The 56,773-nt window shown below is 75.1% G+C and carries 55 protein-coding genes (1 of these 55 running past the window's edge); 26 read left to right on the forward strand and 29 right to left on the reverse strand.

All coding sequences use genetic code 11. The annotated features are described in order from the left end of the window. Window positions 1-132: 132 nt before the first annotated feature. Window positions 133-399: a hypothetical protein gene (locus CLV92_RS14980; RefSeq protein WP_104433983.1), complete on the reverse strand. Its 267-nt coding sequence runs from the start codon at window positions 397-399 to the stop codon at window positions 133-135. 226 nt (window positions 400-625) lie between these two features. Between CLV92_RS14980 and CLV92_RS14985 the strand changes: the two genes are divergently transcribed. Next, complete coding sequence (locus CLV92_RS14985; RefSeq protein ID WP_104433985.1) at window positions 626-1,045, forward strand: VOC family protein; 420 nt, start codon at window positions 626-628, stop codon at window positions 1,043-1,045. A gap of 123 nt (window positions 1,046-1,168) precedes the next feature. On the opposite strand, the gene CLV92_RS14990 is transcribed toward CLV92_RS14985, so the two are convergent. The 6 genes from CLV92_RS14990 to CLV92_RS15015 form a co-directional block, all read right to left on the reverse strand. Further along, window positions 1,169-1,606: a chemotaxis protein CheW gene (locus tag CLV92_RS14990; protein ID WP_104433987.1), complete on the reverse strand. Its 438-nt coding sequence runs from the start codon at window positions 1,604-1,606 to the stop codon at window positions 1,169-1,171. Window position 1,607: 1 nt separating this feature from the next. Beyond that, window positions 1,608-3,971 (reverse strand): chemotaxis protein CheA, encoded by a 2,364-nt coding sequence (locus CLV92_RS14995; RefSeq protein WP_104434137.1) that lies wholly within the window; start codon window positions 3,969-3,971, stop codon window positions 1,608-1,610. Window positions 3,972-4,218: 247 nt separating this feature from the next. Beyond that, window positions 4,219-4,848, reverse strand: coding sequence for a GTP-binding protein (locus tag CLV92_RS15000; protein WP_104433989.1), 630 nt, complete (start codon window positions 4,846-4,848; stop codon window positions 4,219-4,221). Beyond that, window positions 4,829-5,233 (reverse strand): DUF742 domain-containing protein, encoded by a 405-nt coding sequence (locus CLV92_RS15005; protein ID WP_104433991.1) that lies wholly within the window; start codon window positions 5,231-5,233, stop codon window positions 4,829-4,831. Before CLV92_RS15005 ends, CLV92_RS15000 begins: the two co-directional genes overlap by 20 nt. Before the next feature lie 5 nt (window positions 5,234-5,238). Next, window positions 5,239-5,688, reverse strand: coding sequence for a roadblock/LC7 domain-containing protein (locus CLV92_RS15010; protein WP_104433993.1), 450 nt, complete (start codon window positions 5,686-5,688; stop codon window positions 5,239-5,241). A 201-nt stretch (window positions 5,689-5,889) separates the two neighbouring features. Then, the gene (locus tag CLV92_RS15015; protein ID WP_158257267.1) at window positions 5,890-8,862 is read right to left on the reverse strand and encodes a sensor histidine kinase; all 2,973 of its coding nucleotides are present in this window, start codon (window positions 8,860-8,862) and stop codon (window positions 5,890-5,892) included. A gap of 178 nt (window positions 8,863-9,040) precedes the next feature. Between CLV92_RS15015 and mobA the strand changes: the two genes are divergently transcribed. Both mobA and CLV92_RS15025 read left to right on the forward strand, forming a co-directional pair. Next, entirely contained in the window at window positions 9,041-9,682 is a 642-nt protein-coding gene (mobA, locus tag CLV92_RS15020) for a molybdenum cofactor guanylyltransferase (protein ID WP_211291154.1), read from the forward strand. A 55-nt stretch (window positions 9,683-9,737) separates the two neighbouring features. After that, window positions 9,738-10,715, forward strand: a complete 978-nt coding sequence (locus CLV92_RS15025; RefSeq protein WP_104434141.1) for an NAD(P)H-quinone oxidoreductase — start codon at window positions 9,738-9,740, stop codon at window positions 10,713-10,715. 232 nt (window positions 10,716-10,947) lie between these two features. Here CLV92_RS15025 and CLV92_RS15030 read toward each other — a convergent pair whose 3' ends face one another. The 3 genes from CLV92_RS15030 to CLV92_RS15040 form a co-directional block, all read right to left on the reverse strand. Then, complete coding sequence (locus CLV92_RS15030; RefSeq protein WP_146099565.1) at window positions 10,948-12,468, reverse strand: GGDEF domain-containing protein; 1,521 nt, start codon at window positions 12,466-12,468, stop codon at window positions 10,948-10,950. Between the two features lie 231 nt (window positions 12,469-12,699). Then, on the reverse strand, window positions 12,700-13,482 hold the full coding sequence (locus CLV92_RS15035; protein ID WP_104433999.1) for a LamB/YcsF family protein: 783 nt from the start codon (window positions 13,480-13,482) through the stop codon (window positions 12,700-12,702). Between the two features lie 185 nt (window positions 13,483-13,667). After that, on the reverse strand, window positions 13,668-15,149 hold the full coding sequence (locus CLV92_RS15040; RefSeq protein WP_211291155.1) for a family 43 glycosylhydrolase: 1,482 nt from the start codon (window positions 15,147-15,149) through the stop codon (window positions 13,668-13,670). Between the two features lie 427 nt (window positions 15,150-15,576). Between CLV92_RS15040 and CLV92_RS15045 the strand changes: the two genes are divergently transcribed. From CLV92_RS15045 to CLV92_RS15055, 3 genes are all read left to right on the forward strand, one after another. Continuing rightward, window positions 15,577-17,061, forward strand: coding sequence for a family 43 glycosylhydrolase (locus CLV92_RS15045; protein WP_104434003.1), 1,485 nt, complete (start codon window positions 15,577-15,579; stop codon window positions 17,059-17,061). A 265-nt stretch (window positions 17,062-17,326) separates the two neighbouring features. Then, a complete protein-coding gene (locus tag CLV92_RS15050) occupies window positions 17,327-17,950 on the forward strand; it encodes a class I SAM-dependent methyltransferase (RefSeq protein WP_104434005.1) in 624 nt (207 codons plus the stop codon). A 100-nt stretch (window positions 17,951-18,050) separates the two neighbouring features. Continuing rightward, window positions 18,051-18,722: a TetR/AcrR family transcriptional regulator gene (locus tag CLV92_RS15055; RefSeq protein ID WP_158257268.1), complete on the forward strand. Its 672-nt coding sequence runs from the start codon at window positions 18,051-18,053 to the stop codon at window positions 18,720-18,722. 51 nt (window positions 18,723-18,773) lie between these two features. Here the strand turns inward: CLV92_RS15055 and CLV92_RS15060 are convergent, their stop codons facing one another. The 5 genes from CLV92_RS15060 to CLV92_RS15080 form a co-directional block, all read right to left on the reverse strand. Continuing rightward, window positions 18,774-19,196, reverse strand: coding sequence for an ankyrin repeat domain-containing protein (locus CLV92_RS15060; RefSeq protein WP_211291165.1), 423 nt, complete (start codon window positions 19,194-19,196; stop codon window positions 18,774-18,776). Window positions 19,197-19,304: 108 nt separating this feature from the next. Next, window positions 19,305-20,408: an aldose epimerase family protein gene (locus CLV92_RS15065; RefSeq protein WP_104434009.1), complete on the reverse strand. Its 1,104-nt coding sequence runs from the start codon at window positions 20,406-20,408 to the stop codon at window positions 19,305-19,307. Window positions 20,409-20,535: 127 nt separating this feature from the next. Further along, the gene (locus CLV92_RS15070) at window positions 20,536-21,333 is read right to left on the reverse strand and encodes a S1 family peptidase (protein WP_104434011.1); all 798 of its coding nucleotides are present in this window, start codon (window positions 21,331-21,333) and stop codon (window positions 20,536-20,538) included. Further along, on the reverse strand, window positions 21,330-21,638 hold the full coding sequence (locus CLV92_RS15075; RefSeq protein ID WP_104434013.1) for a hypothetical protein: 309 nt from the start codon (window positions 21,636-21,638) through the stop codon (window positions 21,330-21,332). The genes CLV92_RS15070 and CLV92_RS15075 overlap by 4 nt, the downstream gene beginning before the upstream one ends. Then, entirely contained in the window at window positions 21,631-23,151 is a 1,521-nt protein-coding gene (locus tag CLV92_RS15080; protein WP_104434015.1) for a PspC domain-containing protein, read from the reverse strand. Before CLV92_RS15080 ends, CLV92_RS15075 begins: the two co-directional genes overlap by 8 nt. A gap of 115 nt (window positions 23,152-23,266) precedes the next feature. Between CLV92_RS15080 and CLV92_RS15085 the strand changes: the two genes are divergently transcribed. After that, window positions 23,267-24,523: an ATP-binding protein gene (locus CLV92_RS15085; protein WP_211291156.1), complete on the forward strand. Its 1,257-nt coding sequence runs from the start codon at window positions 23,267-23,269 to the stop codon at window positions 24,521-24,523. Beyond that, the gene (locus CLV92_RS15090; RefSeq protein WP_104434017.1) at window positions 24,520-25,215 is read left to right on the forward strand and encodes a LuxR C-terminal-related transcriptional regulator; all 696 of its coding nucleotides are present in this window, start codon (window positions 24,520-24,522) and stop codon (window positions 25,213-25,215) included. The genes CLV92_RS15085 and CLV92_RS15090 overlap by 4 nt, the downstream gene beginning before the upstream one ends. Before the next feature lie 30 nt (window positions 25,216-25,245). Here CLV92_RS15090 and CLV92_RS15095 read toward each other — a convergent pair whose 3' ends face one another. The 7 genes from CLV92_RS15095 to CLV92_RS15115 form a co-directional block, all read right to left on the reverse strand. Then, window positions 25,246-26,190, reverse strand: a complete 945-nt coding sequence (locus CLV92_RS15095) for a LysR family transcriptional regulator (RefSeq protein WP_104434019.1) — start codon at window positions 26,188-26,190, stop codon at window positions 25,246-25,248. Between the two features lie 63 nt (window positions 26,191-26,253). After that, window positions 26,254-27,183 carry a LysR family transcriptional regulator gene (locus CLV92_RS21525; RefSeq protein ID WP_158257269.1) on the reverse strand — a complete coding sequence of 310 codons (930 nt, stop codon included), beginning with the start codon at window positions 27,181-27,183 and terminating at the stop codon, window positions 26,254-26,256. A gap of 38 nt (window positions 27,184-27,221) precedes the next feature. Next, entirely contained in the window at window positions 27,222-27,557 is a 336-nt protein-coding gene (locus CLV92_RS21530; RefSeq protein WP_158257270.1) for a hypothetical protein, read from the reverse strand. Further along, window positions 27,554-28,021 (reverse strand): hypothetical protein, encoded by a 468-nt coding sequence (locus CLV92_RS21535; protein ID WP_158257271.1) that lies wholly within the window; start codon window positions 28,019-28,021, stop codon window positions 27,554-27,556. Before CLV92_RS21535 ends, CLV92_RS21530 begins: the two co-directional genes overlap by 4 nt. 80 nt (window positions 28,022-28,101) lie before the next feature. Further along, the gene (locus CLV92_RS15105; protein ID WP_104434023.1) at window positions 28,102-29,637 is read right to left on the reverse strand and encodes a chromosome partitioning protein; all 1,536 of its coding nucleotides are present in this window, start codon (window positions 29,635-29,637) and stop codon (window positions 28,102-28,104) included. A 31-nt stretch (window positions 29,638-29,668) separates the two neighbouring features. Beyond that, complete coding sequence (locus tag CLV92_RS15110) at window positions 29,669-30,721, reverse strand: M23 family metallopeptidase (RefSeq protein ID WP_104434025.1); 1,053 nt, start codon at window positions 30,719-30,721, stop codon at window positions 29,669-29,671. After that, window positions 30,718-31,296, reverse strand: coding sequence for a hypothetical protein (locus tag CLV92_RS15115; RefSeq protein ID WP_104434027.1), 579 nt, complete (start codon window positions 31,294-31,296; stop codon window positions 30,718-30,720). The genes CLV92_RS15110 and CLV92_RS15115 overlap by 4 nt, the downstream gene beginning before the upstream one ends. Before the next feature lie 472 nt (window positions 31,297-31,768). Here CLV92_RS15115 and CLV92_RS15120 point away from each other — a divergent pair, with 472 nt between their 5' ends. From CLV92_RS15120 to CLV92_RS15155, 8 genes are read left to right on the forward strand one after another with little or no spacing between them, the layout of a single operon-like run. Then, a complete protein-coding gene (locus tag CLV92_RS15120; RefSeq protein ID WP_146099566.1) occupies window positions 31,769-32,269 on the forward strand; it encodes a DUF6668 family protein in 501 nt (166 codons plus the stop codon). An 11-nt stretch (window positions 32,270-32,280) separates the two neighbouring features. After that, window positions 32,281-32,592, forward strand: coding sequence for a pilin (locus tag CLV92_RS15125; RefSeq protein WP_211291157.1), 312 nt, complete (start codon window positions 32,281-32,283; stop codon window positions 32,590-32,592). 19 nt (window positions 32,593-32,611) lie between these two features. Beyond that, window positions 32,612-33,355, forward strand: coding sequence for a DUF8175 domain-containg protein (locus CLV92_RS15130; RefSeq protein WP_104434031.1), 744 nt, complete (start codon window positions 32,612-32,614; stop codon window positions 33,353-33,355). 4 nt (window positions 33,356-33,359) lie between these two features. Continuing rightward, window positions 33,360-34,763: a hypothetical protein gene (locus CLV92_RS21540; protein ID WP_158257272.1), complete on the forward strand. Its 1,404-nt coding sequence runs from the start codon at window positions 33,360-33,362 to the stop codon at window positions 34,761-34,763. Beyond that, window positions 34,750-36,252 (forward strand): SCO6880 family protein, encoded by a 1,503-nt coding sequence (locus tag CLV92_RS15140; protein ID WP_104434033.1) that lies wholly within the window; start codon window positions 34,750-34,752, stop codon window positions 36,250-36,252. Before CLV92_RS21540 ends, CLV92_RS15140 begins: the two co-directional genes overlap by 14 nt. Further along, window positions 36,252-37,766 carry an ATP-binding protein gene (locus tag CLV92_RS15145; protein ID WP_211291158.1) on the forward strand — a complete coding sequence of 505 codons (1,515 nt, stop codon included), beginning with the start codon at window positions 36,252-36,254 and terminating at the stop codon, window positions 37,764-37,766. Before CLV92_RS15140 ends, CLV92_RS15145 begins: the two co-directional genes overlap by 1 nt. Next, window positions 37,763-39,511 (forward strand): type IV secretory system conjugative DNA transfer family protein, encoded by a 1,749-nt coding sequence (locus CLV92_RS15150; RefSeq protein ID WP_104434035.1) that lies wholly within the window; start codon window positions 37,763-37,765, stop codon window positions 39,509-39,511. Before CLV92_RS15145 ends, CLV92_RS15150 begins: the two co-directional genes overlap by 4 nt. Further along, window positions 39,508-39,861, forward strand: coding sequence for a DUF4913 domain-containing protein (locus CLV92_RS15155; protein ID WP_170112766.1), 354 nt, complete (start codon window positions 39,508-39,510; stop codon window positions 39,859-39,861). Before CLV92_RS15150 ends, CLV92_RS15155 begins: the two co-directional genes overlap by 4 nt. Window positions 39,862-40,027: 166 nt before the next feature. Here CLV92_RS15155 and CLV92_RS15160 read toward each other — a convergent pair whose 3' ends face one another. Next, window positions 40,028-41,842 (reverse strand): cell wall-binding repeat-containing protein, encoded by a 1,815-nt coding sequence (locus tag CLV92_RS15160; protein WP_104434038.1) that lies wholly within the window; start codon window positions 41,840-41,842, stop codon window positions 40,028-40,030. 275 nt (window positions 41,843-42,117) lie between these two features. On the opposite strand from CLV92_RS15160, the gene CLV92_RS15165 reads away from it, so the two are divergent. Then, the gene (locus CLV92_RS15165; RefSeq protein WP_104434040.1) at window positions 42,118-42,387 is read left to right on the forward strand and encodes a hypothetical protein; all 270 of its coding nucleotides are present in this window, start codon (window positions 42,118-42,120) and stop codon (window positions 42,385-42,387) included. A gap of 37 nt (window positions 42,388-42,424) precedes the next feature. On the opposite strand, the gene CLV92_RS15170 is transcribed toward CLV92_RS15165, so the two are convergent. Beyond that, entirely contained in the window at window positions 42,425-43,267 is an 843-nt protein-coding gene (locus CLV92_RS15170; RefSeq protein WP_104434042.1) for an SDR family NAD(P)-dependent oxidoreductase, read from the reverse strand. A gap of 102 nt (window positions 43,268-43,369) precedes the next feature. Here CLV92_RS15170 and CLV92_RS15175 point away from each other — a divergent pair, with 102 nt between their 5' ends. Beyond that, window positions 43,370-43,969, forward strand: a complete 600-nt coding sequence (locus CLV92_RS15175) for an ABATE domain-containing protein (protein ID WP_211291159.1) — start codon at window positions 43,370-43,372, stop codon at window positions 43,967-43,969. A 162-nt stretch (window positions 43,970-44,131) separates the two neighbouring features. Beyond that, entirely contained in the window at window positions 44,132-44,383 is a 252-nt protein-coding gene (locus tag CLV92_RS15180) for a PspC domain-containing protein (protein ID WP_104434044.1), read from the forward strand. A 125-nt stretch (window positions 44,384-44,508) separates the two neighbouring features. On the opposite strand, the gene CLV92_RS15185 is transcribed toward CLV92_RS15180, so the two are convergent. Continuing rightward, window positions 44,509-45,858 (reverse strand): AI-2E family transporter, encoded by a 1,350-nt coding sequence (locus tag CLV92_RS15185; RefSeq protein WP_158257273.1) that lies wholly within the window; start codon window positions 45,856-45,858, stop codon window positions 44,509-44,511. Between the two features lie 222 nt (window positions 45,859-46,080). On the opposite strand from CLV92_RS15185, the gene CLV92_RS15190 reads away from it, so the two are divergent. The 5 genes from CLV92_RS15190 to CLV92_RS21040 all read left to right on the forward strand — a co-directional run bounded on the left by CLV92_RS15190 (window position 46,081) and on the right by CLV92_RS21040 (window position 49,551). Continuing rightward, window positions 46,081-46,953 carry a phosphatase PAP2 family protein gene (locus CLV92_RS15190; protein ID WP_104434048.1) on the forward strand — a complete coding sequence of 291 codons (873 nt, stop codon included), beginning with the start codon at window positions 46,081-46,083 and terminating at the stop codon, window positions 46,951-46,953. After that, window positions 46,950-47,552, forward strand: coding sequence for a proteasome activator (locus CLV92_RS15195; RefSeq protein ID WP_104434050.1), 603 nt, complete (start codon window positions 46,950-46,952; stop codon window positions 47,550-47,552). The genes CLV92_RS15190 and CLV92_RS15195 overlap by 4 nt, the downstream gene beginning before the upstream one ends. Window positions 47,553-47,574: 22 nt before the next feature. After that, window positions 47,575-48,006: a hypothetical protein gene (locus tag CLV92_RS21035; protein WP_146099568.1), complete on the forward strand. Its 432-nt coding sequence runs from the start codon at window positions 47,575-47,577 to the stop codon at window positions 48,004-48,006. A 313-nt stretch (window positions 48,007-48,319) separates the two neighbouring features. Continuing rightward, window positions 48,320-49,312 (forward strand): chymotrypsin family serine protease, encoded by a 993-nt coding sequence (locus CLV92_RS15205; RefSeq protein ID WP_104434052.1) that lies wholly within the window; start codon window positions 48,320-48,322, stop codon window positions 49,310-49,312. Beyond that, the gene (locus tag CLV92_RS21040; RefSeq protein WP_146099569.1) at window positions 49,309-49,551 is read left to right on the forward strand and encodes a hypothetical protein; all 243 of its coding nucleotides are present in this window, start codon (window positions 49,309-49,311) and stop codon (window positions 49,549-49,551) included. Before CLV92_RS15205 ends, CLV92_RS21040 begins: the two co-directional genes overlap by 4 nt. Here CLV92_RS21040 and CLV92_RS15210 read toward each other — a convergent pair. Next, on the reverse strand, window positions 49,532-50,407 hold the full coding sequence (locus tag CLV92_RS15210) for an HAD family hydrolase (RefSeq protein WP_211291160.1): 876 nt from the start codon (window positions 50,405-50,407) through the stop codon (window positions 49,532-49,534). The genes CLV92_RS21040 and CLV92_RS15210 overlap by 20 nt on opposite strands. Further along, window positions 50,404-51,219: an HAD family hydrolase gene (locus CLV92_RS15215; protein ID WP_104434054.1), complete on the reverse strand. Its 816-nt coding sequence runs from the start codon at window positions 51,217-51,219 to the stop codon at window positions 50,404-50,406. Before CLV92_RS15215 ends, CLV92_RS15210 begins: the two co-directional genes overlap by 4 nt. Before the next feature lie 269 nt (window positions 51,220-51,488). On the opposite strand from CLV92_RS15215, the gene CLV92_RS15220 reads away from it, so the two are divergent. Beyond that, a complete protein-coding gene (locus CLV92_RS15220) occupies window positions 51,489-52,361 on the forward strand; it encodes an endonuclease domain-containing protein (protein WP_104434056.1) in 873 nt (290 codons plus the stop codon). A gap of 265 nt (window positions 52,362-52,626) precedes the next feature. Next, window positions 52,627-54,909 (forward strand): immunoglobulin-like domain-containing protein, encoded by a 2,283-nt coding sequence (locus tag CLV92_RS15225; protein ID WP_104434058.1) that lies wholly within the window; start codon window positions 52,627-52,629, stop codon window positions 54,907-54,909. 92 nt (window positions 54,910-55,001) lie between these two features. Here the strand turns inward: CLV92_RS15225 and serS are convergent, their stop codons facing one another. Together serS and CLV92_RS15235 are read right to left on the reverse strand one after the other, a co-directional pair. After that, window positions 55,002-56,282 carry a serine--tRNA ligase gene (serS, locus tag CLV92_RS15230; RefSeq protein WP_104434060.1) on the reverse strand — a complete coding sequence of 427 codons (1,281 nt, stop codon included), beginning with the start codon at window positions 56,280-56,282 and terminating at the stop codon, window positions 55,002-55,004. 9 nt (window positions 56,283-56,291) lie between these two features. Further along, on the reverse strand, window positions 56,292-56,773 hold the 3' portion of the coding sequence (locus CLV92_RS15235) for a GGDEF domain-containing protein (protein WP_104434062.1). Its footprint extends 1,015 nt past the window's final position; 482 of the gene's 1,497 nt are visible here — the last part of the coding sequence; its start codon lies off the right edge, out of view; the stop codon is at window positions 56,292-56,294.

Consider the following 56,773-nt stretch of genomic DNA (forward strand, 5'->3'; position numbering starts at 1 on the left):
CGGCCCGGTCGGCGGGGTGCTGTGCCCGGTCCTGGCCGGCGCGGGGTGCGGCGGGCCCGCACCGCAACGGGGTGGCCCGCCCTCGGGGGCGAGGGCACGGGGGACGTCGACGCCCGCGCGTGCCCGGCGGCGTCAGGCCTTCCCGGGGGCGGTCTCGTGGGGGACGAGGAAGGTGGCGCCGTCCGCGGCGGTGACCCGGTCCCACTCCCCGAAGCCGGAAGCCGCTTCCTCCGGTGTGCGCGGGCCGCGTTCGGGGAGGCGGGGGCTGACCCCCTGGGCGGGGCCGCCGAGGGCGAAGGAACCCTGCAGGAGGACGTCGACCCAGCGGTGCCGGGATCGCGCCGGGCGGTAGTGGTAGGGGATCTCGCGGTCTTCCGGGTGCTGCACGTCGTCAGCCATGTCTCCCCCTCCGGGAGGGTGCCGCCGCCTGTGCGCCGAGCGTGGCGCGCCGGCTCCCGGCACACTTCGAGGCTAACCCGGAAACGGGCCGTCGGCGCGGGCGGCAGGTGGGTCCGCGCCGGGCAGGCGCCGGGGCCCGAGTTCGCCCGCGCACGACGACGCGGTTCCGCCACCGCACCTGCGCGAACCGGGGTGCCGCGCGCCCCTCCGGGTGCGAGGGTGTGGCATGGCCATCCCCGTCACCGGTTTCGCCCACGTCCGCCTCACCGTCACGGATCTGCGCCGTTCCCGGGAGTTCTACGACGCGCTGTTCGGCTGGGACGTTGCCTTCGAGGTGCCGCCCGGCGCCGACGAGAGCACCCGCGAGGCGCTCGCCTTCCTCTTCGGCGGCATCATCTACGCCGTCCCCGGCGGCCTGCTCGGCCTGCGCCCGGTCGCGGAGGGCGGCGACTCCTTCTCGCCGGACCGCGTCGGGCTCGACCACCTCTCGTTCTCGGTGGCCTCCCGGGAGGTCCTCGACGACGCCGTCGCCGCGCTGGAGTCCCTCGGCGTCGCGCACGCCGGCGTCAAGGAACTCGGTGGGAACCTGATCCTGGAGTTCCGCGACCCGGACGGCATCGCGCTGGAGCTCTTCGCCCCGGCCTGAACCGGTCGGCCCGAACCGCTGGTCACCCGAACCGCTGGACGCAGTCCGCCCGCTCGCCCGCGCTCACCTGAATCCAGGTGAGCGCGGGGAGCGGGCGGACTGCGTCGCAGGGAGGGTGCTCGGTCAGACCGCGAGCACGCCCTCGATCTCGAGGACGCGGTCGACGTCGAGGACGAGCAGCAGCGCGTCGTCGAGCTTGTAGGCGCCGCGGATGAGCTCGCGCACGGGGCCGTTCAGCGTGTCCGGCGGCGGCTCGAAGGTGGCGTCGGCGGCCTCGATGACCCCGCCGATGGAGTCCACCAGGAGGCTCCAGACCTCCTCGGCGGCGCGGACCACGACGTTCATCGCGACCTGGCCCTCGGCGCGGTCCGGCATCCGCAGGCGGCGGCGCAGGTCCAGCGCGGTGACGACCTGCCCGCGCAGGTTGATCAGACCCGCGACGGCGGGCGGGGCGAGGGGGGCCGGGGTGCGGGGCTGCTCGGTGAGCACCTCCTGCACACGCCTCACCTCGACGCCGAACAGGTGCCCGGCCAGGTGGAAGGTGGCGTACTGAGTCGACACGTCAGATCCCCAGGGTGGTGGCGGCGGCGGCGAGCTCGGCGCGAGCTTCCGCGGAGAAGAAGTTCGGGTCGGCCGCGAGGATCGCGGACCGGACGTCGAGCAGCTCCGTGACGCGGTCGCGGATCACGGCGGAGCCGACCAGGCCGGCGTCGTCGATGTCGCTGTGCGCGGACTGCTGCGACACGATGTCGACGATCTCGTCGACGACGATCGCCACGCTGCGCCCGCGGGCGGAGTAGACGACGCCCGGGAGCGACTCCGGCTCGGCCTCCTCGTAGCCGCGGTAGCTGCCCGCCAGGTGGTCGGAGAGGCGGACCAGCGGCAGGATCTCGCCGCGGTAGCGGACGACCTCGCGACGGCCGACGCGCTCGATGTTGGCGACCTTGAACTCCTCGAGGCGGGTGACGACCTCCAGCGGGATGGCCACGCGGCGGTTGCCGCCGAGGCCGACCACCAGCAGGCGCTGCTCGTCGCCGGCGGTCGCGGCGTTGGCCGCCTGCGCCGCGGCCGAGGCGTGCTCAAGGCCCTCGGAGCGCATCGTGCGGCGCGCCAGGGACTGCACGTCGAGGATCAGGCTGACCCGCCCGTCGCCGAGGATGGTGGCGCCGGCGTAGCTGCCGATGCTCTTCAGGACCCCGGACAGCGGCTTGACGACGATCTCCTCGGTGTCGAGGACGCGGTCCACGACGAGGCCGAAGCGGCGGCCGTCGGACTCCAGCACCGCGATGACGAGGCGGGTGGGCTCCTCCTCGCCGGCGGGGCGCTTCAGGCCGAGGGCCTCGTCGAGGCGGACCAGTGGCAGCAGCGCACCGCGCAGGCGGTAAACCTTCGCGCCGGCGACGTCCTCGATGGCGTTGGACATGCGGTCGGCGTCGAGGCTGACGAGTTCCAGCAGGTTCACCTGCGGCATCGCGTAGCGCTCACCGGCGCACTCGACGGTCAGGGCGGGGACGATGGCCAGCGTCAGCGGGATGCGCAGGCGCCAGATGGTGCCCTGCCCGGGGGTGGACTCGACGTCCACGGAGCCGCCGATGCGCTCGATGTTGGTCTTGACGACGTCCATGCCGACGCCTCGGCCGGAGACGTTGGTGACCTTGGCGGCGGTGGAGAAGCCGGCCATGAACAGGAACTGCAGGATGTCGTTGGTGGTCATCGTCTCGAGCTTCGCCTGCGAGACGAGGCCCTTCTCGACGGCCTTGGCGCCGATGACGGCGGGGTCGATGCCCTTGCCGTCGTCGCGGACCTCGACGAGGACCTGGCCGCCCTCGTGGGCGGCGCGCAGCCTCAGCGTGCCGGTCTCGGCCTTGCCGGCGGCGCGGCGGACCTCCGGCGGCTCGATGCCGTGGTCGACGGCGTTGCGGACGATGTGCGTCAGCGGGTCCTTGACGGCCTCGAGGAGCGTGCGGTCGAGCTCGGTCTCCTTGCCCTCCATCTCCAGCTTGATCTTGCGGCCCAGCATGTTGCCGAGGTCGCGGACCACGCGGGGGAGCTTGGACCAGAGGTGCTCGATGGGCTGCATGCGGGTGCGCATGACGCCCTCCTGCATCTCGCTGGCGACGAGGTTGAGGCGGTGGCAGGCGCGGGTGAGGTCCTCGTCGCGCAGGGAGCTGGCGCGCTGGAGGATCTGGTTGCGGGCCAGCACGAGCTCGCCGGCGAGGCGGACGAGGGTCTCCAGCAGCTCGACGTCCACGCGGATGGTGGACTCCGTGGCGGAGCCCTGGCGCGCGGTCTCGTGCTCGGCGGGTGCGGCGGGGGCAGCGGCGGCGGGGGCGACCTGGACCGGCGCCTCGGCGACGGGGTCCGGCTGCGGCTCGGGCTCCGGCTCCGGCTCCGGCTCCGGCTCCGGCTCGGCCTCGGCGGCGGCGTGCTTGGGAGCTGCCTCGGCGGGCGTCTCCGCGGGCGTCTCCGCAGGCGTCTCCGCGGGCGTCTCGGCGGGCGTCTCGGCGCCGGTGACGGCGGCCGGCGGCAGGACCGGGATCTCCCCGTCGAGGACGGCGCGGATCGCGGTGACGACCTGCTCGACCTCGACGCTGCCCTCGACGCCCTTCTCCTCGATGGAGTTCAGCAGGAGGCGGATGGTGTCCACCATGCGCAGCAGCACGTCGGTGGTCAGGGGGGTCATGACGAGCTGGCCGTCGCGCAGGCGGGCGAGGAGGTTCTCGCCGACGTGCGCGACGGCCTCCAGGCGCGAGAAGGCGAGGAAGCCGCTGGTGCCCTTGATGGTGTGGATGGTGCGGAAGACGCTGGCGAGCAGCTCGCGGGACTCGGGCTGCTGCTCGAGGGCGACGAGGTCGCGGTCGAGCTGGTCCAGGTTCTCGTAGCTCTCGACGAGGAATTCCTGGACGATCTCGTCCATGTCGTCCATGTGGTCCACTCCCGGCTGTCGTTGATCGCGCCTTCCGGCGTGCCTGCACAGAGCATCGGCACGCCGGGCCCTCACCTGAACAGCCGGTCCGGGACAGCCGGACGGAGCAACCGGTCGGGGCAACCGGTCGGGCGCCGGGCAGCACGGTCCCCGACGGACGGCGCCCCGTCCTCTGGGGAGGACGGGGCGCCATGGCCGTGCTGCTGGGGACTCGCTGGTGCGGGTGCCCCGGGGGGGCGGTGGCGGCTCAGGCGTTGCTGAGGCGCGAGAGCGCCAGCTGCACCAGCGTGACGAGGCTGTGCTTCGTCGCCGCCTTGCTGCGGGCGTCGGTGTAGACGAAGGGGATGTGCTTGCCGACGGCCAGCGCCTCCCGGACGTCCTCGAGGTCGTGCTGCGCCATGCCGTCGAAGCAGTTGACCGCCACGACGAACGGGATGCCGCGGGACTCGAAGTAGTCCACGGCCGGGAAGCACTGGTCGAGCCGGTCGGTGTCCACGAGGACGACCGCGCCGATGGCGCCCTTGACCAGGTCGTCCCACATGAAGAGGAAGCGGTCCTGGCCCGGGGTGCCGAACAGGTACAGCCACAGGTTCCCCGGCAGCGCGATGCGGCCGAAGTCCATGGCGACCGTGGTGGACGTCTTGCGCCCCGTGTTGATGCCCGCGTCGTCGACGCCGACGGAGTGCTCCGTCATCGCCGCCTCGGTGCGGAGGGGCTCGATGTCCGAGATGGAGCCGATGAAGGTCGTCTTCCCGACGGCGAACCCGCCGGCGACGACGATCTTGACGACCGTGGGGGCGGCTGCCGGAGCGGAGGCGTTCCCCGCCGGCGTTGCGGCCCCAGCGGGCTGGCTCACGTCAGAGCGAGGAAATGCCATTGAGAACACTCTCCAGGACGCTGATGGTGGTGGCGGGTTCCGCCGTGGTGGTGGTGGCCGGGAGGCCGTGGACGCGGACCTTGCCGGCGGCGGCCAGGTCGCTCACGACGACCCGGATGACTCCGACAGGCATGTGGACGTGCGCGGACAGCTCCGCGACCGAGAGGTACTGGCTCGCGGTGAGCTCGAGGATGCGCTTGCGTTCCGGCGTCATCCCGACCTCGGGCTGGGCGATGGCCTCCACCAGCGCCTCGACGGGGATGCCCGTCGAGGAGGTGCGTGTCCGGCCTCCCGTCACGGTGTACGGACGGACGGTGAACTCCTCGCCACCGTCTTCCTCGGCGTCGTCGGACCAGAGGTCCGCCTTGCCAGGAGGGGGAGTCATTCCACTCACCACCCCGCGGCAGCAGGCGCCGAGGACGTGGGCAGGTTGGCCCGCATCTCCGACACCAGCTGCGGGGTGAGGGTGGCCTCGCACCGCTGGACCAGCATCGCCATCTCGTAGCCGATGAGGCCGACGTCGCAGCCGGCGTCGGCGGCGACGGCGAGGACGGAGCCGTCGGAGATGTTGACGAGGAAGAAGAACATCTCGTCCATCTCGATGATGGCCTGGCGGACCTCGCCGGCGTCGAGCTGGCGTGCCGCCCCGCGGGACAGGCTCGACATGCCGGAGACGATGGCCGACAGCTGGTCACCGGCCTCGCGGTGCAGCTGGTCGGACATGGCCATCAGCAGGCCGTCCGCGGAGACGACCACCGTGTGGCGGACTCCGGGAGTGCTGCGGACGAAGTTGTCGAGGAGCCAGCTGAAGTCGGCGGCCTCGGAGCTCATCGCGGTCACAGTGGGTTTCCTCCGGTTTCGGTGCAGCGAGTGTCGGTGCAGCGGGTGTGGGTGCGGCGGGTGTGGGTGCAGCAGGTGGTGCGGTGCTGGGGCGGGCGCCCCGGTGGGGTGGTGCGGGCCCGGGGGGCGCCGGCGGCGGGTGCCGCCGGCGCGTCCGGGGCGGAGGTGGGATCGACCCAGGTGGGCTCGATCCAGGTCGGGTCAGTCCTGGGTGCGCTCATCCGCACCACCCTCCGCGGTCGGGGCGTCGCCCGGCTCGGTCGTGGCACGACCGCGGGAGACACCGGCCTGGAAGCCGCTCAGCATCGAGCGGACGTCCGCCGGCGCGCGCCGCTGGCGGGCGGCTGCCGGACGGGCCGCGACCGGCTTGGCGGCCGCGGGAGTCGCACCCGCCTGACGGCGGACCAGCGGCTGGGAGCCGCCGCCCATCGTCGGGCGGAAGGTGGCGCCCTCCGCCAGGGCGGAGAGGGCGTCGGCGGCCACCGACGAGCGCTGCGGACGGGCAGGCTCGGCGGCGGGAGCCGGGGCCGGGGCGGGGGCCTCGACGACCGGGGCGGCTGCCTCGGCGACGGGGGCCTCGGCCTCGACGGCCGGAGCGGCTGCCTCGGCGGCCGGGACCTCCGGGCGGCGGCGCTGCGGCAGCGCCGGGCTGACCGGGACCGGAGCCGGGGCCTCGGCGACGGGGGCCTCGGCGACGGGGGCCGGCGCGGCTGCCGGCGCCTGCGGGGCGGCGGCCTCCGCGCGGCTGCGCGAGGTCCACAGGGCCTCGGCGGCCGTGCGCGGCGGAACCGGGGACTCCCGACGGGTCCGCGGCTTGCCGGTACCGCGCTTGGGCAGGATGTCCTGCGCCGCACCGGCGGGTGCCGCCGCGCTCGAGGCCGCGGCGGGTGCCGGGGCCTCCCCCGCCTTGCGGCGGCGCGGCATCACCTTGGGGGCCTCCTTGACCGCCGGCAGGTTCTCCGGCGTCCAGCCGGCCTCCACCGACAGGGGGACGTCCACCTTGGGCATCACGGGCACGGCGGGCAGGCTCTGCGCCTTCGCGGCCGCGGGGGCCTTCGGAGCCTCGGGGGCCTGGGCGCCGCCACCGCGGGTGGGCAGCGGACGACGCGTGGGCAGCGAGGAGCTCGCCGTCGGGCGGGTGGGCTGCGGAGTCGGCTCCGGAGTGATCTCCTGCACCGAGCGGACGGCCTCGTCGGACATCGCGTCCAGCGGGGCGGTGACGCTGCTCGCCGCGGGAGCGGCGGGCAGCTCGGCCGGAGCCGGCGCCGCCGTGACCGCGGGGGCCGCGGAGACCGAGCCGGGCACGAACAGCGAGGGGCTCAGGTCGAGGGTGACCGTGGTCCCCTTGCCCTCCTCGGCGGCGATGCCGACCTCGACCTCGAGGCGGCCGGCGAGGCGGCCCACCACGAAGAAGCCGAGGCGCTGGGCACCGACGACCTCGCTGGCCTTGGCGCCGGAGATGCGCTGCAGGGCGTTGGTGACCTCTTCCTCGGGCATGCCGAGGCCCTTGTCGACGATGAGGACCTGCACGCCGGTCCCGGTCTCGGTGGTGGAGACGACGACCCGGGAGCTGGGGTCGGAGAAGTTGGTGGCGTTCTCCAGCAGCTCCGCGATCATGTGCGCGAGGGACAGCGCGAGGTGGCCGACGACCGGGGGGTCGACCTGGAGGGCCAGGTCCACGCGGTCGTAGTGCTCGATCTCACCGGCCGCGGTGCGGATCACGTCCGACAGCGGCAGCGGGCGGCGCAGGCGACGGCCCGTGTTGATGCCCGCGAGGACGAGCAGCGACTCGGCGTTGCGGCGCATCCGGGTGGCGAGGTGGTCGAGGGTGAAGAGGTCCTCGAGGGTGTCGGGGTTCTCCTCGGTGCGCTCCAGCTGGTCCAGGAACGCGAGCTGGCGGGCCAGCAGCGCCTGGTCGCGGCGGGCGACGTTGACGAACATCTCGGCGATGGAGGCGCGCAGGGCGGCCTGCTCGCCGGCGATGCGGATCGTCGTGGTGTTCAGGTCGTTGATGACGCGGCTGAGCTGGCCGACCTCGTCCTTGCTGTCGTCGTCCAGGGGGACGATCTCGACGCCGGGGCCCTCGCCGGGGGTCTGCATGCGCTCGACCATGCGGGGCAGCTCGTCGCGCACCTCGATGGCGGCGGCGGCCAGGCGGGCCAGGCGACGGCCGACGCTGCGACCGAAGACGATCGCGACGGCGAGGGCGAAGAGGATGACGAGCGCGCTGATGCCGGTGAAGAGGACGATCTGGGTCTGGGTGGCGTCCGCCTCCTCCTGCGCGGACTCCGCGAGCTCCTCACCGACCTGGGTGCCGAAGTCCTGGTAGACGGACACGAGGACGTCGGAGTTCTTGACCCACGCCTTCAGGTCGACGGCGCCGGTGGTCGCGGTGCCGTTGAAGATCTTGCGGGCCTCGGAGACCTCGCTCTGCGCGGCGGCGTTGGTGGCGAGGGCGTCGTCGAGCTCCTGCAGCTCGTCCTCGGGCAGCACGACGGGCAGCTGCTTGCCGAACATCTCCTGCTGGACGACGGCGGCGAGGCGCACGGCGGTGGCCTGCTGCGGGTCCTGGCCGCGCAGCAGGAGGACGCCCGCGAGCTGCTCCTGGGACACGGCGTCGGACAGGGACTGCACGGTGGCGAAGGCGCGCAGCTGCGCGGCCAGGTGCGGCTCGTCGGAGTCGTTCGCGACGGCGGTGATGAGGCCGATGGAGCCCTGGATGAACGCGGTGTAGCTGCTCAGGACCTGGATCGGCGGGATGACGCCGGCGTCGACGGCCTGGCGCAGCTTCGGCAGCGAGTCCCGGGTCCCGGTGACCATCTGGCGGTAGATGGGGGCCGCGGTGCCCTGCGACCAGTCGATGCCGGAGGAGTTGACCTTGTCCGCGGCGGCGGCGTAGGTGGCGTCGGTGTCCCGGCGGGCGGTGATCAGCTGGAGGCGGGTCGCGGGGTGCTTGTCCAGCAGGTACTGCATGCTCAGCAGGCGCTCGCGCTGGAAGGCGCGGTAGTTGGCGCTGGCGGCGGCCCCACCGCTGGCGAACTGGGCGAGAGCGCGCTTCTCCGTGGAGTGCTCGACGAACTGCAGGTTGAGGGCGGTCACGGTGCCGAGCAGGAGGGCCAGCGGCACAGCGAGGAGAGCGAGCAGCTTGGCTCTGATGCTCAGGTTCCGGAGCATGACGACCTTCCGAGACGAGGACGGACAGTGGCGCGGCCGGAGTGTGCGCACTCCACCGATCCACAGGTGCATCGGTCCGCAGGAGCGGCGGGGTGAGGAGCGTCCAGCAGCATCACCCGTTCGGCGCAACGGGCGTGGTGCTGAAGCCCTGCCGCCGGACGGGGTCACCATAGGCACCGTGGAGACCCCTGTGGACCCGGGTTCGACGGCCGTCGTGGTCCTGGCCGGCGGCGCGGCCCGGCGCTTCACCGCCCGCGCTGACGGACCGGAGTCGGACCACGACAAGGTGTGCGCACTGCTCGCCGGGCGCCCCCTGCTGGACCACCTCCTCGACGGCCTGCCGCCGGAGGTCCCCGTCGTGGTGGTGGGCCCGGCCCGCGCCACCTGCCGCCCGGTCACGACCGTCCGGGAGGATCCGCCCGGGGGCGGGCCGGTCGCCGGGCTGGCGGCGGCGGTGACGGCCCTGCCCGCGGGCACGGCCACCGTCGTCCTCCTCGGGGGCGACCACCCCTTCGCCGCTGCGGCCGTCCCGCGCCTCCTCGCCGCCCTGGCGGGCTCCCCCGCCGCCGCGTGCGCCGCGGGGGTCGACCCGCAGGGCCGCCGGCAGCCGCTGCTGAGCGCGCACCGGCTGCCGGCCCTGCGCGCGCGACTGGCGGGCGCACCGGCCGCGGGGCGGCGGTTGCGGGAGGTGCTGGCCGGGCCGGAGGTGGCGGTGCCCGTCACGGCGGAGGAGGTCCTGGACGTGGACACCGCCGAGGACCTCGACGAGGCGCGGCGCCTGCACGGACGCCGGCAGGGGCCGGGAGCGGGGGCGGGGTGAGAGGGGCGGGCCGCCCGGCGTGCCCGGTGCCGGCGCCGCTCCTACCCTGCGGTGCGTGCGCGCCATCACCGTCCCCTCCCCCGGCGGCCCCGACGCCCTCGTCCTCGCAGAGCTGCCGGACCCGGTGGCCACCCCCGGCACGGTGGTGGTGCGGGTGGCCGCGGCGGGGGTGAACCGCGCCGACGTCCTGCAGCGGCAGGGCCACTACCCCCCGCCGCCGGGGGCTCCGGAGCACCCCGGGCTGGAGGTCTCCGGGACCGTGGAGGCGGTCGGGGAGGGCGTCGGCGGGATCGCGGTCGGGCAGGAGGTCTGCGCGCTGCTCGACGGCGGGGGCTACGCGGAGTTCGTGGCGGTGCCCGCCGGGCAGGTCCTGCCGGTGCCCGCGGGGGTGGGGCTGGTGGAGGCCGCGGCGCTGCCCGAGACCGCCTGCACGGTGTGGAGCAACGTGTTCATGCTCGCGGGGCTGCGCCCCGGGGAGCTCCTCCTCGTGCACGGCGGGGGCAGCGGCATCGGCACCGCGGCGATCCAGCTCGCCCGCTGCGCCGGGGCCCGCGTGGCCGTCACGGCCGGTTCGGCGGCGAAGCTCCAGCGCTGCGCCGAACTGGGCGCCGAGGTCCTCGTGAACTACCGCGAGCAGGACTTCGTGGCCGAGGTCCGGGAGGCCACCGGCGGACGGGGCGCGGACGTGGTGCTGGACGTGGTGGGCGCGAAGTACCTGCAGCGCAACGTGGAGGTGCTCGCCCCGAACGGGCGGATCGTGGTCATCGGCCTGCAGGGCGGAACGCGGGGCGAGCTCGACCTGGGGCGCCTGCTGGCCAAGCGCGGGGCGCTGCTGGCGACGTCGCTGCGGGCGCGCCCGGCGGAGGAGAAGGCCGCGATCGTGGCGAGCGTCGCCGAGCACGTGTGGCCGCTGGTGGCGGCGGGACGGGTCCGGCCGGTCGTGCACGAGGTGCTCCCCCTGGCGGAGGCCGCCCGCGCGCACGCCGTGATGGAGGAGTCCTCCCACACGGGCAAGCTCCTGCTGGTCCCCTGACCCGCCCGGCCCTCTTCCCCTCCCCCGCCTCTCTCCTCCCCCTCCCCTGCCCGCCCCACCCCTCCTGCCCGCCCCCCGCCCGGAAAGGACCCTTTCCGGGGTCAAGACCCTGTCCCCGACCCCGGAAAGGGTCCTTTCCGGGCAGGAGGGGTGTCGGGAGGAGAGAGGGTGTCGGGAGGAGAGAGGGTGTCGGGAGGAGAGAGGGTGTCGGGATGCAGGGGTGGAGGGGCCCTCAGACGCCGTCGCCCCCGGTTCCCGGTGCCTCGGCGCCGACGGGGGCCTCCCCGGCTGCAGCGGGTCCGGGGACCGCCGGAGCCTGGGCGGGGGGCGGAGCGGGGACGGCGACGGCGACGGCCAGGACGCGGGCACGGCCGGCTGCCTTGGCCGCGTAGAGGCGTCCGTCGGCGAGGCCCAGCAGCTTGTGCGGGGCCAGCGCGCCGTCCCACTCCGCCACCCCCGCGGAGAACGTCTGCCCGAACGGCGTGACCGCCAGCAGCCGCTCCACGACCTGCGCCCCGGCCGCGGCCTCGAGTCCCGGCAGCACGAGCGCGAACTCCTCACCGCCGTAGCGGGCGATCGTCCCGCCGGGCAGGCACCAGCGCAGCTCCGCCGACCACGTCCGCGCGGCCTCGCGCAGCAGCTCGTCCCCCGCGGGGTGCCCGTGCGTGTCGTTGAAGCACTTGAAGCGGTCGAGGTCGAGGAGCCCGACGCTGAGCGGCTCCCCGGAACCGGCCGCCGAGCGCATCGCCCGCCCCAGCTCGTGGTCGTACGTGCGCCGGTTCGCGAGGCCGGTGAGCGCGTCGGTGCGGGCCAGGACCTCCAGCTGCGCCCGGTGCGCCTCCACGGCCCGCACGAGCAGCAGCATGCGGGTCAGGGTGAGCAGGAACAGGACGACCGCGGCGGTGGCGACCGCCCGGACGTGCGGCTCGGAGCCGGTGAGGTCCCGCACGAGCAGGGTCGCCGGCGCGAGCAGGCCGGCGACGGCCAGTGCCGCGGCCCGGCCCGGGCCCAGGCGCTCCACCTCCGTCTCGGTGCGCTCGAGCAGCCTGCCCGCCTCCGGGTGCCAGAGGGCCAGCACCAGGAACAGGGAGAACATCGCGTAGCAGGAGTTGATGAACGGCATGGCGGTGAGCGGGAGCTGCTCGACCACCACGGCCGCGTAGACGAGGTCGCCGACCAGGTAGCTGGCCAGTGCGGCGCTGATGAGCAGCAGTGCCGCCCGGCGGCCGGCGGCGCCGACGAGGAGGCGGGCCAGGACCCCCAGGACGAGCACGTCGAGGACGGGGAAGGCCACGCCGACGACCCGGGCGAGGACGGGCACGTCGGAGTCGGTGAGCTGGTTCGCCACGAGGAAGACGTAGACGACGACGCCGAGACCCACGGTGATGGTCGCGGCGTCGAGGAACGCGCTGGGGTCCCGCCGGGCGGTGCGTCTGCGCACGACGACCACGCCCGCGGCGATGAGCTGGGCGTAGGTGGCGAAGTAGAAGAGGTCCGGCCAGTCCGCGAGGTGGTCCCGGTGCAGGAGCTCGTAGTTCAGCGTCCAGGCCCAGTCCCCGAGGATCCCCGTCCCGATGGCCCCGGCGAGCAGCCAGCCGACGGGCCCGAGCGTGCGGCGGCGGCGCACCGCCGCCGTGAGGGCCGCGGCGAACGCGGCGAGCAGCAGGGCGGAGGGGGCGAGCTCGTGGGGGATCCCGTCGGGGCTCGCGGTGAGCACGTTCACGCCGAACGCGAGCGCCAGGCAGCTCAGCACGGCGAGCAGGGTCGCGCGAACCCCCCACGGGCCTCGGACGTCCCGCGGGGTCGGGGCACTGGTCCCGGCCATGGCCCTGCATCGACGCCGGTTCGCCACCGCTGCAGGCGGATCGGCTTCCCCGGGACGGCGGTTCACCCGGCCGGGGGAACGGAGAGGGTCCGGGCAGGACCGATCGAGGGAACCGCTCACTCGATGCCCGCACGGCCGCGGCTGGATCCAGGGATCCGCTCACTCGGCGCCGGCGAAGGCGGCGATCCGCACGCCGGCCCGCTCCAGGGCCGCCCGGACGGCACGGGCCATGTCGACCGCTCCGGGGGTGTCGCCGTGGACGCAGACGGAGTCCACCAGCACGGGCAGCAGCGTGCCGTCGGCGGCCGCGACCTCGCCGGTGGTCACCATCCGCACGACGCGCTCCGCGACGACGGCGGGGTCGTGCAGGACAGCGCCCTCGCGGCCGCGCGGCACCAGCCCGCCCTCGGGGGTGTAGGCCCGGTCGGCGAAGGCCTCCGCGACGGTCCGCAGCCCGGCGGCGCCCGCGACCCGCAGGAGGGCGGAGCCGGCGAGTCCGAGGACGGGCAGGCCCGGGTCGTAGCGCCGCACGGCCTCCACCACGGCACGTGCCTGCACCTCGTGGGTGACGACCGCGTTGTAGAGGGCGCCGTGGGGTTTGACGTAGCGGACGCGGCCGCCGCTGGTGCGGGCGAGACCGTCGAGCGCGGCCAGCTGGTACAGCAGGTCGGCGACGAGGTCGTCGGGGTCGTAGTCGATGAACCTGCGACCGAAGCCGGCGAGGTCGCGGTAGGAGACCTGTGCGCCGACGGCGACGCCGCGCCGGGCGGCGGTCTCGCAGGTGGCGAGGAGCGTGCGGGGGTCGCCGGCGTGGAAGCCGCACGCGACGTTGGCGCTGGTGACGAGGCCGAGCATGGCCTCGTCGTCACCGAGCCGCCAGGCACCGAAGCCCTCTCCGAGGTCGCTGTTGAGGTCGACGGCGGCGGGGGGTTGCGGGGTCACGGCGCGCTCCTCGTCGGGACGGGCGGACGGACCCGCGGGGCCCGGTCCGGGGCGTGGCCCGACGGTATCCCCCACCCGGCGGTGCGGGGTCGCGCGACGCCGCTGCGGGGTGACGCGGCCGGCTCGCGCCGCGCGCACGCAGAAGCGGGGGGCCGCCCGTGGCGACCCCCCGCTCCGTTCCGGCGTCAGGCCGGGCGCAGCTGCCAGTGCTGGCAGGCGTTGCCCAGCCGAGACCACTGGCGCACGTTCGCGCCGTCGGCCGTGCTGCAGTTCTCCACGTCGAGCACCTTGCCGCTGTTGCGGTTGGTGATGTGCACCCAGCCGCCGAGGGCGGCCGTGGCCGGCTGGAACTCCTGGCAGGCGTTGCCCAGGCCGGTCCACTGCTGGACGTTCGCGCCGTCACCGGTCTGGCAGTTGGCGATGTCGAGGACCTTGCCGCTGGCGACGTTGATGATGCGGCTGTGCTCGTTGTAGCGGTCCTCGAAGCGCCACTTCTGGGCGTTGTTGCCGTTGCAGGTCCACTGCCGGACGTTGGCGCCGTCGGCGGTGGAGGCGTTGATGACGTCCAGGCACTTGCCGCTGTTGCGGTTGACGATGGTGAAGACGCCGGAGACGGTGGTCGTCTCGCCGGAGGGGCCGGCCAGCGACGCGCCGAGACGGACGGGGACCCCGAAGTTCGGGGTGCCGTCGGAGTTCCAGGTCACCCGCTGCGCCCGCAGGGATCGGCCGTTGTCGCAGCCGTCGGTGGCGGCGTCGTTGGCGTGGTAGACGTTCCACGTCTCGGTGCCGTCGGGCGAGGTGAAGAACTGGTTGTGCCCGGGGCCGTAGACGCTGTTGGCGTCGTTGCGCTGGAACACGGGGTTCGGGGACTTCACCCAGGAGGTGGCCCTGGTGGGGTCGGCGCCGTTCCAGGTGAGCAGGCCCAGCTTGTAGTCGGGGGTCCAGCACCCGCTGGCGGAGTAGGCCATGAAGGTCTTCCCGCCGCGCTGGAGGATGGCGGGGCCCTCCTGCACCGGGTGTCCCTGCCGCTCCCACGCGAGGGTGGGGGTGGAGATCTGCGTCCGCGGTCCCGAGGGGGTCCACGGGTTGGACAGGGGCATCACGGCGAGGTTCTGGGTGCCGCCGGCCTGGATGCTGCCGAACAGGTAGAGCTTCCCGCCGAGGTTGGCGACGCTGCCGTCGATGAACCAGTCGTCCCGGTTGGGGTCGAACAGCCGGTTCTTGTAGACGTACGGGCCCATCGGGTTCGTGCCGACGCTCTCCAGCACGTGCATGCGCTGGGTGATGTTGTAGTCCTGCACGCACTGGCCGGCGGTGTAGTACAGGTACCAGCGGGTGCCGTTGGGGCCGGCGAGCTTGTGCAGCTCCGGGGCCCACATGTTGCAGCCGCGGGACGTGTTGGTGTCGTGGTAGACGGCCACGTCGGGCGCGGTGGCCAGACCGGCGAGGGTCTTCGACGTGCGCATGGTCAGCGTCGAGCTCCAGCTCGTCGCGATCATGTAGTAGTTGCCGCCGTCTTGGACGATGTGCGGGTCGGCGCCCTTCTGGGGCTTGATCGGGTTGGTGAAGGTCTGTCCGGGAGCCGCCGTGGCCGAAACGGCCGGCAGGGCGGTGAGCACTCCGAGGGACAGCAGGGCGGCCGACAGCGCCGCCCTCATCCTGGGCATGGGCATGGCACGTCCGTTCTCGAGTCGGCATCGACGCGATCGCAGGGCGAGATGGGGGGAGGGCCGGGCAGGAGACACCGTGAACCCGGGAGGGACGCAACACTCACCCGTCCGGGCGCGTTCGTCAAGCCCGGGATCCGTGGACCGTCCGGCGGCCCGCACCACGGCCCCGGCGAGGGGCCGCCGGTCACGGGTGTGGCCCGTCCGGTGACGGGGCGTGGTTCCAACGAGGCACGGGACACCCGTTCGGGTTGACCCGCACGGGCCATCTTGCAGCCCCCCCGACCGCCCGTGTAGCTTCCGTCTTCTCGATGTGAGCGTTAACAAAGCCGGTCCGTCACCGTTGACAGACGACCGCCCGCGTGGCCCACATCGCCTTCATCCGCAGCCGCGTCCAGCGAGGGGCGCGGCGGTCGAGAGGACGCACATGGGCGTGCACCCCCACCAGGACCCGCTGTCCGGCACCGAGCGCCGGCCCGCGGGCAGGTTCCGCAAGCTGGGCGCGGCGGTCGCCGCCGTGGCCGCACTGGTCGCCGGCACCGCGGCCCAGGCGTCCGCGCAGTACGTCGAGATCAACAACGTCGTGGTGGAGCAGCGCGCCGACCCGGCCGTCATCCGGCACAGCGACGGCTACTACTACATGACCGCCTCCGTGCCGGACTACAAGCGGCTCGAGCTGCGGCGCTCCACCACGCTGCAGGGGCTCGGCTCCGCGGCGACGAGCACGGTGTTCACCGCCCCCTCCACCGGCCCCCTCTCGGGCTGGATCTGGGCGCCGGACGTCCGCTTCCACGACGGCGCCTGGTACCTGTACTTCTCCGCCTCGCCCTCGAACGCGACGTTCGACCAGCGGCTCTACTACATGAAGAACACCTCGGCGAACCCGATGACGGGCACCTGGTCTGCGCCGCAGCGGATGTACACCCACGTGGAGAGCTTCCAGCTCGACCCCGCCACGTTCGAGCTGGGCGGGCGGCGCTACTTCACCTGGGCGCAGAAGGACCCGAACAGCGGCGACAACAGCCACGTGTTCATCGCGAGGATGACCAGCCCGACGACCATCGACCGCAACACGGTCGCCACGATCGCCAGGCCCACTTACGCCTGGGAGCGCGAGGGCTACCCCGTCGCCGAGGGCCCGCAGACCATCATCAGGAACGGGCGGGTGTTCATCGCCTACTCCGTGGCGGCCACGGACTCCCGCTACAAGCTGGGCCTGGTCAGCGCGTCGACCTCGGCGGACCTGACCAACCCGGCCTCGTGGACGAAGTCGGCGACGCCGGTGTTCTCCACCGCCAACGGCGTCTACGGCCCCGGCCACGGCAGCTTCACCGTCGCGGAGGACGGCAAGACCGACATCCTCGTCTACCACGGCCGCGACTACGCCGACCCGTACCCGGACGCGCTGCGCGACCCGAACCGGCACACCCGCATGCAGCAGCTGTTCTGGAGCGACAACGGCTACCCGTTCTTCGGGCAGCCGATGCCCAACGGCCGGACGCCGCTCGGCATCAAGGGCGCGCACAGCGGCAAGTGCGTGGACAACTGGGCCTTCGACAAGACGCCCGGGGCCCTGGTGCGGCTCTACGACTGCAACGGCAACACGGCGCAGCAGTTCGAGTTCAACTACCTCGGCAACCGGTACTACGAGATCCGCAACCGCAACACGGGGACCTGCCTCGACAACGCCAACGGCAGCACGGCGCTGAACGCGAACGTCGGTCTCTACCCGTGCAACGGCACCACCGCGCAGCAGTGGGGGATCCGCGACCGCGGCAACGGCTGGTTCCAGCTCTACAACGTCGCCGGGCGCACCTGCCTCGACAACTACGAGTGGAACACCGCCAACGGTGCCCGGATCTCGCTGTACACCTGCAACACGGGTGCGGCGCAGATGTGGCGCCGCGGCTGAGGAGTGCCTTCTCCGGAGGGGCCGGTGCGCTTGGCGCACCGGCCCCTCCGCACGTCCGGGTGGCGCCTCCCCCGTGAGGTCAGCGGCCCCCCGCAGCCGGGGAACCGGGCCGCGGGCGGGAGGATCGCGCCCAGAGCACGACCGCGAGGGCAGCCGCGGCGCCGGGTGAGCAGCACCCTCACGCCCCCCTGCGGCCCGGCACGGCCAGCGCCCCGGGCGGCGGCAGCCCTTGCCCGGCGGGAGGACGGGGAGGATCGTCGCCGGCATGGGGTTCTTCGCCGAGCAGGTCCGGCCCCGGCTCCTCGACGCCACGATGCGCACTCCCGCCATGCTGGCCGCCCGCGCCCGCGCGTGCTCCGGCCTCAGCGGCGACGTCCTGGAGATCGGCTACGGCTCCGGCCTCAACCACGGCCACCTGCCGTCCGCCGTGCGCGGCGTCTGGGCCGTGGAGCCCTCCTCGACCGCGCTGCGCATCGCCGCCGGCCGCACGGCGGGTTCCGGCGTCCCCGTGATCCTCGCGGGCGACGACGCCCAGTCCCTGGACCTGCCCGACGCCCGCTTCGACGCCGCCCTGTCGACGTGGACCCTGTGCGGCATCCCGGACCCGGTCAGGGCCCTGCGCGAGGTCGCCCGCGTGCTGCGTCCGGGAGCGGCCCTGCACTTCGTCGAGCACGGTCTGGCGCCGGAGGAGTCCGTCGCCCGCTGGCAGCGGCGCGGCAACCGGTTCAACCGCAACCTCGGCGGCTGCCTCCTGGACCGCGACATCCCCGCACTGGTGCGGGCGGCGGGCTTCCCCGTCGTGGAGGTGCGGACCCACTACCTGCCGGGTGCACCTCGCGCCGTGGGCTGCACGTACGAGGGGCGGGCGCGCACCGCGGGACCCGCCTGACGGACGCCGGCGGAACCGGTCAGCACGGACCCCAAGGTTGCTCTACCACTTGGTCAACCAAGTGGACCGCGACACGTCGGCGGGCGGCTACGCTCGACCCGTGGAGGACCCCGCCGAGACGGTGCAGCAGCGCGGCACCCGCATCGACGGCCGCCGTCGCCGCTACGAGCACCGCCGCGACGAGCTGCTGCAGGCCGCCGCCGCGCACGCCCTCGAACACGGCCTCACCAACCTCACCCTGCGGCGGATCGCCGAGTCCGTCGGGGTCAGCCACGCCACGCTCGTGCACCACTTCGGCACCCGGGACCGGCTCGTCGCCGAGATCGTGGACACCGTCCTCACCCGGTCCTTCACGGCACCCGAGGTGATCCGCCCCCCGGCCGGCGAGCACCCCCTGCGCGCGCTGTGGCGGCACGGCACCGGAGAACGCGGCCTGCGCTCGCTGCGGCTCTTCTTCGCCATCACCGGCCAGAGCCTCCACGGCGAGGCGGCGCTCGCCGACGCCGTCCACCGCTCCCTGAGCGAACGCACCGGCCTCGTCGCCGCGGGGCTGCAGCAGGCGGGCTGCCCCGAGCGGGACGCGCTGCCCCTGGCAACGCTCGTCCTCAGCGCCATGCGCGGCCTCGTCCTCGACCTGCTCGTCACCGGCGAGCGCGCACGGGTGGACGCGGCGTTCAACGCCCTCGTCGCGGACGTCGACCGCCGCGCCGCGAGCTGGACCCGGCCGGCCGGAGCCGAGCCGGACGCCGGGGGCAACACGCAGGGCGGCTGAACGCCGGCCCCCTCTCCCCCGGGAGGACCGGGGCCGGTGGGCTGCGACGGCTCAGGCGGACGGGCCGCCCGCGGGCCCGCCGTCGCCCCGGAGCTGCCCGAGCATCTCCGGCAGGTCGAAGAACGTGGCGATCGCCACGGCCGAACGCCCGCCCAGCTCCGGGTCGGCCCCCGCCGCCAGCAGGTCGGCCACCACCTCCCGCGAACGCCGGAACGTCGCCGCGGCCAGCGCCGTCTGGCCCTTGTCGTTCACGCGGGCGGTGTCGGCCCCGCGCTCCAGCAGCATCCGCACGGTCTCCGGGTGCACGTGGTAGGCCGCGAGGATCAGCAGCGTGTCGCCGCCGGAGTTCGTCAGGTTGACCGGCAGCCCGGCGTCCAGCAGCTCCGCGAGGCGGGCGGTCTCACCGCTGCGCGCCAGGTCGAACGCCGCCTGCAACAGGCGCAGCTCCTCCGCGCCGAGCTCGTGGGGAGCCAGCCGGCCCGCTCCCGGCTCGGACGGTTCCTGCGTGTGGGGGGTCTGCTCGCTCACCCCGGAAGTCTAGGCAGACGTCCACCCGCAGACCCCGGCCCTCGGCCGGCGGCCTCAGCGGGCGGAGAGGCGGAACTCCGTCGTGGAGCGGAAGACCTCACCGGGCCGCAGCACCGTGGAGGGGAACTCCGGCCGGTTCGGGCTGTCCGGGAAGGCCTGCGTCTCCACGGCCAGCCCCGCGCGGGGGCCGTACGCCGTCCCCGCCCTGCCCACGAGGGTGCCGGACAGGGATCCCCCGCTGAACACCTGCACCCCCGGCTGGTCCGTGGCGACCTGCAGGACGCGCCCCGAGCCGGGGTCCTCGACGGTCACCGCGAGATCCACCGGCCGCGTCCCGCCGGGGTGCTCCGACAGCACGAAGCAGTGGTCGTAGCCCTTGCCCCGCAGCAGCTGCTCGTTCGCGGCGTCGACCCGCTCCCCCACCGCGCGGGGGGTGCGGAAGTCGAACGGGGTGCCCGCCACCCCGCGCAGCTCCCCCGTCGGCAGGCCGGTCTCGTCCACCGGCAGGAACCGCTCCGCCGCCACCGTCACGACGTGGCCGTCCACGGTTCCGGAGCCGTCGCCCGCGAGGTTCCAGTAGGCGTGGTTCGTGAGGTTGACGACCGTGGGGGCGTCGGCGGCGGCCTCGTACGTCATGCGGATCGTGGCACCGTCGTCGGTGGGCAGCAGGACGTAGTCCACCTGCACGCGCAGCGTCCCGGGGAAACCGTTGTCGCCGTCGGGGCTGACGAGCACGAACCGCACGCCCGGGCCCCCGGCGCCCTCCAGCGCCTCCGCCGCCCACACCTTCTCGCTGAACGGGTGCGGCCCGCCGTGGATGGCGTTGCCGCGGTCCGTCGGGGGGATCTCGTGGGTCTCGCCGTCCAGTTCGAAGCGGCCACCGGCGATGCGGTTGGCGAAGCGGCCGATGGTCGCCCCGAAGGAGCGGCCCTTGCCCGCGTAGGGATCCAGCCCGTCGAACCCGAGCAGCACCTCCGCCTCGCGGCCGTCGCGGCCGGGCAGGACCACCGACTGCAACCGCGCCCCGTGGTCGGCGAGCGCCACCCGCACGTCCCCGCGCGGCCCCGGCACCGACAGGACCCAGCGGCCGACGGGGGCACCGTCCGCCGTGCGGCCCCAGTCGGGTTCGTGCTGCGGGGAACCAGCTCGTGCGCCCATGCGGGCGACAGTAGCGGGCCAGGGCGGCCGGCACCCCCGCTGCACCGGGAGCGCGACGCGCCGCCGGGCCGGGGGCGCGGCGCGTGCCGCGCCCCCGGCCCGCAGGCGTGTCAGCGCCTGCGGTGGGTCAGGGCAGCGTCACGTAGTCGTCGAGGAACGCCCGCGCGGAGTCGCTGTCGAGGCGGTACGTCTTGTCGGTCGCCCGGCACACGGCGTCGCCCGTGACGGTGATGCTGACGATCCGGTCGCTGCGCTCCCCGCCCAGGAAGTGCGGGCCACCGGAGTCGCCGTAGCAGGTTCCGCCGTCGCCCGTGGCCGGGTTCATGGACAGCAGCAGCCAGTTCTCCCGCAGCGAGAGCGACGTCTGCAGGGCGAAGCGCCGCTCGCCCATCGGGTCGTACAGCTCCTTCGAGCCGCCGCCCTTGGTGTCCCGGACCAGGCCGTAGCCGACGGCCGTGAACGTCTGGTCGTCGAGGGCGTGCGCGGCCTTCAGCCGGTCCAGCGACCGCCGCGCCGGCAGCTGCGCCGGGGTGATGCCCGCCGGGGCGGAGTCGAGCAGGACGACGGCGATGTCGTGCCCGTCGTCCTGGCCGCCCGTGCCGTACTCCGGGTGCGTGACCGCCCTGCCGCCGATGACACCCGCCGGGTCCGCCGCCCCCTCGTCGTAGCGGGAGGCGAAGCTCACCGCGACCCTGTCGAGGCCCTCGGTGCAGTGGCTGGCCGTGAGGAACACCTTCGGCGCGATCAGGGTGCCGGTGCACATGACGTCGGGGCCGGGGCTGGCCGGGTCGTAGTCGTGGAGCAGGGCGCCCACGGAGGGGTGCCGGTCGCCGTCGGGCTGCCCGAAGGTGATGGCGTGGGCGGGGGTCGCCGTCACGACGAGGGCGGCGAGCGCCGTGCCGAGGGCGGTGCGCAGGTGCTTCATCGGATCCCTTGCTGCCGGTCCACTGGGTGCGCCGGAGCGTAACCCGGCCCTGGGCCGACGTCACGCAGCGCGCGGCGCACCGCCGCGACGGCCACGCCGAGGACCACCGCCGCGCCCGAGGCGAGGAGGACGGCTGCGACGACCCACCGCAGGTCGAGCACCGCCGCCAGCGCCTCCCACGCCCCCACGGTCACCGCCACGGCGACCAGCGCGAGCCCCACCACCACCCCGGGCACGTGCACGGGGGAGAGCTCCACCAGCTCCTGCACCGTCTCCGCCACCCGCCCCGCCCGCTCCTCAGCCACGGGAACCACTCCTCTCGTCCTGTTCCGCGGCGCGCGGGGTCTCGATCCGCACCCGGCCCGCGCCGACCTCCGCGGCGACCACCACGTCCACGCGCGGGTCGACGCCGGGCACGGTCCGCGCCCCGGCCGGCGCATCGGCGCCCTCGGCGCCCACGAGGAACGCCCGCACCTCCTGCGCGCCGGCCACGTACCCGGCGTCGAGCACCTCCGTCAGCTGCGGGGCCCGGAGCTCCACGACGTCGGCCCCCTCCGGCACCTCGACGTCGCCGCGCGTGTCGGTGACCACCAGGACGGTCTGGCCCAGGGCGGGCTCGACGTCGAGCGTTCCCGCGCCCACCGTGGCGGCCAGGTGGGCGGGACCCCCGTCGCGGGCCCGGCCCGCGCCGGAGGTGTCCACGACCAGCCGCCCGGCGAGCATCTCGCGCGAGCGCTGCGGATCCTCCTCGTCCGGTGCCGTCACGGGTGACCAGAGCTGCTCGTTCATCGGTTGCGGGCCCCACCCGCCCGGCGACGACGCCAGCACCGCCACCACGGCCAGCGGCACCGCGACGCCGACCGTGCCGGACCGGCGCCCGCGCACTCCGGCCAGGAACGCCCCCGCGCCCAGGACGAGCACGGCGGCGGCGAGCGCGAGCGGCAGGACGCGCCCCGGCAGGACGCCGAACCGGTCGGCCAGCACGACCGCCCCGGAGGCCAGCAGCGCCAGCCCGAGGCAGGCGGCGGTCAGCAGCGGTGAGCCGGGCCTGCGCCGGGCGGCGCGCTCGCGGCGGCGACGGTCGGTCTCCAGCCGCGCCCGCGCGGCCCGGTCGGCGGCGCGGGCGGCCTGCTCCCGTCCGCGCTGGAACTCCTTGCGGGCGTGCTCGAACTCCACCCGGCCGCGGTCGGACCCGCTCGCGCCGTCCCCGGCCTGCGCCGCGTGCCCCCCGGCCTGCCGGTTCCCGGCGGTGGGGGGCTCCTTGCGCAGCGAGACCCGCGGCGCCTGCGCGGAGGGCCCGCCGGCGCGGTGGTTCGCGCACGTCGGCAGCCGGTCCCGTACCACCCACCACACGCCGGCGGCGGCGAGCGCGGTGACGAGCAGGCTCCAGCCCGGCGACGCGCCCCAGCGCTCCCACGCGAACATCCCCTGGCCGGTGAACAGGTCGAGGGCGACCAGCCCCCCGGCGAGGACCGCGCCGCCCGAGACGTCCCCGGCCAGCGCGCGCTCCGCCTCGATCCGCCCGTCGGCGTCGGGCAGCAGCGCCCACGCCGCGCCGTAGAGGGCCAGGCCCATGCCGCCGGCGAGCGTGAGGGCGACCAGCAGCGCCCGCACCACGACGGGGTCGATGCCGAGGCGGTGCGCGGTACCCGCGCAGACGCCCGTGAACCAGCGGTCCCCGTCGCGCTGGACGCCGAGACGGCGCACGGCTGCGAAGAACCGCTCCTGCCCGTCCGCGGTGCGCGGCGGCTTCCCCGCGGCCGGGTCCCGCGGAGGGTCCTGCGGTGGCGCCTCGTGCCGCGGCGGGGTCGTGTCCATGCTCCGATGCTGCTGCGCGGGCGGGGGCGCCCACCATGGGGGAAACCCCCGAACCGACCCTGAAGCCACCCCGGACGGGGGTCCGCGGGGGCGGCTCGCGTGCCACGATCGCGTCGTGCCCCCTCCCGCCGACGCCGCAGCGGCCCCCGTGCTGGTGCGCCCCCTCACGGGCCGCCGCGTCGCCGGGGTCGCGGCGGGTCTGGCCCAGCACCTCGGGATGCCGGTGGGCCGGGTGCGCGCCGCGCTGGTCCTGCTCGCCCTCGTGGCCGGTTTCGGCGTGGCGCTCTACGCGACGTGCTGGCTGCTCGCCCCGGACGCCCGCGACGCGCGCCCCGACGGCCCGAGGGGACGCCCCGACACCGGGCGGTGGATCCGGGAGCACCGCCAGGCGATCCTCGGCGCGGGTCTGGTCGCCACGGCCGCCACCAGCGCGATCCGGATGACGGGCACCACCCTCAGCGCGGGCACCGTCATCCCCGTCCTCACGGTGCTGGCCGGCCTGGTCATCGCGTGGAGCCAGCTCGACGCCGTGCGGCGGGCGCGCCTCGTCCACGGCTCGGGGCTGGGTCGCGTCTCGGGGCGGATGGCGGCGGCGCGGGTGGCGGCGGGGATCCTGCTCGTGGGGGTCGGCGTGGTGCTGCTCGTGGGCTGGGCCGACGTGACCCTGCTCTGGAGCTCCCTGCTCGCGGCGCTCGCGGTGCTCGCCGGCACGGCGCTGGTGCTCACCCCCTGGGCGGTGCGGCTGTGGTCGGAGCTCGGGGAGGAGCGGGCCGCGCTGGCGCGGGAGCAGCAGCGGGCGGAGTTCGCCGCGCACATCCACGACTCGGTCCTGCAGACGCTGGCGCTGATCCAGCGGCGCAGCGGCGACGCGGGTGAGGTGGCGCGGCTGGCGAGGTCCCAGGAGCGCGACCTGCGGGCGTGGCTGTACGGCAGCAGCGGCACCGACGACGGCACCGTCGGGACGGCGCTGCGGGCGGTGGCGGCGGAGGTGGAGGACGGCCACGGCGCGACGGTGGACGTCGTGGTGGTCGGTGACCTGGACGAGCGCCGCCTGGACCGGCGCTCCTCGGCGCTGGTGCAGGCGTGCCGGGAGGCGCTGCTGAACGCCGCCCGGCACGGCGGCGGGGCGGTGAGCGTGTACGCGGAGGCGGACGGCCCCGGGGGGCTGGAGGTGTTCGTGCGCGACCGCGGGCCGGGTTTCGACCTCGAGGCGGTCCCGGGGGACCGTCTCGGCGTGCGGGAGTCCATCCTCGGCAGGATGCAGCGCGCGGGAGGCCGGGCGGACGTGCGCTCCGCCGCCGGGGGCGGCACGGAGGTCGTGCTGCGGCTGCCGGCCCTGCCGGCCGAGCAGGAGGGGGAGGTGGCACGGTGAGTGCGACCGTGCGGGTCGTGATCGTGGACGACCACCGGATGGTCCGCAGCGGGGTGCGGGCCGAGCTCGCCGTCGACCCCGGCATCGAGGTGGTGGGCGAGGCCGCGGACGTGGCCGGAGCGGTGGCGGCCGTGCGGGCCGCGCACCCGGACGTGGTGCTGCTCGACGTGCACCTGCCGGACTCCGAGGGCGGGGTGCCCGCCGCCTCCGCGGGCTCGGGCGGGGCCGCCGTCCTGCAGGAGTGCGCGGACCTGCTCGCCGGTGAGGCGCCGGTGCGCTTCCTCGCCCTCAGCGTCTCCGACGCCGCCGACGACGTCATCGCGGTCATCCGCCGTGGAGCGCGCGGCTACGTCACCAAGAGCATCGGCGGCGCGGAGCTGGCCGCGGCGGTGCGGCGGGTGGCCGAGGGCGACGCGGTGTTCTCCCCCCGGCTGGCGGGTTTCGTCCTCGACGCCTTCGGCGCGGCCGCGGGCGAGGTGGCCGCCGTGGACGACGAGCTGGACCGGCTGTCGGCGCGGGAGCGGGAGGTCATGCGCCTCATCGCGCGCGGCTACGCGTACAAGGAGGTCGCCCGGGAGCTGTTCATCTCCGTGAAGACGGTGGAGACCCACGTCTCGGCGGTGCTGCGCAAGCTGCAGCTGTCCAGCCGCCACGAGCTGACCCGCTGGGCCGCGGCGCGCCGCCTGCTGTGACGCCCACCCGCTGTGACGCCCACCCGCGGCTCAGGCGGGCTGGGCCTGCGGGGGCAGGGCGTCGGGCACCAGGTCGCGCAGGGCGGCGCTGACCTCGGCCGCGACGGCGACGAACGCACGGGTCCGGCTGTCACCGCGGCGGTCCAGCACGGTGACGGGCACCGTGGGCCGTCCCGCCAGGGGGCGCAGCACGACGCCCGGCGGCGAGCGGCGCACGGTCAGGTCGTTCGTCATGACGAGCACCTCGTGCTCGGCGTGCCAGCGCCACGCCTCGTCGATCGGGAGGGCGGGCGCCTGCGCGCGGCGCACGTCGAGCCCCTCGGCGCGCAGGTCGTAGCCGGCCATGAACTCCTGCGCCGACGGCGGCCAGCCGCCGGTGCCGGTCCAGGTGAGGTCTGCGACGTCTGCGAGGTGCACCTCCTCGACTCCCGCGAGGTCGAGCTGGGCGGGCACCGCGAGCAGCCGGGGGGTGTGGAAGAGGACGGTGACCTCGTCCCCGGGCAGCCCCCCGTCGCGGGTGACGACGACGTCGAGGTCGGGGTCGGCGGCCCCCCACGGGTCGAACAGCGTGAGGGGGCGCACCTCCAGCGCCAGCTCGGGGTGGCGGGTGTGGAAGGCGTGCACGATCGGGCCGGTCAGCTCCGCAGCGGCCATCGAGCCGCAGTACAGGCCCACCACGACGCGGTGCCGCCGTTCCGGCTGCGGTCCGCCCCGGGCGCGCTCGACGGCGAGCTGGAACTCCTCGGCGGCGGCGAGCAGGGAGCGGGCCTCCGGCAGCAGGACCCGCCCCGCCTCCGTCAGCTCCACGTGCCGGGTGGTCCGCACGAAGAGGGAGGTGCCGAGGTCGCGCTCCAGCCTGCGGACAGCCGCGGACAGGGCGCTCTGGTCCACGTAGAGGCGGCGCGCGGCACGCGTGAAGTGCAGTTCCTCCGCGACCACCGCGAAGTAGCGCAACTGCTGCAGGTCCACGGGCACCCCCGGCCAGAGCCTAGGAGATCTCCGGCGCCGGCGGGAGGGGGAGCGGGCCGTCGGCGCGCCTCAGCTCTCCGGCGCCAGCGGTACGGCCTCGGGCACGAGGCCGAGCAGGGCGTCGCTGACCTCCGCCGCCACGGTGGCGAACGCCTTGGTGCGGCTGTCGCCCCGCCGGTCGTAGACGGCCGTGGACACGGCGTCGACGTCGATCAGCGGGCGGGCCGCGACGCCGGGCAGCCGGGTGAGACGGGTTCCGGAACCGACGCTGCACGCCAGCAGCCCCTGGCGCACCGCAGCGGGCACCGCCTCCTCGAAGGACATGACGGGCAGCTCGCGCCGGTCCAGGTCGATGCCGTCGGCGCGCAGGTCGGCCATCGACATGAGCGCCTGGGCGTGCTCCGGCCACTCCTCCGCCCCGACCCAGGTCCGCTCGCAGACGTCCGCCACGCTCAGCTCCGATGCCTGCGCGAGGTCGTCGTCGGCGCCGAGGACGATCACGCGACGTTCCGCGTACAGCGGTGTGCGGGCGTCGTCCGGCAGGCCCGGCCCCCGCCCGAGGATCACGTCGAGGTCGGGCTGCTCCGCCCCCCAGGGGTCCGCGAGCTCCAGGGTGCGGACCTCGAGCTGCAGGTCGGGGTGGCGGGCACGGAAGGCGTGGACGATGGGCCCGGTCAGCTCCGCGGCCGCCCGCGGGCCCAGGTACAGCCCCAGCACGAGCCGGTGGCGCGACGGCTCGTCGCGCGCGGTGTCCGCGGCCGCCCGGAAGCGCTCCCCCGCGGCGATGAGCCGCCGGGCCTCGGGAACCAGCGCACGCCCCGACTCGGTGAGGTCCACCCGGCGGCTGGTGCGGTCGAAGAGCCGCACGCCGAGGTCGCGCTCGAGGCGGCGGATCGCGGCGGACAGGGTGCTCTGGTCGATGTAGAGGCGGCCCGCTGCGCGGGTGAAGTGCAACTCCTCCGCGAGGACGGTGAAGTAGCGGAGTTGCTGCAGGTCCACGGAAGTGCTCCTCGCTCGGTTCTCGGCGCGTCCCCCTGTCAACGTTGACAGGGCCCCGCCCTCTTCCCCGATCGCGAGGCGGGGTGCATCCCGGGCGTGTCCCGCTGCTCCCCCGTGGGCGTCAGTCCCGCCCCGGCGCCTCCCGGGCCCGCAGGCCGGGGCGCGCGCGGGGCAGGTGCGCCCCCGGCGGAGGCCCGCCCGCCGCAGCGGAGGGTGGGGGCGTCGGCGGCGTGCTCGATGCGGAACAGCCGCACCCGGCGCACCGCCGGGGCGTCCTCGGCCACCGCGTACGCCGACGCCCGGCAGCGCGACTCGCCGCCGTCGGCGAGGACCTCGCGGACGAGGCGCTCGTGCACGGCGTCCGGGCCACTCACGACGGGAACCGTCCCCGGTAGGTGGCCAGCACCGCCTCGTAGTCGGCGTCGTCGATGAGGTCGGCGTCGAGGGCCCGGCCCACCTGGTCGTCGAAGGAACCCGGGTTCTCCAGGTACAGATCGTCGCCCTCGTGCTCGGGCAGCTCCCCGGGCGGCGCGTACTCCCAGCGGCCCAGCTCCTCCAGCATCTGCCCACGCGGGATCAGGCCCGCGGCGTAGCGCTGGGCGATCCGGTAGGCCGTGTCGTCGCTGAAACCGCCCGGAACCGGCCCGACGGAGGGGTCGTCCCGCAGTTCGGCGAAGCGCTCGTGCCAGCGCCGCACCACGTGCTGCACCTCGTGCTCCGGGGTGCCACCGGTCAGCATCGCCCGCACCAGCCGCACCACGTCCCGGTGCGCGGCGGCCTCACGCGCGACCGCCCTGACCAGCATCGCCCTCAGCGGGTCGGTGGCCTGTTCCGGCATGTCTCTCCTCCTGCTCTCGTCGCGGAGCCCGCTCGTCCCCGCGCCCTTCCCCGTCCTCACGACCCGCGTGGCTGCCGCCGTCACAGCCCGTTCGCGACCGTCGCACACACCCTCAGCCAGGCGTGGCGGCTCTGCGCCGTCAGGGCGGTGAAGTCCACGGGGCCGCCGGAGACGAGCGACGGGTCGTGCGGGACGTCCACGACCGCCCGGGTGAGGCGGTTGAAGTGCTCGTGCAGCCGGCCCCGCAGGGCCGGGTCGGGCGTGCGGGCGGGCGAACTGAGCACGGTCACGGCGTGGGTGATGAGGTCCGCGCTGCCCGCGGCGCGCAGGGCGTCGACCAGCCACGCCGCCGACTGCGCGGTGTCCTCCCGCACCGTGGAGACGATGACGAGCTGGTCGGCCGCGCGCACCGCCGCCTGCCAGTTGCTGGCCCGCATGTTGTTCCCCGTGTCGACGACCATGACGCGGTAGAACCTCGACAGGCTGGCGTGCAGGCGCTCGAAGGCCGCGGCGTCGATGCCGGCCGACGAGGCGGCGTCCTCGTCGGAGGCCAGGACGTCGAAGTGCGCGGCGCCCTGCGCGCGGACGTAGCGGTCCAGGTCGCCGATGCGCGAGGTGCGGGCGTCGCCGTAGGAGTCCAGGTCGCGGAGCAGGTCCACCGCGGTGCGGTGGTGCCGTGCCGGGTTCGCCCGCCAGCCGAGGGTTCCGCGGGTCTCGTTGTTGTCCCACGCCAGGGTGGAACCACCGCGGTGCAGGCCGAACGTCGCCGCCATCAGCAGGGTGGCAGTGGTCTTGTGGGCGCCCCCCTTGGGGTTCACCACGACGATCGTGCGAGGGCCGTCGAAGCTGCGCTGGACGGCCTGCACCGCCATCCGGTGGCGCATCTCCGCGACGCCCGGTCCCGGTGAGACGAGCCCTCCGGTGAGCTTGCGGACCGTCGAGCGCCACCCGGAGCCGGCCGGGGCCACCGCGTCCGGCCGGCGGCCCGCGATGAGGTCGTCCAGGGTCGGCGGTGGACCGTCGCCGGTTCCTGCCACGGCCGGCGTGGCAGACGCGGGAGCGCCGACCGGGAACTCCGCGACCGGGAACTCCGCGACCGGAACCTGCGGAACGGGGACCTCCGCGGGTGCGGGCGCCTCGTGCGCCACCGCGTCCTCCGGGGCCCGGACTTCCTCCGGCACCCGGACTTCCTCCGGCGGCGCCGACGAGGGTCCGGGGGCTCGTCCGTCCCGGGGGGCCGGGACCGCGGCGACGGGCGCCACTCGGTCCGCGACCGGTTCCACGACCGGCCCCTGGTGGGGCTGCGGAACACCCCCGGGTGCTGCGCGCCCCGTGCCGGGCGCCGGATCCGTCGCCTCCTCGACCCGGCCGTCGGGGTGGACGAGGAGGTTCCACTCCCCGTCCGGGTCGACGGCGGCGACGTGCACGGGCCTGCCCAGGGCGTCCGCGGCGTGCAGCGTCACGAACTCCAGGACGGCCCGGCGCGCGGAGGCGACGTCGGCGGCCGCGACGGGCTGCACCACACCGTTGATGGAGACCTCGGCGCTGGCGTCCGCGCGCACCACCACGGTGATGCACGGCCAGGTGCGGGCGTCGAGGGGTTCGGCGACCGTCATGGGTCTCCTTCCTGCGTTGGGTCGGGGGCCGTCAGCCGAGAGGGGCGCCGCGTTGGGCCATGAAGGGTTCCGGGTCGACCTTCGTGTCGCGGAGGTGCACCTCGAAGTGCAGGTGGCAGCCGCTGCCCACGCCGTTCGCACCGACACGTGCGATCTGCTGCCCCGCGGAGACCTGCTCGCCCACCCGGACGAGGAGGTCCTTCGTGTACATGTGCCCGTACCAGGTCACGACGTCCCCGCCGTGGTCGATGACGATGGCGTTGCCGAAGCCGCTGGCGGGCCCGGACCGGACCACCACGCCACCGGCGGCGGCGTAGATGGGCCCGTTGCAGCCGCCACCGCCGAGGTCCGTTCCCTTGTGGAAGCTGCTCGCACCGGGCGCGGGGGGAGGCCGTGGCCCGTAGTCGCTGGTGACGGGGCCCGACGACGGCCGGGTCCAGCCCTGCTCGGAAGGCGACGAGACGCTGCTCGTCGTGCACTCGGGGCTGCCGTTGACCGCCACCTCCCCCGGCACCACCACGGTGCCGGACAGCGCCTGCACGATCCTCACCGCATCGTTCCAGTGCTTCGCGTAGTGGAAGGGGTCCTTGTTCCGCTGGGTGCGGTGGGCCGCGAGGGTCGGCGGGAGGGTCTGCCAGCCCCGCACCTGCACGAGTGCCTCGAAGAAGTTCGTGGCGGAGATCGTGGGGTTCATGCGGTCGGAGTAGGAACCCCACGCCCCGTCGTCGCGCTGCTGGAACAGCCCCCGGGAATCGGGCCCCACCTCGTCCCCGTGGTCCAGGACCCGGAGGGTGGACTCCCCGATGGCTGTCATCACGCCGATCGTCTGAGCGCGCTGGTCGAGCCCGAGCTGCTTCGCCGCGTTCATGATGAGCGCGGCGTTCTCGAGCTGCTTGCGGTCGTACGCACCGACGTTGCCGGGCGGCAGGGTGGACAGGTCCACCACGACCCCCGGACCGGTCGGGCCGCAGAGCGCGCCACCGGCATCGCCCCGCGCTGCGGACATGGTGAGGACGGCGGTGAAACCCACGACGGCCCCGAAGGGCAGCAGGAGCACCACCAGGAGTGCTGCGAGGAGCTTCACAGCCCTTCCTCCGGCGCCGTGACCAGCTCGGCCAGCCAGGGCGAGTCCGCGCCGGCACGGGACAGGAGGACCTCGTGCGGTCCGGCGTCGGTGGGAACCACCACGACGGCGAGGTAGGCGGAACGGTCGTCGACCAGGGTTCCCGCTCCGAGGACGCGCGTCGCGGGAATGTTGCGGGGGTCGGTCCCCTGGTGGGCGAAGGCGCCCTGCGGTGTCAGCAGGGGCGCGAGGCCCGCCATCCACTGCTCCTCGGGGAGGTCCGGGCGGGCGAACGCCCGCACCGCGGCCTCGGCCCGCTCGAGAGCAGCGGCGCGGGACGCGTCGTCCCAGGTGGGCGAGGGCAGCGGTTCGGGGAGGACGTGGTCCGCGTCGGTGTGCCCGTGCGCCTGCCCGTCCGCTGCGTGGCCGTCGACCGCGGGACCCGGTGCGGCTGCCCCCTCGCCACCGGGGACGGGCTCACCGGTGCCCGGCACCGACGGGGCGGCCACCTGCCCCTCGGTGCCGGCTCCGCACCCGGTCAGCAGGACAGCGAGCAGGCAGGCCGCGAGGGGGACGGGGAAACCGGCGCGCGGCATGGCGGAACCTCCGGATGCTCAGCAGGGCGGGGCCCGTGCGGTGGGCGGCGCGTCACGATCGGCCGCCGCGTCACGATCGGCCGCCGCGGCGCGGACCGGGCCCGGCCACCGTCGACGAGCGGTCTCCCCATGCTCGGTGGTGGACGGTCGGTGACGCCGCCGTCCGACCGGCCGTCGCCCGATCAGCACATCGGATTCACCCCGGTGACTGTGCGTTGCGCCATCCGGAGGTAGGGCTGCTGGACAACCCCGGGATTCTCCGTAGCTTCGAAGAGGAGCCGAGCCGTCGACCGGCACACGAGGCCCACCCACCGTCACCCCCTCCGAGGAGCGTCCAGTGCCGCACGCCGCAAACCCGTGGCTTGCCCGGCAGCCGGCGGACCTGGTGGCGCGAACCGGGGCGCACCCGCCCGCGTCGCCACCGGAACCGCACCTCCCACCGCCCGCCCTGCTCGCACCCCAGCCGGGGATCGTGGCACCGCCCAGGCCGGACCGGCTCCCGCGCCGGCCCGTGGCCTGGGGGCCGGCGCTGTGGGTCGTGGGGGCCCACGGTGGTTCGGCGGAGTCGACGCTGGCGGGTCTGCTGCCCGGCGCCGCCGCGGCGGGACACGCCTGGCCGCAGCCGCCCGGTGGTCCGGACGTCCCGGTGCTCCTGGTGGCACGCAGCGACGCGAGGGGGCTGCGCGCGGCCCAGCACGCCGCCACCGAGTGGGCGGCGGGCGTGGTCGCCGGGGTGGAACTGCTGGGGCTCGCCGTCGTGGCCGACGCTCCCGGGAAACCGCCCCGCCCCCTGCGGCAGTTCGCCGCGCTGGTGGCCGGAGGCGTTCCCCGCCTGTGGCACCTGCCGTGGGTCGACGCCTGGCGCATCGGTGAGCAGCCTGTCCTGGCCGCAGCCCCCGGGGAGTTCCGCCGTCTCGCGGCGGACCTGCGGTCCCTCGTCCCCCCGACCGCCGCGGCCCGCGGCCCCTACTGAAGGAGAACACCATGATGCTGGCCCAGCTCGTGATGGACGCGCAGGCGACCATCACGCCGATGATCGACCCCGTCGCCCTCGGCACCATGGCGCAGCCGCAGACCGCCGAGCCGCCGGGCATCGCCGGCTTCAAGAACATCCTGAGCTGGGCGATGTGGATCGCCCTCTCCGTCTGCGTCCTGGGAATCATGGTGACCGGCGCCATGATGGCGATCGCCTCTCGCGACGGCCGCGGCGGCGAGCACGGCGCCCGCCTGCTCTGGGTCCTCGTCGGCTGCGTCGTGATCGGGTCCGCCTCCGGATTCGTCAACGTCCTGGTCTGACGGACGGGACGCAGGCAGCGTGGACGGGCAGGACGCGGTAGCCCCGGACGAGGAGAGTCCCTGGACGTCGACGGGCTTCCTCCTCGCCGCGGCGGTGGTCGCGGCCCTCGCCGTCACCGGCGTGGTGATCATGGTGATGGGGTCGTGGCGCGCAGACGCAGCGGACGCCGCCGGGGTTCCCGCCCCGGTCGCCGTGGAGACCGCCGCGACCTCGCCGGCCCGCAACACGCCCGGCTGCTCGCTGCCGGCGGGGGACCCGGTCCTGCCGCACACGGCTCCGGCGGGTTCGCGCTGGGTCCCGGCCGGGGGCATGACCGTTCCGGAGGCCCCGCGCACCCACGGCCCGGCCGTGGTGGCACCCTCGGGGTTCCGCTCCTGCTACGCCGCCTCCCCCACGGGCGCCCTGCACGCGGCGGTGGGGGCGTGGGCCGCCACCACCGGGCCCGCGCTGCAGGACCTCGCCGCTGGAGCAGCAGAGGGCCACGGCCGCGACGCCTTGCAGCGCCGGCTCGGTGAGGGGAGCGCCCCCGTCGGCCCCCCGCCCCTGACGGTCGTCGGGTTCACCTTCGGGGAGTGCGATGCGCGGGCCTGCACGGTCGACGTCGCGTTCGAGACCGCAGCCGGCCAACCCGTGCACGCCCTCGTCCCCCTCGCGCGGGAGCGCGAGGACTGGCGGGTGCTCCTGCCGCCGGACGGCGACCTCGCCGGCACCCTCCGCCGCCTTCCCGACCTGGCCGGCTTCATCCCGTGGACAGGAGAGTGATCCCGTGGCCGAACTGACCGACTGGGCGTTGGAGCTGGCCGGCATGCCGAGCATCCCGTCGTTCGGCAGCGTCATGAAGGACCTCTACGGGGCGATGCTGGAGTCCCTGGGGCAGGTCGTCGCCGCCCTGGGGACCTACTGGCTGCGCATGCCCGCCATCCCCGTCGCGGAGACGGGCACCGGGCAGTTCCACGCCACCGCCGAAGTGCAGACCCTGCGCGGCATCCTCACGCCGGTGACGGCCGCTTCGGCCGTGCTGGCGGTCATCATCGGCGGCGCCAGGATGGCCTGGCAGCGGCGGGCCGATCCCGGCATCGACCTGGTCCGGTCCCTCATGACGCTGACCCTGGTGATGGGCGCGAGCGCCGGGGTGATCCAGGTCGCGGTCATGGCCTGCGACGAGTTCGCGACGGGCGTCGTCGAGAGCGCCCTCAAGGCACCGCAGCCCGGGTCCTCGGCCTCGGCCTCGACGGCCCCCACGACCAGCCAGGTGCTGGGGGGCCGGGTGGTCGACCTGATGACGATCGGAACGGGCGCCACCACGGCGGGCGCGGTCCTGGTCGCGCTGCTGCTGGTCGTCGTCGCCGTGGTGGTCTCGCTGATCCAGGTCATGCTCATGGTGGTGCGCGACGGGCTCCTGGTCATCCTGGCCGGCATCCTGCCGCTGGCGGCGTCGTTCACGAACACCGAGATGGGCCGCGCCTGGTTCCGCAAGTGCCTGGGGTGGTTGCTCGCCTTCCTGCTCTACAAGCCCGCGGCGGCCGTCGTGTACGCGACGGCGTTCCTGCTGGCCGGCAGCAGGCCGATTCCGGCCGAGGGCGGCGAACTGCTCAAACCCGTCACCGGCCTCGTCCTCATGCTGCTCGCCCTCGTCGCCCTGCCGGCGCTGATGAAGTTCGTGGCGCCCGTCGTCGCGGCCACCGCGAGCGGGGCGACCGCGAGCGCGGCGGGGGGTGCGGCGTCACCGCTGCCGATGGGCGCCAAGGCGCTGGAGCTCAAGGACGCCTCCGGGATGCGCCAGTCCTCGCAGGGCTCCGCGGGTCCCGAGGGGAGCCGGCCGCAGGGCGGTCCGTCGCCGGCGGGCGGGGCGGGCAGGGCTCAGCCACCGGCACCGCGTCCGGCCCCGGCGGGACCCGCCGGCGGCGGCGCGGCAGCAGGCGGCGGCGCGGCGACCAGCGGCGCAGCAACAGGCGGCGGCGCAGCAACAGGCGGCGGCGGCGGCGCAGCAGGCGGCGGCGGCGGCGCAGCAGCAGGCGGCGCGGCAGGAGCGGCCGGCCCGGTCGGCATCGGCCTGCTGGTCGCCGCCGAGGCGGTCAAGGCAGTCGACAAGGGCATGAAGACGGCCGCCGCCATCGGGCGCGCGGCGGCGGAGGAGACGACGGGAGAGGGACCCAGTGGCAGTCGCTGAGCGGCAACCCCGCACCTACGGGAACTGGCGCAAGCCGCAGTCCGCCGGGCTGGGGCAGCTCGGCACCCTCGGCACGGCCATCCTGCTGGTGGGGTTCATCGCCATGATCATGACGATCATGGCCGCCGGCATCGGGCCGGCCCTCGCCGTCGCGGCCCTCTTCGCGGCCTTCCTCGGAACCCTGGTCGTCCGCGACCGCCACGGCCGCAGCGGCCTTCAGCGCATGGGCACCGCCCTCGGCAGCAGGCACGCCCGCGCCACCGGCACGAGCCTCTACCGCTCCGGCCCGCTCGGGCGCACCCCGTGGGGGACGTTCCAGCTGCCCGGTCTCGCGGCGGCCTCGGAACTGACCGAGTGGCAGGACTCCTACGGTCGCCCCTTCGCCCTCCTGCACGTCCCCGCGACGAACCACTACACCGTCGTGCTCGCCACCGAACCCGACGGCGCCTCCCTCGTCGACGAGGAGCAGGTCGACTCCTGGGTGGCGCACTGGGGGGCGTGGCTGAACTCCCTCGGCAGCGAGCCCGGTGTCGTCTCCGCGGCCGTCACCGTGGAGACCGCCCCGGACTCCGGGGCCCGCCTGCGCCGGGAGGTCGACGGCAACCTCCACCCCGACGCCCCCGCCCTGGCCCGGGCCATGCTGCAGGAGGTCGTGACGGCCTACCCCGAGGGTTCCGCGTCCGTCCGCGCCTGGGTGAGCCTCACGTTCACCGGCACCAGCAAGTCCGGCGCCCGCCGCAAGGACGCACCCGAGATGGGCCGGGAACTGGCCTCCCGGCTGCCCGCCCTCACCCACAGCCTCCACGCCACCGGAGCGGGTGCCGCCCGCCCCGTCGGCGCCCGCGACCTCTGCGAGGTCGTGCGCACCGCCTACGACCCGGACGCGGCCAGGCTCATCGACGCGGCGCACGCCGCGGGGGAACCACCCCTGCTGGACTGGCAGAACGTGGGACCCGGCTTCGCCGAAGCCCACCACGGCCACTACCACCACGAGAACGCCGTGTCCGTGACCTGGTCCATGACCTCCGCCCCCCGCGGCGTCGTGTACTCCTCGGTCCTCAGCCAGCTCCTGGCGCCCCACCCCGACGTCGACCGCAAGCGCGTGACCCTGCTCTACCGCCCGTTCGACCCGGCGCGCTCGGCGCGCATCGCCGAGCAGGACAAGCGCAACGCCGACTTCAAGACGACGACGTCGCAGCGCCCGTCCGCGCGCACCCTCGCCGCGGCGCGCTCGGCCGCGGCGACCGCGGAGGAGGAGGCGCGCGGGGCGAACCTCGTGAACTTCGGCCTCCTCGTCACCGCCACCGTCACCCGCCCCGACCGGCTGCCCGAGGCCGTCGCCGCGGTGGACAACCTCTCCGCGACGGCCCGGCTGATGGTCCGCCCCGTCTACGGCTCGCAGGACAGCGCCTTCGCCGCCGCGCTGCCGCTGGGCCTCGTCCTGCCCACGCACCTGAAGGTGCCCGCCGAGATCCGGGACTCCCTCTGATGGCCACGCCCCGCACGAAGGCCCCCCGGGGGAAGGCCCCGTCCGCCGCACCACGTCCCGGCCCCCGGGGCTGGCCGGGACGTGGCCGCGGCAGTTCCGCCTACGTCCAGGCGCCCGACGAGTGGCGCGGCACCACCGTGCAGGTCTGCGGCCTGTGGCCCTTCGCCGCCGGGACCGGTTCCCCCATGACCGGCGTGCCGATCGGGCGGAACCTGCTGTCCGGCGCGACGCTGTGCTGCGACCCGATCTCCTGGTTCCAGCGGGCCAAGCTGATCTCCAACCCCTCCGCGTTCGTCCTCGGCAAGCCCGGCCTCGGCAAGTCCACCATCGTGCGCCGGATGGCACTCGGCCTGACCGGCTACGGGGTGCTGCCGCTGGTGCTGGGGGACCTGAAGCCGGACTACGTCGACCTCATCGAGGCCGTCGGCGGGCAGGTCATCACCCTGGGCCGCGGGCGCTCCCACCTGAACATCCTCGACCCCGGCGAGGCCGCCGCCGCCGCGCTGCGCCTCACCGGGAGCGCGCGGCAGGGTGTGCTCGCCGACGCCCATGGGCGCCGCCACGCGATGGTGTCCTCCCTCATCACCATCATGCGCTCCGCCCCGCCCACCGACCGGGAGGAGACCATCCTCGACCGGGCGCTGCGCGTCCTCGACGACCGTCACGACGGGGTCCCGGTGCTCGGGGACCTGCTCCGCGTCGTCCAGGAGGCACCGGAGGACCTGCGCCACGTCGCCCTCGACCGCGGGGACATGCGCCGCTACCAGGACATCACCGAGGGGCTCGAGGCCACCCTCATCGGCCTGGCCGGCGGCGGTCGCCTCGGGGAGATCTTCTCCAAACCCACCACCGTGCCGATGCGGCGGGACCGCCCCGTCGTCTTCGACGTCTCCAGCATCGACGACTCCGAGATGGACCTGCAGGCCGCCGTCCTGCTGGCGTGCTGGTCCTACGGCTTCGGAGCCGTCAACGTCGCCCACGCCCTGGCCGACGCCGGGCTGGAACCGCGGCGGCACTACTTCGTCATCCTCGACGAACTGTGGCGGGCACTGCGCGCCGGGCGCGGGATCGTCGACCGCGTCGACGCCCTGACCCGCCTCAACCGCCAGCGCGGCGTGGGCATGGCGATGATCACCCACACCATGTCCGACCTGCTCTCCCTGCCGAGCGAGGAGGACCGGATGAAGGCGCGGGGGTTCGTCGAGCGCTCCGGCATGGTCGTCTGCGGCGGGCTGCCCGCCGCGGAGATGCCCATGCTGAACTCCGCCATCCCCTTCTCCCGCGCCGAGCAGGACCTGCTCATCGGCTGGCAGGACCCCCCGGCGTTCGACGCCGTCGCCGGCAAGGAGGCCGAGCCCCCGGGCCGCGGGAAGTTCCTCGTCAAGGTCGGCGGTCGCCCGGGCATCCCCGTGCAGGTGCAGCTCACCTCCGCCGAGCGCGGCATCAACGACACGAACAAGATGTGGCACACCGCCTCCGGTTCCGAGGTGGCGGGCGGGGAGGGCGCCGCGTGAGCGCCACCGGCAGGGGGGAGCGCGCAGGCCTCGAACCGCAGACGCTGCTGCTCGCCGTCGGCCTCGCCGCCGCCGTCACCGTGACCGCGGCGGTCAACGTGCCGCTGCGGCTGGCCGCGGCCCTCGCCGGCGCACCCGCCGACCTGCCCGCGAACCCCTTCGAGCTGACGCTGGCCGTGCTGACCGGACGCGTCGCCTGGCCGGCCACCGCGACGTGGCTGCTCGCTGCCTCCGCCGTGCTGCTGGCGCTGACCGCGGGCGCGGCGGTGACGGGCACCCGCCGGGCGCGGGGTTCGCGCACCCGCGTGGACCGCGCGGCGCCGCGGATGGGGCGCGGCCGCGACCTGGCGTCCCTCACCGCACGCGGCGCCGCCGGCACCGCCGCCCGCCTGGGCGTGCAGGGCTCCCCCGGCCTCCCCGTCGCCGTCACGATCCCCGGCGGGCAGGTCCTGCACTCCTCCTGGGAGGACGTCTCCGTCGACATCTGGGGCCCCCGCACGGGCAAGACCACCTGCCGGGCGATCCCCGCGATCCTCGCCGCGCCCGGCGCCGTGCTGGCCACCTCCAACAAGCGCGACATCGTCGACGCGACCCGCGATCCCCGCGCCGCCGGTGGCGAGGTCTGGGTGTTCGACCCGCAGGGCATCGCCGACGAACCGCCGCGGTGGTGGTGGAACCCCCTCAGCTACGTCACCGACGAGGTGAGGGCGTCGGTGCTCGCGGAACTGTTCGCCACCGCCTCCCGCGAACCGGGCGCGCGCACCGACGCGTTCTTCGACCCCGCGGGGCGGGAACTGCTCGCGGGGCTCCTGCTCGCCGCCGCCCTGGACGCGCGCCCCCTGGACCAGGTGTACCTGTGGCTCACCGATCCCACCGACGACGAACCCGCGGACGTCCTCCGCCGGCACGACTTCGCACTGAGCGCCGCCGCCGTGGCCGAGGTCGTGAACTCCCCGGAGAAGCAGCGCGCCGGCGTCTACGGCACCGCGAAGCAGTCCGTCGCGTTCCTCACCAACCGGCAGGCGCTGCGCTGGGTGGTCCCCGACGGCCCCGCCGACGGGCGCCGGCAGTTCGACCCGCACGCGTTCGTCCGCACCCGCTCGACGCTCTACAGCCTCTCCCGCGAGGGCGGCGGCTCGGCCGGCCCGCTCGTGACCGCGCTGACGGTCGCCGTCACCGAGGCCGCCGAGGACCTGGCGAAGCGCTCCCCCGGCGGGCGCCTGCCCGTGCCGATGGTGGCGGTGCTCGACGAGGCCGCGAACGTCTGCCGCTGGCGGGACCTGCCGAACCTCTACAGCCACTACGGCTCCCGCGGCATCTGCATCATGACGATCCTGCAGTCCTGGTCGCAGGGCGTGGAGGTGTGGGGCCGCGAGGGCATGCGGAAGCTGTGGTCGGCGGCGAACGTGCGCGTCTACGGCGGCGGCGTCGCCGAGGTGGAGTTCCTCTCCGAGCTGTCCCAGCTCATCGGCGACACCGAGGTGAGCGCCGTCTCCGTCTCCCGCGGCAAGGGCGGGCGCTCGGTCAGCCGCTCGACGCGGCGGGAGCGGATCCTCGACGTCGCCGACCTGGGCTCGCTGCCCCGTGGCCGGGCCGTCGTCATCGCCTCCGGCGCGCCCCCCACGCTGGCGCGCACCCTGCCGTGGAGCGAGGGACCGCACGCGGCGGCGGTGGCGGCCTCGATCAGCGCCCACGACCCCGCCGCCCGCCACCCCGGCGGCGCGCCGGACGGGGTGCGGCGGTGACGGCGGGGATCCCGGATCCGGTCCACCCGTCGGTCGACGTGTTCGTGCGCGACCACCTCGCGGTGCTGTACCGGCGCCACCTCGACGGCCGCAACCGCACCTGGTGCCCCCAGTGGTGGAGGCACGGCGAGGCCGTCCTGCGCCTCGACGCCCTCTGGCGCAGCTGGGAGTTCCTGCGACTGGACCCGGACACGGGGATGTCGCTGTGGATGCGCGACCACCTCGACCCGCACATGGCCGTGCTCCTGGACCCCGAGGGGCCCTTCCGGGGCTGCTCACCGGACAAGGGCCACGCCGAGCGGCTGGTCGAACTGCCCGTCGAGGACCCGCCGCCGGGCATGTTCGGCTGAAACCCGAGTCCGGGTCCCAGTGGTCTGGTGCAGGAGTTCGTGACCCGCCCCGGCAAGGCGGCGGCCGGGAGCCGATCGACCCCACCTGTCGACGCGGCCTCCGGCCCCTCAGCTGGATCCAGCCCGGCCTCCACCACGGCGGGTCACGAACCTTCGTGCCGGACCACTAGCTGTACTGACCCCTGAGGTCGGTGGCGGACATCTCGAGCAGGGTGCCGGGCGCCGCCGGGGTGGTGTCGCGCAGCACGAAGGTCGACGGCATCTCGGGATCGGGCTGGTAGGAGGTGTCGGCGGTCAGCTCGTCACCGACGGACAGCATCGACTCGAAGCCCGACTCCGTGACGCGGGTGGCTTCGGAGACGGAGCCGATGTAGAGGAGGTCGTTGGCGTCGTAGTCGTAGAGGGCATCCGTGGTGACGATGGTGTCGTTCTCCTCGTCCACGACGAGGATGCCCTCGGCGTCACCCAGGTTGCCCTGCCCGGCCTCGGCCGGGAGGGTCTGCACCTTGCCGCCGACACCGAAGGCCTCGGTGGACAGGTTGTTCTCGTCGATCTCGAGGCTGGTGTCGTTGCCGGCGTCGACGAAGACGACCGGGTAGAAGGCCTCGACCGCGGTGGCGTCGGCCGTCACGGTGAAGCGCAGGGAGCCATCGGTCGCGGGTGCGATGCCACCGACGGTCGAGCCGGGGGAACCGACCTGAACACCGTTGACGACGGTGATGTCCCCGGCCACCGTGCCCGGGTCGATCAGGCCGCTGGTGCCCTGCTCGGTGAAGGTGTAGTAGCCGTTCTCGTCACCGCCGAGCTTCTCCGCGTTCACCAGGGTGATGCGGTACTCGTCGCCCGTCTCGAGGCCGGCGACGGTGTAGACGCGGGTTCCACCCCGGGCGAGCGTCTCGGTGCTGTACGGATCAACGTAGAAGCTCTCGTGCTGGAAGTGATCCCCGTCGCCCTCGGCGGCCGCGACCGCGGCGCTGACGACCGTCGGGTCGACGACGGCCACGCCGCCGAAGACGAAGCCCGGAGCGGTGAGGGTGCCGGCGTTGGCCTTGAGCCACCCGGTGGTGACCGGTCCGAGGTCCGTCCCGGGGCGCGAGAGCAGCAGCGGGGCACCGGCGGCGCCGAGGAGGGGGCCGGCGATGAGCGCGTCGGCGAGGTCGTTGGCACCCAGGTTGCCGGTGCTGATGCCGCGGGCCAGGCCGATGGCATCGCCCTTGAAGACGCCCTCGGCGATCGCCCAGTCGGCGAAGGCGGCGGCGGTGCCGAAGCGGTCCTCGCCCTCGGCGCGGGCCTCCACGCCCAGCTCCATGGCGACCCCAGCGGAGACGGCGCCCCGCCCACCCAGCGCAACGACCTCGGCGGCCTCGAAGTACCCGGCGAGTGCGGCCGTCCCGGCCGGGGCCGAGTCCGGGCGGACCAGCAGGATCGGCGAGCCCGTCGCGGCGGCGACCGTGGAGGCCGTCAGCGCGTCGGCGATGCCGGTGAGCCCGTTGGCGACGAACACGTACGGAGCGGTCGAGCTCCTCGTGCGCGCGACGGCCGCGGCGGTGCCGAAGCGGTCGTCACCACTGATGCGGGCGACGTTGTAGGGCTCCTTGAGGGCGTCCTCGACCTTCTGGCTCACGACTGCCGGGCCGCCGACGATGGTGATGTTCCGGACACCCAGCTCCTTGAGCGCATCCAGGGTGGAGTCCGGGATGGTGTCCCGCTCGGTGAGCAGGATGGGCTGGGCCAGCGAGGCCGCCGAGAGGGCGTCCACGTTGGAGAAGCCGTTGACGAGGACCACGGAGGTGGTGTCCTCGAAGGCGGCGGCGGCGAGGGCGGCCGTCTCGAAGCGGTCGTCCCCACCGATGCGGGTCTGCAGGTCGAAGCCTGCCGCCGCAGAGGCGGTGCCGGCGAAACCGGCAGAGGTCAGGCCGACGAGGGCCGCGACGCCGGCCCCGATGCCACGTCGGCGCAACCGGGAGGTTGCTGCGGTCATGTTCGCCTCCAAGGCAGTGAAGTGAGATCCCCCCTGAGGGGCCGGCTCTGCAGAGCCTGGTGCCGTCCGCTGCCCACCGTGGTGGACGCCCCCGGACGACGATCGAGAACCTAGTGGCCCGGGTTCGGGTTCGGGTTCCGGGTTCCCCTCCTGACACCCGGAACCCGAACCCGCGACCCGCGACCCGGCGCCGATCCGGAGTGCGGCTCCGGGTTCCCCTCCGCGCCCCCGGCTGCGACGCTGCCTGCTGTGGACCGCGACCACGGCCCCGGGCGGTGACGGTGCTGGACGCACCGCCCGGCCGGGGCCCGGACGAGGTCGTCTGGCAGCGCAGCCACGGCGGCCGGCTCCTGCACGCCCTGCCGCACCCCGTGGCCGCGGGACCGCCCGCGTCCGGGCCCGCCCTGTGCGGAACCCCCGTCGCCGTCGACCTGCGCCACCGGCCCGAGGAGGAGCGGAACCGGCCCCGCTGCCGGCGCTGCGCCGCCGCGGTCGCCGCCCTGACCGGGGAACTGCCCGAGGCCGAGCCGGACATGCTGTTCTGAACCGGCGCAGCCTGGTGGCCGGTTCGAGCGGCCCGGGTCAGGCGGCGTCCACGACCTCGCCGACCGGCGCCCAGGCGTCCAGCTCGTCGAGGCGGGCGGTGAGCGCCGCGCGCATCGCGGATGCGCCCGCCCGGCCGGTCGCCAGCCGCCGAGGGGGCCGGTCGGCGTCCACCGCCTCGAGGACGGCGGCGGCGACGTCCTCGGCGGAGTCGAACGCCGACGCGGGGAGCCGGCCGATCTCCTGCTGCACGTGGCGCACGGTCGGGTCGTAGTCGGCGATGGCCTCGGCGACGTCGAGGTTGGAGAGGAACGGGGTGGCCGTGAGCCCCGGTTCGACGAGCGTGACCCGGATCCCCAGCGGCGCGACCTCCTCGGCGAGCGCGTCGCTCAGCCCTTCCAGCGCGTGCTTCGTCGCCGCCAGCAGGCCGACGCCGGGGTGGGCGCTCTGGCCGTAGCAGGAGGACCCCTGCAGGACGTGCCCGCTGCGCTGGGCGCGCAGGACCGGCAGGGTCGCCCGCAGCACGTTGAGGGCGCCGAAGAGGTTGGTGTCGAAGACGGCGCGGGCCTGCTCGTCGCTGGCCTCCTCGACCGCGCCGAACAGCCCGTACCCGGCGTTGTTGGCCACCACGTCGAGGCGGCCGAACTCCCGCAACCCGCGCTGGACCGCGGCGTCGACCTCCTCCGGGCGGCGCACGTCGACGGCCAGGGGCAGGACGTGGGGGTCGTGCTCGTCGGCGAGGCGGCGCAGCGGTTCGAGGGTGCGGGCCAGGGCCACCACGCGGTCGCCCCGCTCGGCGGCGGCCGCGGCGAGCGCGCGCCCGATGCCGGAGGAGGCGCCGGTGATCAGCCAGGTCAGGAGGGTGGTGCGGTTCGTCGTCATGGTGATGACCGTAGGGGTTACGGCAATAACAAGTCCAGCGGTTTGCCCGATGTCGTTATTGGCTACCCCTGTTAGACCGTCACCACCGCTAGGATCGGCGCCGTGGTGCAACCCCGATCGGACCTGCTCGCGGACTCCAGCGCCGCGGACGTCGTGCTGCGCTTCGCCAACACCCACGCCGACGGCGCGGGCCGCGAGGAGCGCTTCGCCGACGCCGCCGGCGTCGCCCGGTGGCTCACCCAGAACGGCCGGGACGACGCGGCCGCACACGTCACGGCGGCCGACGCCGCCGCGGTGCGCGAACTGCGCGACGCCCTCGTCACCGTCCTGCTCGGGCACTCCCAGGACCCCGGCACGCCCGAGGAGGCGCTGCAGCGAGCGGAGCAGTTCCTGCGGCGCACCGCCCACCGCCACCCCCTCGTCGCCGAGGTCGACCGCTCGGGCGTGCGTCTGTCCCCCGCCGGCGACGGCGTCCCGGGCGTCCTCGCCGAGGTGCTCGCGGCGGTCGCCGCACTCGCGCTGGCCGGCGACTGGCCCCGGCTCAAGGCGTGCCGGAACGAGCCGTGCCACTTCGCCTTCTACGACCGCAGCCGCAACACCTCCGGCGCCTACTGCAGCACCGCGTGCCGGACCCGCTGCGCCATGCGCTCCTACCGCGGGCGCCAGCGCGACACGGCACCGGCGGACGTCCCCGAGGCGTAGCCGGCCGCGTCGCGCGGGCCCACGGGAGGCCCCACCCGGACGGCACCTCCGGGTCCGCTCGGGGTCCGGTCAGGGTCCGTCCCCGATGCCGCGCCCCCTGCCGCCCGGCCACTGTGGAGGCAGCCGGTCAGCCCGACCGCCGCCACACCGGAGGAGATCACCGTGAACGTCATCCACCAGAACTTCGAGCGCCAGGGACTCGTGCGGCCCCACGACGGGCGGCTCTTCGCCGGGGTGTGCGCGGGAGTGGCGCAGCGCTTCGGGATGGACCCGTGGGCGGTGCGCGCCCTCTTCGCCGTCAGCCTCGCCGTCCTCCCCGGCAGCCAGGTCATCGCCTACCCGGTCCTGTGGCTGCTGATGCCGGAGGAGCGCTCCACCTCCGTCCCCGCCGCGCCGCACCCGCCGAGCGCCTGACGGCTCCGCCGGGTGGGGCCGGGTGGGGCCGGGACCGGCCGACGGCGAGCCTGCGGGCAACGCCCGGCACGCGGCCCGGAGAGCGCGCCCCGTCGGCGCGTCGCCGGCAGCCCGCAGGCTCGCCGTCAGCGCGCGTCCGGCAGCGGTGGCGGGTGCTCCCCCGGCGGCGCCAACGCCATCCGCGCGTGGCTGGTCTCTTTGATGTAGCGGTAGACCGTCGCCACCACGGCCGCCACCGGCACCGCCAGGAACGCCCCGGCGATCCCCAGCAGCGTGCCGCCCGCCGTCACCGCCAGGATCACCACCGCCGGGTGCAGGGAGACGATCTTGCCGACGAGGTAGGGCTGGAAGACGTTGCTCTCCAGCTGCTGCACGATCAGCACGAGCGCGATCACCACCAGCATCCGCACCCAGCCGTGGGAGACGAGCGCCACCAGCGCCGCCAGCGAGCCCGTGAGGATCGCCCCGATGAACGGCAGGAACCCGCCGAAGAAGACGAGGACCGCCAGCGGCAGCGCGAAGGGGATGTCCAGCACCGCCAGCCCCACCCCGATGAGGACGGCGTCGATGAACGCCACCAGCGCCTGGGAGCGGATGTAGCCGCCCAGCACGCCCCACGTCCGGCCCAGCAGCTCCGGCAGGTGCGCGCCCGCCCGGGTGCCCACCTGATCCGACAGCCACGGCCCGAACTTCGGCCCGTCCTTGAGGAACAGGAAGCACAGCACCAGCGCCAGGACCGCCGTGACGATGCCGCTGCCGACGCTGGACAGCCCGCCCAGCACGCCCAGGGCGACGTCCTGCACCACCGACTGCATCCGCGCCACCAGCACGTCCACCTGCCGGGAGAACTGCTCGGTGTCGACCGTGAACGGCACCCGGAACGGCAGGCTCTCCAGGAAGTCCTCCGGCGAGCGGTTCACGAACTGCTGGATCGTGCGCAGACCGCCGCTGACCTGGCCCGCCAGCTCCTGCACCTGCCCCGTGATGCGCGGCACGATGATCGCGACCAACCCGCCCAGCAGGCCCAGCATCCCGAGCATCGCCAGCGCCGCCGCGAGGGCGTCGGGCATCACCGTGCGCATCTGCCGCACCGGCGGCCACAGGATCGTCGCCAGCAGGACGGCAAGCACCGTGGGCAGGACCACCGTCCAGAGCTGGAGGACCACCCACGCCAGCAGCGCCACCCCCGCGGTGATCGCCAGCAGGCGCAGGCTCCACGTCGCCAGCCGCGTCACGGCCCGGTCGAGCAGCCCCCGGCCCTCCGGCGTCCAGAGGCCCGGCACGACCACGGCCAGGGGGGCGCGCCCCGGGACGGCCGCCGGGGAGGCGCCGGCGGGTCCGGGCACCGGCGCGACACCCGGACCCGCGACACCCGGCTCTGCGACGGCCGGGTCCGCCGCGGCCCCGGGGAGGGACCCGGCCTCCACGGCCGCCACCGGCTGCCGCTGCCCGGCCTTGCGCTGCCGCCTCCGCATGATCCGCTCCCCGTGCTCCGTGTCCCGTGCTCCGTGGCCCGCGCCGGGCTGTCCGCCCGCCCGCCGATCGTCGCAGGAGGCGACGACCGGCGAGGGGGCGACCGGTGAGGGGGCGACCGGTGAGGGGGCGACTTCGGCACCACCGTGGAGCGCCTGCGCAGATCTTGCGGGCGGAACCGCGCTCGACGAGACCGCGGGCCGCTTCCGGGTGAGCATGGGGCGGTGCTCGCCGAGACCCCGATGCGCGCAGCAGCGCCCACCGGCCCCCGCACCGCCGCGGGACTGGCCGCCGCCGCCACCGCCCTCCTCGCCTCGCTGGCCGTCCTGTACGCCGTGTGCGTGCTCACGCCGGTGGGGCAGCGCCACGAGGACGCCGTGCACAGCGCCGCCGGTGCGGGCGCGGAGGGCACCTGGCCCACCGGCGAGGTGCTGACCCTCCTCGGGCTGCTCTCCCCCGCCCACCTGCTCGCCGGCCTCGCGCTCGTCGCCGTCCCCGCCCTGCTGCGGCGGCGCCCGCTGCGGGCGGGGGTCGCCGCCGGGGTCGTGCTCGTCGCCGTCGCGCTCACGGAGCTGCTGAAGCTCGTGGTGCTGCCCCGCCCCGGCCTGGCGCCGGGCACGGGTGCCGCCCTGCACAACAGCCTGCCCAGCGGGCACGCCAGCGCGGCGGTGGCGCTCGTGCTGGCGCTGCTGCTCGTGGTCCCGGCCCGGTGGCGCCTCCCCGTCGGGGTGGTGGGCGGTGCGGCGGCGGCGGCCGTGGCGGGCGCCGTCGTCGACGCGGGGTGGCACCGCGTCAGCGACGTCCTGGCGTCGGTGCTGCTGGCGACGGCCGTCTGGTGCGCCGGCGGTGCCGTGCTGGCCCGGGCGGAGCGGTGGCCCCGGGCTCCGGAGGCGCGTGCGGTCGCGGCGGTGGCCGCCGTCCCGTCGCTGGCGTGCGCGGCGGCGCTGGTCGTCGTGTACGCCCTGCCGGTCGCGTCGCCGGCCACCGCGGCGATCGCGGCCCCCGCGGCGGCGGCCCTGGTCAGCGTGGTGACGGCCGCGGCACTGCGGGACGGCGACGCCCCCGGCAGCGGTGCGGCCCGGGGCGCGGCAGGATGACCGGCGTGTCCGACGAAGCGCAGCAGACCCCCGACGCCGTCCAGCCCGCCGCTGTCGAGCCGCGCCCCGGGGCCGGCGACGACGACCAGCGCGTCGTGGTCGTCACCCCGCAGGGCATCGGCATCTCCGAGGCCCCCGGCGAGGGCGGGGCCGGGCCGGCGGAGATGGTGCCCTCCCCCACGAAGGTCATGCGGATCGGCAGCATGGTCAAGCAGTTGCTGGAGGAGGTGCGGGCGGCGCCCCTGGACGAGGCCGGCCGCGCCCGCCTCGCGCAGATCCACGAGCAGTCGCTGCGGGAGCTGGAGGAGGGGCTGGCCCCCGACCTCGTGGAGGAGCTGCAGCGCATCGCCCTGCCCTTCGGGGAGGACACCCCGACGGAGAGCGAGCTGCGCGTGGCGCAGGCCCAGCTCGTCGGCTGGCTGGAGGGGCTGTTCCACGGCATCCAGACCGCGGTGTTCGCGCAGCAGATGGCCGCGCAGGCCCAGCTGGCGGAGATGCGGCGGATGCTGCCGGGCGCGCAGGGCGGGCCCCAGCAGCCGGGGGTCCCGCTCGAGGCGATGCCGCGCAAGCAGCAGGGCGGCACCGGCCAGTACCTGTGACCGGGCAGCCGGGGCGGCCGGCGTGACGCCGCTGCGCTGGGCGTTCTGGCGCAGGCCGCCCGACCCGCTCGGGGAGGGCGTGTGGGCCCGCGCCGCGCACACGGTGGACCGGGCGGTGCGCCGCTACGAGCAGATGGTGGACGGGTGCCCGGCCGGGCCGGTGCGCGCGGAGCTGGAGGTGTTCCTGCCGCGCATGGACGCGGTGGCGCGGCGCGCGCACGCGGTGTGCGTGCGGGCACAGGCGCAGGCCCCCTCGACGCAGCTCACCGTGCCGGGCGGCGCGCACGGGGAGCTGCACCGCCGGCTGACACGGACCGCGACGGCGTGTGCGCAGGCCGCGGAGGCCGCGGCGATGGCGCGGGTGGGGGCGGACGACGGGACCGCGGCCGTCGAGGAGCGGGTGGCGGCGGTGGGCCGGGCCGTGGAGCGGGCGGAGCAGCTCGTCGGGGACTGAGCGGGCGGAGCGCGGTCGTCGGGGACGTTCGGCTGCGCGACACCGGCGCGTCGCCCGCGCAACGTCCCCGCCACGGCTGGCTCGCGCTGTGGCGGGGACGTTCGGCTGCGCGACACCGGCGCGTCGCCCGCGCAACGTCCCCGCCGCACCGGTGCCCGCCCGGCCCGGCTGAGCCGAACGGGTGACGAGAGGGTGACGCACCGTGTGGCGTGTGTCACGTGACGTGTGTCAGTGCGGGGTGCCAGGGTGTGTCCATCGGCGACGCCGGCACGACGGGTGCGGCGCGGCGCGAGGACGACCACGGGGGGACCGCATGCACATCGACTCGGCCCGCGAGCTGAAGCAGCGGCTGCGGGAGGACCTGCCCGGTGAGGCCGTCGCGCAGACCGCACCGCGGGCCGGGACCGCAGCGGTGGGCATCAGCGTCCTGGGCCACCGGCCCGACGGCGAGCTCCGCTACGGGGTGGCCGTCCGCTACGCCGGCCCGCGCGGGGAGGCGCTGCTGCACCGCGCCCGCGAGCTCGCCGGCACCACCGCCGGCCCGGAGGTGGACGTGCGCCACGTCGGCGCGGTGCGGGCCCTCACCGCGCCCGCCGAGGGGTGGACGTGGACCGCCGCGGCCATGCGGCGGCGGGTGCGGCCGCTGCACCCCGGTCTGTCCATCGCCCACCGCGACGTGACGGCCGGCACCCTCGGGGCGTTCGTCACCGTCGCCGGCTCCGACGGGGTGTTCGCCCTCTCGAACAACCACGTGATCGCCGACTCCGACCGGGCCGCGCTGCGCGACGCGGTGTTCCAGCCGGGCCCCGCGGACGCCGGCGGTGAGGTCGACCGGATCGGGGTGCTCGCCCGGGCGGTGCCGCTGATCAACGGCGGAGGGGTCGACGCGGCCGTCGCCCTGCTGGAGGGCGTCGACGGGGCGGACGACGACGCGATCGACCCGACCTACCCGGTGGGCCGCCTCAGCGGCTGGTGCGACCCCGTCGACGAGGTCGAGGTGGAGAAGGTCGGCCGCACCACGGGTCGCACCCAGGGGCGCATCACCGCCATCGAGCTCGACGACATCGCCGTGGAGTACCCCGTCGGGCTGGTCAGCTTCGACGGCCAGATCGAGGTCACCGGGTCCAGCGGCGCGTTCTCCGCAGGCGGCGACTCCGGCTCGCTGGTCTACCGCCCGGACACCCGCCAAGCCGTCGGGCTGCTCTTCGCGGGCAGCGAGACGGGCGGGGAGAACGGGGAGGGCCTGACCTTCTGCAACCCGATCGGCCTTGTGCTGGAGTCCCTGGGTGCCACACTGGTGATGTGAGTCCTTCCCCAGACGACCGCTTCGGCATGTCCGCAGCCCGGGCCGCGAAAGCTCACGTCCGCCAGATGCTCGCCGGTGACGACCGCGTCAACGGCATCGGCATCACCCGCGCCGAGGACAGCTACGCGGTCAAGGTGAACGTGGTGTCATCGCACGACCTGCCGGAGGTGCCCGACGTCGTCGACGGGGTGCCCGTGAAGGTCGCGGTGGTGGGGCACATCAGCGCCCGCGCAAGCTGAGCAGCCGCTCCACCACCTGCGCCACGCCGTCCTCGGCGCAGTCGGGCGCCACGTCGTCGGCAGCGGCGAGCGCATCGGGATGGCCGTCCGCCATCGCATAGCCCCGCCCTGCCCAGCTCAGCATCTCCAGGTCGTTGGGCATGTCCCCGAACGCGACCACCCCCGCGGGCTCCACCCCCAGCTCCCGCGCCACCTGCGCCAGCGTCGACGCCTTGCTCACCCCCGAGGCCATGATCTCCACGAGGGAGGCCGCGGCGTTGGAGTGCGTCGCGTCGGCCACCTCCCCCAGCACCGCCCGCGCCCGCCGCAGCATCTCGTCGCTGCTGGTGCCGGGGCACTTGGCGAGGACCTTGACCACCGGCGGGCAGTCCGCCAGCAGCTCCGGAAGCTGCGCCACCTGCGTCTCCGCGCCGGTGTCGAAGGTCGTCCGGTACCCGGGCTCCCGGCGGAAGCCGCGCAGGGTCTCCAGCGCCAGGGTGACCCCCGGCAGCGCCGGGCGCAGCCGCTCCGCCAGCTCCAGCACCGCCTCCGGGGCCAGCGCGTGGGTCCGCAGCACCGCCCGGGCGTCGAGGTCGTAGACCACGGCCCCGTTCGCGCACACCGCCTGCCCGGTCAGGCCGGCCTCCTCGGCCACGGGCAGCACCCAGCGCGGGGGCCGGCCGGTGACGAAGACGACACGGATCCCTGCCTGCCGGCACGCGCGGAACGCCCGCAGGGTGCGCGCGGAGACCCCGGTGTGGTGGGGGACGATCGTGCCGTCGATGTCGGTGGCGACCATCCGCAGCGCCCCGGCCAGCAGCCGCTCGGCCTCGGCGGCGGGCAGCGACCCGGCAGGCCCGGCGGCGGGCAGGGTCACGACGGCGTCCCCGCCGCGGCGAGCAGCCGTTCCAGCACGTCGGCCAGGCCGTCGTCGACGACGTCGCCGCACACCTCGTCCGCCGCGGCGTGCACCTCCGCGGGGCCGTTGCCCATCGCGACGCTGCGCGCAGCCCACTGCAGCATCTCGATGTCGTTGCGGCCGTCGCCCGCCGCCAGCGTCTCCGCAGGGTCCACGTGCAGCCAGGAGCGCACCGCGTCCAGGGCACTGGCCTTGGTGACCCCCTCGGGAGCCAGGTCGAGCCAGGCCGTCCAGCCGACCGAGTAGGCGGCGCCGTGCAGGCCGACGCGCTGCACCAGCTCGACGAACTCCTGGGGGGTGTGCTCCGGGCTGCGCACGACGACGCGCATGGCGGGCTCGGCGAACAGCTCGTCGAACGGCACGATCTGGATGTCGCCGGTCAGCTCGCCGTCCGGGAAGGGCGCGGTGAGCTTGTAGCCGCGGCCGAGGACCTCCACGGCGTAGAGGGCGTTCGGCAGGTGCTCGTGCAGCAGCTCCACCGCCGGGGTGGGGTCGAACGTGCGCAGCGACACCACCTCGTAGCCCTTCTCCTGACCGGGGTCGAGGCGGACGGTCACGGACCCGTTGCTGCACACGGCGTAGCCGCGGGCGAGGCCGAGGCGGTCCAGCACCGGCAGGGCCCCGTGCAGGGAGCGGCCCGTGGCGATGACGACGTGCGTCCCGGTCCTGGCCAGCGCCTGCACGGCGTCCCGCACCCGGTCGGAGAGGCGCTCGTCGTGGTCGAGGATGGTGCCGTCGATGTCGAGGGCGACGAGGCGCGGGAGGGTCACCGTCCGACCCTAACGAGGTGCTCGTCGACCTTCTCGCCGACGCCTCTCCGCCCTCCTCTCCGACCTCCTCCCCCACCTCCTCCCCCGGAAAGGACCCTTTCCGGGGTCAGGGGCCTCGTTCCGGCCCCGGAAAGGGTCCTTTCCGCGGGAAGGGCCGGAGCGGGAACGGGCGGGCCGGGACGCCGTCCACAGCCCGGCCGGGAGCTGCGCAGTGCACAGCGCCCCGCACGCGGCCCACCGCGGGGCCCTGCAGCGGGCAGCGTGCGGGCGTGCGCACCCCGCTCCCCGCAGACCTCCCCCGCGTGTTCCGCGGAGCCGACGCCGTCGCCCACGGTGCCCTCACCGAGGAGCAGCTGCGCGGGCCCGCGGTCCAGCGCGTCCTCCGCGGCGTGTACGCCCGCTCCGGCACCGCCCTCACCCACGACGTGCGGTGCGAGGCGACCGGGCTGCTGCTGCCTCCCGGCGCCCTCGTCACCGGCCGGTCCGCGGCCACCGTGCGGGGAGTGCCACTGGCCCGCCGGCAGGACCCGGTCGAGGTCCTCGTCCCGGAGCAGCCCCTGCGGCGCCTGCCCTCCGGGGTGCTGGTCCGCCGCTGCCGCTCGCTGCCCGCGGGCGAGCCGTGGGGGAGCACCGCCCTGGCACCCCCGCTGCGGATGGCCTTCGACCTGACGGCGCGGCACCCGCTGCCGGCGGCGGTGGGGCACCTGGACGCGGTGGTGCGCGCCGGGCTGGTGGACCTCGACGCCCTGCACGCCTGGCTGGTGGGGGCCCGTGGCCCGGGGGTGCGCGCCGCCCGGCACGCGGCGCAGCTCTGCGACCCGCGGGCGGAGTCGCCGCCCGAGTCGGCGGTGCGCGTGCACTGCGTCGAGGCGGGGCTGGCCGTGACGCCGCAGGTCGTGGTCCGCGACCGCGGGTGCTTCGTGGCGCGGGTGGACCTGGCGGTCGACGGCACGCAGGTGGCCGTGCAGTACGACGGGCAGTGGCACGCGTTGCGCGAGCAGCTCGAGGCGGACCGCCGGCAGTTGCGGGAGCTGCGCGAGGCCGGGTGGGAGGTCGTCCACGTCACGGTGGCGCTGCGGCGCGAGCCCGACACCCTCGTCGCCGCCGTCCACGCGGCCATCGCCCGGCAGGTGCGGCGCTGAGCCCACCTCCCCCGGAAAGGACCCTTTCCGGGGTCGGGAGCACCTCCGCGACCCCGGAAAGGGTCCTTTCCGGGGGAAGGGCGGGGGCGGGCGGGGAAGGGCGGGGGCGGGGCGCGCAGGGTTGACAGCGGGTGCGCCGCTCTGGTCATGTTTGCGTTAACATCCCGGGTCGCGGTGGCCCCGGCGGGCACTGGTGCGCGCCCTCGACACGGCCGCGCGAGCCGGGAGGTCCCACCGTCGTGACCTCACCCCTGGAGAGTCGCCCATGCCCTCCCACCCCAGCCCCGCCGCACCCGCGCGCCGGGCGCCGGCCCTGCTCCGCAGGGGCACCTGCGGAGCCACCCTCGCGGCGCTCGCACTGACGCTGCTCGCAGCGCCCGGCCCCGCAGCCGCCGCACCGGAGGCGCCCGACGACGGCCTCGTCGTGGAGTACGAGCTCGACGAGACCGGGGGCACCACCGTCGCCGACACCTCCGGCAACGGCCGCCACGGCACCGTCAGCGGCGACGCCACCTGGCTGGGCGGGGACGGGCTGGCCCTCGGCGGCGTCAACGGCCACGTCCGGCTGCCGAACGACGTCCTGCGCGGGCTGAGCGACATCACCGTCTCCACCGAGGTGCGGATCGACCGCGACCAGCCGGGCCCGTACTTCATCTGGGGCCTGGGCAACACGACCGACTGGTACGGCGACGGCTACCTGTTCACGACCGGGAACTCGTACCGCACGTCCATCGCCACGGGGAACTGGTCCACGGAGCAGACCGTCAGCGCCGGGCGGGACCTGGCGCGCGAGACCTGGAAGACGCTGACCTACACCCTCAGCGACGGCACGGCCGTGCTCTACGAGGACGGCGTGGAGGTCGGGCGGCAGAGCGGCATCACCATCACCCCCGGCATGATCGGCGGCGGGCGCACCACGGCGAACTACCTCGGGCGGTCGAACTACACCCCGGACAAGCACCTCAAGGGCCAGGTCCGCGACTTCCGCATCTACGACCGGGCGCTGTCCTCGGACGAGGTGCGCCGCCTCGGGCCGCTCAGCGACGAGGAGCGCGTCGCGGGCGACCTCGCGGCACTCGACCTGGGGAACACCTCCGCCGTCACCGGGAACCTCGGCCTGCCCGCGACGGGCGCGAACGGCACCCGGCTGACGTGGGCGTCCAGCGACCCGGCGGTGGTCTCCACCACCGGGGCGGTGACCCGCCCGCGCCACGGCGCCGGCGACGCCACCGTCACCCTCACCGTCACCTCCACCATCGGCACGACCTCCTCGAGCAGGAGCTTCACCGTGCGGGTCCTGCAGAACATCAGCGACGAGCAGAAGGTCCGCGAGGCCGCGGCCGACCTCGTGGTGTGGGACGCCGCGGCGGTGCGCGGGAACCTCACCCTGCCCACGACGGGCCTGCACGGCACGAGCATCCGGTGGGAGTCCGGCGACCCCGGCGTCGTCACCACCACCGGCGAGGTGCGGCGCCCCGCCGCCGGCCGGGAGCGGGTGCGGCTGAACCTGCACGCCTTCGTCAGCCTCGGCAAGACGAAGGTGAAGCGCACGTTCCGCGTCACGGTCCTGCCCCTGCCGAAGCAGGAGCCGATGGAGGGCTACGCGTTCGCCTACTTCGCGGGTGAGGGCTACGCCGACGGGGAGCAGGTGTACTTCGCCGCCAGCCGCGGCAACGACGCGCTGCACTGGGACGAGCTCAACGGCGGCGAGCCGGTCCTGCGGTCGACGTTCGGCGACCAGGGGGTGCGCGACCCGTTCATCATCCGCTCCCCCGAGGGCGACAAGTTCTACCTCATCGCCACCGACCTGAAGATCCACGGCAACGGCAACTGGGACGCCGCCCAGCGCACCGGCTCCAAGCACATCGAGGTCTGGGAGTCGACCGACCTCGTGAACTGGTCCGAGCAGCGCCACGTGCGGGTGGCGCCGGACACGGCGGGCAACACGTGGGCACCGGAGGCGTACTACGACGACCGGATCGGCGCGTACGTGGTGTTCTGGGCGTCGAAGCTGTACGCCGCGGACGACCCGAACCACACCGGCAACACCCACAACCGCATGGTGTACGTGACGACCCGGGACTTCCGGACGTTCTCCGAGCCGAAGGTCTGGATCGACCCCGGGTACTCGGTCATCGACTCCACCGTCATCAAGCACGGCGACACCTACCACCGCATCACCAAGGACGAGCGCAGCGCCGCACCGGACGCCCCGTGCGGCAAGTTCCTGGTGCAGGAGAAGTCGACCGACCTGCTCGACACGTCGTGGGACTTCGTCTCGGAGTGCATCGGCAAGTCCGTGCCGGGCAACCCGGGCGTCCGTCAGGGTGAGGGCCCGACGGTGTTCAAGTCGAACACCGAGGACAAGTGGTACCTGTTCATCGACGAGTTCGGCGGCCGGGGCTACGTGCCCTTCGAGACGACCGACCTCGACTCCGGGACGTGGACGCTCGCGAGCGACTACCAGCTCCCCAGCAGGCCCCGCCACGGCACCGTCGTGCCCGTGACGAAGGCCGAGCTCGAGCGGCTGCGCGCCGCCCTGGGCTGACCCCGCCCGCACAGCACGGGGGCCGTGCCGCGATCGCGCGGCACGGCCCCCGTCGCGTCCGGCGTCAGGACACCGGCGTCAGGACACCAGCGTCAGGACACCGGAGTCAGGACGTCCAGCCCCAGGAACGGGCGCAGCGCCTCCGGAACCCGGACGGAACCGTCGGGGAGCTGGTGGTTCTCCAGGATCGCCACCAGCCAGCGCGTCGTCGCGAGCGTGCCGTTCAGGGTGGCGACCGGCCGCGTCCCGGCGGCGTCCTCGCCGGGGACCCGCTCCCGCACGTTCAGCCGCCGCGCCTGGAACGTCGTGCAGTTCGACGTCGACGACAGCTCCCGGTACGCCCCCTGCGACGGGATCCACGCCTCGCAGTCGTACTTGCGGGCGGCCGAGGACCCCAGGTCGCCCGCCGCGGTGTCGATGACCCGGTAGGGCACCTCCACCGCCGCGAGCATCTCCTCCTCCCACGCCAGCAGCCGCGCGTGCTCCTCGGCGGCGTCCTCGACGCGGCAGAAGGAGAACATCTCCACCTTGTGGAACTGGTGGACGCGGATGATGCCGCGGGTGTCCTTGCCGTGGGAGCCGGCCTCGCGCCGGTAGCAGGCCGACCAGCCGGCGTAGCGGCGCGGACCGGCGGACAGGTCGACGATCTCGTCGGCGTGGTAGCCGGCGAGCGCGACCTCCGAGGTGCCGGTCAGGTAGAGGTCGTCGGCCTCCAGCCGGTAGATCTCGCTGGCGTGGGCGCCGAGGAAGCCGGTGCCGGCCATGACCTCCGGCTTCACGAGCGTCGGCGTGATCATGGGGGTGAAGCCGGCTGCGACGGCCTTGGAGACGGCCAGGTTCAGCATCGCCAGCTCCAGGCGGGCGCCGACGCCGGTGAGGAAGTAGAAGCGGGAGCCGGAGACCTTCGCGCCGCGGGCGGTGTCGATCGCCGCGAGCGCCTCGCCGAGCTCCAGGTGGTCGCGCCAGCGCTCGAGCCCCTCGGGCAGCTCGGGCACCCGCCCGACGTGGCGCAGCACCACGTAGTCGTCCTCCCCGCCGGCGGGGACGCCCTCCTCGACGACGTTGGGGATGCGGCGCAGCAGCTCCTCGAACTCCACCGCCGCCGCGTCGGAGGCGGCCTGCGCGGCCTTGACGCGCTCGGCGAGCTCCTTGACCGCGGCCAGCAGGGCCTGCTTCTCGTCCCCCTTCGCCTTCGCGACGTCCTTGCCGCGGCTCTTCTGCTCGGCACGCAGCCGCTCGAACTCGGCGATGGTCTCGCGACGGCGCACGTCGGCGGCGAGCACCGCGTCGACGACTCCCTCGTCCTCACCGCGGGCGCGCTGGCTGGCGCGGACCGCGTCCGGGTTGTCCCTCAGCAGGCGCAGGTCGATCACCCGACGACCCTACCGAGTCACCGCCTCGCGGTCGGGGCTCGAGGAGGGCACCGCGGCGACGACGGTGCACGCCCGCCCGGCGTGCTTGGCGGCGTACAGGGCCTCGTCGGCGCGCCGCATCGCGTCCGCCGGCTCCTCACCGTCCGCCAGGACCGTGACGCCGATGGAGCAGGTCTGCCCCCGCGGAACCGCCTCGTGCACCGCGGACAGGTGCACCGCGGCCCGCTCGGCGTCGAGTCCGGGCAGCAGCACCGCGAACTCCTCCCCGCCCCAGCGCGCCAGGGTCACACCCCGTCCCAGCGCCGCCGTCCACGCGACGGCGGCCTCGCGCAGCAGGTCGTCGCCCGCGTCGTGGCCGAAGCTGTCGTTGAACCGCTTGAAGTGGTCCAGGTCCAGCAGCGCCACCGCCAGCGGGGTGCCGTCCACCCGCGCGGCGGCGCTCGCCCGGGCCACGTGGAAGTCCCAGGTGCGGCGGTTCGCCAGCCCGGTGA

It is taken from the genome of Kineococcus xinjiangensis, from assembly GCF_002934625.1.
Classification (GTDB): domain Bacteria; phylum Actinomycetota; class Actinomycetes; order Actinomycetales; family Kineococcaceae; genus Kineococcus_A; species Kineococcus_A xinjiangensis.

Coding starts and splice junctions, on each gene's coding strand:
- CLV92_RS15045 (WP_104434003.1), top strand. CDS start 15,577: ATGGGCGTGCACCCCCACCAGGACCCGCTGTCCGGCACCGAGCGCCGG.
- CLV92_RS15065 (WP_104434009.1), bottom strand. CDS start 20,408: ATGGGCGCACGAGCTGGTTCCCCGCAGCACGAACCCGACTGGGGCCGC.
- CLV92_RS15040 (WP_211291155.1), bottom strand. CDS start 15,149: ATGCCCAGGATGAGGGCGGCGCTGTCGGCCGCCCTGCTGTCCCTCGGA.
- CLV92_RS15125 (WP_211291157.1), top strand. CDS start 32,281: ATGATGCTGGCCCAGCTCGTGATGGACGCGCAGGCGACCATCACGCCG.
- CLV92_RS14985 (WP_104433985.1), top strand. CDS start 626: ATGGCCATCCCCGTCACCGGTTTCGCCCACGTCCGCCTCACCGTCACG.
- CLV92_RS15205 (WP_104434052.1), top strand. CDS start 48,320: ATGCACATCGACTCGGCCCGCGAGCTGAAGCAGCGGCTGCGGGAGGAC.
- CLV92_RS14980 (WP_104433983.1), bottom strand. CDS start 399: ATGGCTGACGACGTGCAGCACCCGGAAGACCGCGAGATCCCCTACCAC.
- CLV92_RS15225 (WP_104434058.1), top strand. CDS start 52,627: ATGCCCTCCCACCCCAGCCCCGCCGCACCCGCGCGCCGGGCGCCGGCC.
- CLV92_RS15185 (WP_158257273.1), bottom strand. CDS start 45,858: ATGCGGAGGCGGCAGCGCAAGGCCGGGCAGCGGCAGCCGGTGGCGGCC.
- CLV92_RS15005 (WP_104433991.1), bottom strand. CDS start 5,233: ATGACTCCCCCTCCTGGCAAGGCGGACCTCTGGTCCGACGACGCCGAG.
- CLV92_RS15105 (WP_104434023.1), bottom strand. CDS start 29,637: ATGACGGTCGCCGAACCCCTCGACGCCCGCACCTGGCCGTGCATCACC.
- CLV92_RS15050 (WP_104434005.1), top strand. CDS start 17,327: ATGGGGTTCTTCGCCGAGCAGGTCCGGCCCCGGCTCCTCGACGCCACG.
- CLV92_RS15170 (WP_104434042.1), bottom strand. CDS start 43,267: ATGACGACGAACCGCACCACCCTCCTGACCTGGCTGATCACCGGCGCC.
- CLV92_RS15115 (WP_104434027.1), bottom strand. CDS start 31,296: ATGCCGCGCGCCGGTTTCCCCGTCCCCCTCGCGGCCTGCCTGCTCGCT.
- CLV92_RS15000 (WP_104433989.1), bottom strand. CDS start 4,848: ATGGCATTTCCTCGCTCTGACGTGAGCCAGCCCGCTGGGGCCGCAACG.
- CLV92_RS15195 (WP_104434050.1), top strand. CDS start 46,950: ATGACCGGCGTGTCCGACGAAGCGCAGCAGACCCCCGACGCCGTCCAG.
- CLV92_RS15080 (WP_104434015.1), bottom strand. CDS start 23,151: ATGGACACGACCCCGCCGCGGCACGAGGCGCCACCGCAGGACCCTCCG.
- CLV92_RS15145 (WP_211291158.1), top strand. CDS start 36,252: ATGGCCACGCCCCGCACGAAGGCCCCCCGGGGGAAGGCCCCGTCCGCC.
- CLV92_RS15070 (WP_104434011.1), bottom strand. CDS start 21,333: ATGAAGCACCTGCGCACCGCCCTCGGCACGGCGCTCGCCGCCCTCGTC.
- CLV92_RS15160 (WP_104434038.1), bottom strand. CDS start 41,842: ATGACCGCAGCAACCTCCCGGTTGCGCCGACGTGGCATCGGGGCCGGC.
- CLV92_RS15015 (WP_158257267.1), bottom strand. CDS start 8,862: ATGCTCCGGAACCTGAGCATCAGAGCCAAGCTGCTCGCTCTCCTCGCT.
- CLV92_RS14995 (WP_104434137.1), bottom strand. CDS start 3,971: ATGGACGACATGGACGAGATCGTCCAGGAATTCCTCGTCGAGAGCTAC.
- CLV92_RS21535 (WP_158257271.1), bottom strand. CDS start 28,021: ATGCCGGAACAGGCCACCGACCCGCTGAGGGCGATGCTGGTCAGGGCG.